At 55.4% G+C, this 57345-nt stretch carries 52 protein-coding genes and 2 pseudogenes (1 of these 54 only partly in view); 25 read left to right on the forward strand and 29 right to left on the reverse strand.

Annotated elements, in window-relative coordinates; translation table 11 throughout:
• Positions 1-689 (reverse strand): hypothetical protein (locus AC2FLX_RS02215; protein WP_496875370.1); only part of this gene is annotated, 689 nt, incomplete at its 3' end.
• Positions 690-882: 193 nt separating this feature from the next.
• Here AC2FLX_RS02215 and lipA point away from each other — a divergent pair.
• The gene (lipA, locus tag AC2FLX_RS02220; protein ID WP_496743904.1) at positions 883-1833 is read left to right on the forward strand and encodes a lipoyl synthase; all 951 of its coding nucleotides are present in this window, start codon (positions 883-885) and stop codon (positions 1831-1833) included.
• Positions 1830-2972, forward strand: coding sequence for an amidohydrolase (locus AC2FLX_RS02225; RefSeq protein ID WP_496810523.1), 1143 nt, complete (start codon positions 1830-1832; stop codon positions 2970-2972). Before lipA ends, AC2FLX_RS02225 begins: the two co-directional genes overlap by 4 nt.
• Before the next feature lie 206 nt (positions 2973-3178).
• Here AC2FLX_RS02225 and hpt read toward each other — a convergent pair whose 3' ends face one another.
• Complete coding sequence (hpt, locus tag AC2FLX_RS02230) at positions 3179-3727, reverse strand: hypoxanthine phosphoribosyltransferase (RefSeq protein WP_480750905.1); 549 nt, start codon at positions 3725-3727, stop codon at positions 3179-3181.
• A gap of 72 nt (positions 3728-3799) precedes the next feature.
• On the opposite strand from hpt, the gene AC2FLX_RS02235 reads away from it, so the two are divergent.
• The gene (locus AC2FLX_RS02235; RefSeq protein WP_480750906.1) at positions 3800-4246 is read left to right on the forward strand and encodes a type II toxin-antitoxin system RatA family toxin; all 447 of its coding nucleotides are present in this window, start codon (positions 3800-3802) and stop codon (positions 4244-4246) included.
• 38 nt (positions 4247-4284) lie between these two features.
• Positions 4285-5583 (forward strand): MmgE/PrpD family protein, encoded by a 1299-nt coding sequence (locus AC2FLX_RS02240; RefSeq protein WP_496810519.1) that lies wholly within the window; start codon positions 4285-4287, stop codon positions 5581-5583.
• Positions 5584-5658: 75 nt separating this feature from the next.
• Here the strand turns inward: AC2FLX_RS02240 and AC2FLX_RS02245 are convergent, their stop codons facing one another.
• From AC2FLX_RS02245 to AC2FLX_RS02260, 4 genes are all read right to left on the reverse strand, one after another.
• Positions 5659-6840 (reverse strand): ammonium transporter, encoded by a 1182-nt coding sequence (locus AC2FLX_RS02245; protein WP_496810518.1) that lies wholly within the window; start codon positions 6838-6840, stop codon positions 5659-5661.
• A gap of 168 nt (positions 6841-7008) precedes the next feature.
• Positions 7009-7491, reverse strand: coding sequence for a CinA family protein (locus AC2FLX_RS02250; protein ID WP_496810517.1), 483 nt, complete (start codon positions 7489-7491; stop codon positions 7009-7011).
• Positions 7488-7985: a phosphatidylglycerophosphatase A family protein gene (locus AC2FLX_RS02255; RefSeq protein ID WP_496743915.1), complete on the reverse strand. Its 498-nt coding sequence runs from the start codon at positions 7983-7985 to the stop codon at positions 7488-7490. The genes AC2FLX_RS02250 and AC2FLX_RS02255 overlap by 4 nt, the downstream gene beginning before the upstream one ends.
• Positions 7982-9115: a bifunctional 2-C-methyl-D-erythritol 4-phosphate cytidylyltransferase/2-C-methyl-D-erythritol 2,4-cyclodiphosphate synthase gene (locus AC2FLX_RS02260; RefSeq protein WP_496743916.1), complete on the reverse strand. Its 1134-nt coding sequence runs from the start codon at positions 9113-9115 to the stop codon at positions 7982-7984. Before AC2FLX_RS02260 ends, AC2FLX_RS02255 begins: the two co-directional genes overlap by 4 nt.
• Positions 9116-9298: 183 nt before the next feature.
• Here AC2FLX_RS02260 and dusB point away from each other — a divergent pair, with 183 nt between their 5' ends.
• The 5 genes from dusB (at position 9299) to ntrX (ending at position 16519) form a co-directional block, all read left to right on the forward strand.
• Positions 9299-10282, forward strand: a complete 984-nt coding sequence (dusB, locus tag AC2FLX_RS02265; RefSeq protein WP_480750912.1) for a tRNA dihydrouridine synthase DusB — start codon at positions 9299-9301, stop codon at positions 10280-10282.
• Positions 10279-11361 carry a two-component system sensor histidine kinase NtrB gene (locus AC2FLX_RS02270; RefSeq protein WP_496810516.1) on the forward strand — a complete coding sequence of 361 codons (1083 nt, stop codon included), beginning with the start codon at positions 10279-10281 and terminating at the stop codon, positions 11359-11361. Before dusB ends, AC2FLX_RS02270 begins: the two co-directional genes overlap by 4 nt.
• Positions 11361-12728 carry a response regulator gene (locus tag AC2FLX_RS02275; RefSeq protein WP_480750914.1) on the forward strand — a complete coding sequence of 456 codons (1368 nt, stop codon included), beginning with the start codon at positions 11361-11363 and terminating at the stop codon, positions 12726-12728. Before AC2FLX_RS02270 ends, AC2FLX_RS02275 begins: the two co-directional genes overlap by 1 nt.
• 99 nt (positions 12729-12827) lie before the next feature.
• On the forward strand, positions 12828-15113 hold the full coding sequence (locus AC2FLX_RS02280) for a sensor histidine kinase NtrY-like (RefSeq protein WP_496810515.1): 2286 nt from the start codon (positions 12828-12830) through the stop codon (positions 15111-15113).
• Positions 15110-16519 carry a nitrogen assimilation response regulator NtrX gene (gene ntrX, locus AC2FLX_RS02285; RefSeq protein WP_480750916.1) on the forward strand — a complete coding sequence of 470 codons (1410 nt, stop codon included), beginning with the start codon at positions 15110-15112 and terminating at the stop codon, positions 16517-16519. Before AC2FLX_RS02280 ends, ntrX begins: the two co-directional genes overlap by 4 nt.
• Before the next feature lie 14 nt (positions 16520-16533).
• On the opposite strand, the gene AC2FLX_RS02290 is transcribed toward ntrX, so the two are convergent.
• Positions 16534-17013 carry a hypothetical protein gene (locus tag AC2FLX_RS02290; RefSeq protein WP_480750917.1) on the reverse strand — a complete coding sequence of 160 codons (480 nt, stop codon included), beginning with the start codon at positions 17011-17013 and terminating at the stop codon, positions 16534-16536.
• A 96-nt stretch (positions 17014-17109) separates the two neighbouring features.
• Here AC2FLX_RS02290 and trkA point away from each other — a divergent pair, with 96 nt between their 5' ends.
• The 4 genes from trkA to hflX all read left to right on the forward strand — a co-directional run bounded on the left by trkA (position 17110) and on the right by hflX (position 21668).
• Positions 17110-18486, forward strand: a complete 1377-nt coding sequence (trkA, locus tag AC2FLX_RS02295; RefSeq protein WP_480750918.1) for a Trk system potassium transporter TrkA — start codon at positions 17110-17112, stop codon at positions 18484-18486.
• Between the two features lie 41 nt (positions 18487-18527).
• Entirely contained in the window at positions 18528-20024 is a 1497-nt protein-coding gene (locus AC2FLX_RS02300; RefSeq protein ID WP_496810514.1) for a TrkH family potassium uptake protein, read from the forward strand.
• Between the two features lie 133 nt (positions 20025-20157).
• Positions 20158-20397 (forward strand): RNA chaperone Hfq, encoded by a 240-nt coding sequence (gene hfq / locus AC2FLX_RS02305; RefSeq protein ID WP_005982826.1) that lies wholly within the window; start codon positions 20158-20160, stop codon positions 20395-20397.
• On the forward strand, positions 20397-21668 hold the full coding sequence (gene hflX, locus AC2FLX_RS02310) for a GTPase HflX (RefSeq protein WP_496810513.1): 1272 nt from the start codon (positions 20397-20399) through the stop codon (positions 21666-21668). The genes hfq and hflX overlap by 1 nt, the downstream gene beginning before the upstream one ends.
• Positions 21669-21671: 3 nt before the next feature.
• Here the strand turns inward: hflX and AC2FLX_RS02315 are convergent, their stop codons facing one another.
• From AC2FLX_RS02315 to hemB, 4 genes are all read right to left on the reverse strand, one after another.
• Positions 21672-22067 (reverse strand): DUF1348 family protein, encoded by a 396-nt coding sequence (locus AC2FLX_RS02315; protein WP_496810512.1) that lies wholly within the window; start codon positions 22065-22067, stop codon positions 21672-21674.
• 111 nt (positions 22068-22178) lie between these two features.
• Positions 22179-24641 (reverse strand): penicillin acylase family protein, encoded by a 2463-nt coding sequence (locus AC2FLX_RS02320; RefSeq protein ID WP_496746443.1) that lies wholly within the window; start codon positions 24639-24641, stop codon positions 22179-22181.
• A gap of 147 nt (positions 24642-24788) precedes the next feature.
• On the reverse strand, positions 24789-25361 hold the full coding sequence (locus AC2FLX_RS02325) for a lipid-binding SYLF domain-containing protein (protein ID WP_480750923.1): 573 nt from the start codon (positions 25359-25361) through the stop codon (positions 24789-24791).
• Between the two features lie 143 nt (positions 25362-25504).
• Positions 25505-26503, reverse strand: a complete 999-nt coding sequence (gene hemB / locus AC2FLX_RS02330) for a porphobilinogen synthase (RefSeq protein ID WP_496810511.1) — start codon at positions 26501-26503, stop codon at positions 25505-25507.
• Positions 26504-26626: 123 nt separating this feature from the next.
• Between hemB and AC2FLX_RS02335 the strand changes: the two genes are divergently transcribed.
• Both AC2FLX_RS02335 and mfd read left to right on the forward strand, forming a co-directional pair.
• On the forward strand, positions 26627-27151 hold the full coding sequence (locus AC2FLX_RS02335; protein ID WP_480750925.1) for a component of SufBCD complex: 525 nt from the start codon (positions 26627-26629) through the stop codon (positions 27149-27151).
• A 24-nt stretch (positions 27152-27175) separates the two neighbouring features.
• Positions 27176-30631, forward strand: a complete 3456-nt coding sequence (gene mfd / locus AC2FLX_RS02340; RefSeq protein WP_496810510.1) for a transcription-repair coupling factor — start codon at positions 27176-27178, stop codon at positions 30629-30631.
• Positions 30632-30635: 4 nt separating this feature from the next.
• Here mfd and AC2FLX_RS02345 read toward each other — a convergent pair whose 3' ends face one another.
• The 5 genes from AC2FLX_RS02345 to AC2FLX_RS02365 all read right to left on the reverse strand — a co-directional run bounded on the left by AC2FLX_RS02345 (position 30636) and on the right by AC2FLX_RS02365 (position 36485).
• A complete protein-coding gene (locus AC2FLX_RS02345; protein WP_496810509.1) occupies positions 30636-31178 on the reverse strand; it encodes an SH3 domain-containing protein in 543 nt (180 codons plus the stop codon).
• A gap of 131 nt (positions 31179-31309) precedes the next feature.
• On the reverse strand, positions 31310-32974 hold the full coding sequence (locus tag AC2FLX_RS02350) for a tetratricopeptide repeat protein (protein WP_496810508.1): 1665 nt from the start codon (positions 32972-32974) through the stop codon (positions 31310-31312).
• Between the two features lie 53 nt (positions 32975-33027).
• Positions 33028-34236, reverse strand: coding sequence for a multidrug effflux MFS transporter (locus AC2FLX_RS02355; RefSeq protein ID WP_496810507.1), 1209 nt, complete (start codon positions 34234-34236; stop codon positions 33028-33030).
• Between the two features lie 75 nt (positions 34237-34311).
• Positions 34312-34971 (reverse strand): DsbA family oxidoreductase, encoded by a 660-nt coding sequence (locus tag AC2FLX_RS02360; RefSeq protein ID WP_496810506.1) that lies wholly within the window; start codon positions 34969-34971, stop codon positions 34312-34314.
• Entirely contained in the window at positions 34968-36485 is a 1518-nt protein-coding gene (locus AC2FLX_RS02365; protein ID WP_496810505.1) for a class I adenylate-forming enzyme family protein, read from the reverse strand. Before AC2FLX_RS02365 ends, AC2FLX_RS02360 begins: the two co-directional genes overlap by 4 nt.
• Positions 36486-36549: 64 nt before the next feature.
• On the opposite strand from AC2FLX_RS02365, the gene AC2FLX_RS02370 reads away from it, so the two are divergent.
• Positions 36550-37173, forward strand: a complete 624-nt coding sequence (locus AC2FLX_RS02370; RefSeq protein WP_496810504.1) for a helix-turn-helix domain-containing protein — start codon at positions 36550-36552, stop codon at positions 37171-37173.
• Here AC2FLX_RS02370 and AC2FLX_RS02375 read toward each other — a convergent pair whose 3' ends face one another.
• From AC2FLX_RS02375 to AC2FLX_RS02395, 5 genes are all read right to left on the reverse strand, one after another.
• Complete coding sequence (locus AC2FLX_RS02375) at positions 37174-37398, reverse strand: hypothetical protein (protein ID WP_480750933.1); 225 nt, start codon at positions 37396-37398, stop codon at positions 37174-37176.
• Between the two features lie 192 nt (positions 37399-37590).
• A complete protein-coding gene (locus AC2FLX_RS02380; protein ID WP_496810503.1) occupies positions 37591-38250 on the reverse strand; it encodes an aquaporin in 660 nt (219 codons plus the stop codon).
• On the reverse strand, positions 38247-38723 hold the full coding sequence (locus AC2FLX_RS02385) for an arsenate reductase ArsC (RefSeq protein ID WP_480750935.1): 477 nt from the start codon (positions 38721-38723) through the stop codon (positions 38247-38249). Before AC2FLX_RS02385 ends, AC2FLX_RS02380 begins: the two co-directional genes overlap by 4 nt.
• 26 nt (positions 38724-38749) lie before the next feature.
• Positions 38750-39574 (reverse strand): arsenate reductase/protein-tyrosine-phosphatase family protein, encoded by an 825-nt coding sequence (locus tag AC2FLX_RS02390; RefSeq protein WP_480751000.1) that lies wholly within the window; start codon positions 39572-39574, stop codon positions 38750-38752.
• Positions 39575-39606: 32 nt separating this feature from the next.
• Positions 39607-41421: an extracellular solute-binding protein gene (locus tag AC2FLX_RS02395; RefSeq protein ID WP_496810522.1), complete on the reverse strand. Its 1815-nt coding sequence runs from the start codon at positions 41419-41421 to the stop codon at positions 39607-39609.
• On the opposite strand from AC2FLX_RS02395, the gene AC2FLX_RS02400 reads away from it, so the two are divergent.
• The 3 genes from AC2FLX_RS02400 to AC2FLX_RS02410 all read left to right on the forward strand — a co-directional run bounded on the left by AC2FLX_RS02400 (position 41396) and on the right by AC2FLX_RS02410 (position 43610).
• Complete coding sequence (locus AC2FLX_RS02400; RefSeq protein WP_480751008.1) at positions 41396-41584, forward strand: hypothetical protein; 189 nt, start codon at positions 41396-41398, stop codon at positions 41582-41584. The genes AC2FLX_RS02395 and AC2FLX_RS02400 overlap by 26 nt on opposite strands.
• A gap of 184 nt (positions 41585-41768) precedes the next feature.
• Positions 41769-42542 (forward strand): 3-hydroxybutyrate dehydrogenase, encoded by a 774-nt coding sequence (locus AC2FLX_RS02405; RefSeq protein ID WP_480750936.1) that lies wholly within the window; start codon positions 41769-41771, stop codon positions 42540-42542.
• Positions 42543-42584: 42 nt separating this feature from the next.
• Complete coding sequence (locus AC2FLX_RS02410; protein WP_496746462.1) at positions 42585-43610, forward strand: patatin-like phospholipase family protein; 1026 nt, start codon at positions 42585-42587, stop codon at positions 43608-43610.
• Here AC2FLX_RS02410 and AC2FLX_RS02415 read toward each other — a convergent pair whose 3' ends face one another.
• The 4 genes from AC2FLX_RS02415 to AC2FLX_RS02430 all read right to left on the reverse strand — a co-directional run bounded on the left by AC2FLX_RS02415 (position 43611) and on the right by AC2FLX_RS02430 (position 46843).
• Entirely contained in the window at positions 43611-44288 is a 678-nt protein-coding gene (locus AC2FLX_RS02415; RefSeq protein WP_480750938.1) for a DUF502 domain-containing protein, read from the reverse strand. It lies immediately after the preceding gene.
• 75 nt (positions 44289-44363) lie between these two features.
• Positions 44364-45281 carry a pseudouridine-5'-phosphate glycosidase gene (locus AC2FLX_RS02420; RefSeq protein ID WP_496810502.1) on the reverse strand — a complete coding sequence of 306 codons (918 nt, stop codon included), beginning with the start codon at positions 45279-45281 and terminating at the stop codon, positions 44364-44366.
• Entirely contained in the window at positions 45278-46171 is an 894-nt protein-coding gene (locus AC2FLX_RS02425) for a PfkB family carbohydrate kinase (RefSeq protein ID WP_496746465.1), read from the reverse strand. The genes AC2FLX_RS02420 and AC2FLX_RS02425 overlap by 4 nt, the downstream gene beginning before the upstream one ends.
• A gap of 51 nt (positions 46172-46222) precedes the next feature.
• Positions 46223-46843 (reverse strand): thiamine phosphate synthase, encoded by a 621-nt coding sequence (locus AC2FLX_RS02430; RefSeq protein ID WP_480750941.1) that lies wholly within the window; start codon positions 46841-46843, stop codon positions 46223-46225.
• A 160-nt stretch (positions 46844-47003) separates the two neighbouring features.
• Between AC2FLX_RS02430 and AC2FLX_RS02435 the strand changes: the two genes are divergently transcribed.
• From AC2FLX_RS02435 to AC2FLX_RS02445, 3 genes are read left to right on the forward strand one after another with little or no spacing between them, the layout of a single operon-like run.
• Complete coding sequence (locus AC2FLX_RS02435) at positions 47004-47747, forward strand: RNA methyltransferase (RefSeq protein WP_496810501.1); 744 nt, start codon at positions 47004-47006, stop codon at positions 47745-47747.
• Between the two features lie 60 nt (positions 47748-47807).
• Positions 47808-48953 carry a heme A synthase gene (gene ctaA, locus AC2FLX_RS02440; RefSeq protein ID WP_496810500.1) on the forward strand — a complete coding sequence of 382 codons (1146 nt, stop codon included), beginning with the start codon at positions 47808-47810 and terminating at the stop codon, positions 48951-48953.
• A 5-nt stretch (positions 48954-48958) separates the two neighbouring features.
• Positions 48959-50428: a carboxypeptidase M32 gene (locus AC2FLX_RS02445; RefSeq protein WP_496810499.1), complete on the forward strand. Its 1470-nt coding sequence runs from the start codon at positions 48959-48961 to the stop codon at positions 50426-50428.
• A 71-nt stretch (positions 50429-50499) separates the two neighbouring features.
• Here the strand turns inward: AC2FLX_RS02445 and AC2FLX_RS02450 are convergent, their stop codons facing one another.
• The gene (locus AC2FLX_RS02450; protein WP_496810498.1) at positions 50500-50904 is read right to left on the reverse strand and encodes a hypothetical protein; all 405 of its coding nucleotides are present in this window, start codon (positions 50902-50904) and stop codon (positions 50500-50502) included.
• Positions 50901-53636: a DNA gyrase subunit A gene (gyrA, locus tag AC2FLX_RS02455; protein ID WP_496810497.1), complete on the reverse strand. Its 2736-nt coding sequence runs from the start codon at positions 53634-53636 to the stop codon at positions 50901-50903. Before gyrA ends, AC2FLX_RS02450 begins: the two co-directional genes overlap by 4 nt.
• A gap of 193 nt (positions 53637-53829) precedes the next feature.
• Here gyrA and AC2FLX_RS02460 point away from each other — a divergent pair, with 193 nt between their 5' ends.
• Positions 53830-54099: an usg protein gene (locus tag AC2FLX_RS02460; RefSeq protein ID WP_496745080.1), complete on the forward strand. Its 270-nt coding sequence runs from the start codon at positions 53830-53832 to the stop codon at positions 54097-54099.
• Positions 54100-54111: 12 nt separating this feature from the next.
• Here the strand turns inward: AC2FLX_RS02460 and AC2FLX_RS02465 are convergent, their stop codons facing one another.
• Positions 54112-55647, reverse strand: a complete 1536-nt coding sequence (locus AC2FLX_RS02465; RefSeq protein ID WP_496875371.1) for a caspase family protein — start codon at positions 55645-55647, stop codon at positions 54112-54114.
• A 289-nt stretch (positions 55648-55936) separates the two neighbouring features.
• Between AC2FLX_RS02465 and AC2FLX_RS02470 the strand changes: the two are divergent.
• A pseudogene (locus tag AC2FLX_RS02470) lies at positions 55937-56131 on the forward strand (transposase); the annotation flags it as partial.
• Positions 56132-56343: 212 nt separating this feature from the next.
• Positions 56344-56469, forward strand: a pseudogene (locus AC2FLX_RS02475) (IS6 family transposase); the annotation flags it as partial.
• 107 nt (positions 56470-56576) lie between these two features.
• On the opposite strand, the gene AC2FLX_RS02480 reads toward AC2FLX_RS02475, so the two are convergent.
• On the reverse strand, positions 56577-57345 hold the end of the coding sequence (locus tag AC2FLX_RS02480; protein WP_496810520.1) for a multiheme c-type cytochrome. Its footprint extends 1157 nt past the window's final position; only the last 769 of its 1926 coding nucleotides appear in the window; its start codon lies off the right edge, out of view — the gene reads right to left on this strand; its stop codon occupies positions 56577-56579.

Raw genomic sequence — 57345 nt, forward strand, 5'->3', positions numbered from 1 at the left:
TTTTCCGCTTTCTTGAGGTCCTTGTCGAGGTTCGCCTTGGTCGTCTTGCAATAATGCGTAATCTTTCGTTCCGCCGCCGATATCTTGCGTTCCGTCTTTTTCCGCTGGTCCGCCTGCATCGACTTGGGAAACTCGGGCGGCGAAGTCTTCTTGACCGCGTCCGCAACGATCTTTTCGGCGGAAGCTTTGATCTTGCGCGCATAAAAGATCACGTGAACAGGCAGACCGCTGGCCTGCTTGCCGGCCTTTTGCAGTTCGGGAAGGGCGGCTTTGACGTCCTTGATGGTGGCTTCGATCTTGGCGGCATCGCCCCCGGCCTTGCCGTTCTTGACTTCCTTTTCGACTTTGTCGCACTGCTTTTTCAGCTTGGAATGCAGCGTATCCGCACGTTTGGAGAAATCGGTCAATTCGTCAATGTTTTCATGATGTTTCTTGACGGCCTTGGTCCAATCCTCCAGGGCCTTCTTGTAGGTATTGTCATCCTTGAAATCGTCCGCTTTCTTTCCGTCATGCCCGCCTTTGCGGGCCTCTTCGATGGCTTCGGAAACCAGATCTTCCTTTTTCCAGACCTGGTTCAACCAGTCAGTGACGTCTTTTTTCAGCTTTTTTCCATGGGCGGCGGAAATCCCCTTGAGTTCCTTTTCCAAGCCTTTGAATTCTTTAACCAACTTCTCCGCTTCGCTTGGCATTGCCGACCTCCGCTAAAAAAACAACATTGCCACCCAGTATCAGACCGGGCCCGCAACTTGGCAAGCGTGCTGATCAATACACCAGACGCGCGAAACGGTGTCGCGCATAGCGGCCATGCGTCGCTGGCGTTACACTGGGCGAACAAATATGATAGGGAGCGAACAACTGGTCTCAATCATTAGGTAACCGCCCGTGCGCGATCTGAAAATTCCCGAGCAACGCCACCCCGAAAAAGCGCATCGCAAGGACAATGCGCAACCCAAGAAACCCAGCTGGATTCGCGTCAAGGCGCCGGGCGGAAAAGGATATGCCGATACGCACAGAATCATGCGCGACAACAATCTCGTGACTGTTTGCGAAGAGGCCGGTTGCCCCAATGTCGGGGAATGCTGGTCTCAGGGACACGCAACCATGATGATCATGGGCGAAATCTGTACGCGGGGGTGCACGTTCTGCAACATCGCCACGGGTCGTCCTGACGAACTGGATGCGTTTGAGCCGGGCCGCGTCGCACATGCCGTCGAAAAGCTGGGCCTGAACCACGTGGTCATCACCTCGGTGGATCGTGACGATCTGGTGGATGGCGGGGCCGAACATTTTGCTCAGACGATCCGCGCCGTCCGTCATCGTTCGCCCAGCACTACGATTGAAATCCTGACACCGGACTTCCTGAAATGCGACCCTTCCGTGCTCGAAGTCGTGGTCGAGGCGAAACCGGATGTTTTCAACCACAATCTCGAAACCGTCCCCGGCCTGTACCCCGAGGTTCGCCCCGGCGCGCGGTATTTCCATTCGCTGCGCCTGTTGCAGAAGGTCAAGGAACTGGACCCGGCAATGTTCACCAAATCCGGCATTATGGTCGGGTTGGGCGAGACCGAACAACAGGTGCGTCAGGTCATGGACGACATGCGCGCGGCCGACATCGATTTTCTGACCATCGGGCAATATCTGCAACCCACGCCAAAGCATCATGGCGTTGACCGTTTCGTCACGCCCGAGGAATTCGCCGCCTACGAGAAAGCGGCCTATGGCAAGGGGTTCCTGATGGTGTCCGCGACACCGCTTACCCGGTCCTCGTACCACGCCGGCAATGATTTCGCCCGCCTGCGCGAGGCCCGGATGAAGAAGCTCGGTCAGGCATGACGCCCGAAACGCTGGAACGGCTGACAGCTATCCGGCATGAACTGCACCAGCACCCCGAGGTATCGGGCGCTGAGGTGCAAACGGCTGTGCGCATTGCCGAGCTGCTGCAGCGCCATGCCCCGGATCAGATCGTCACCGGGATCGGGGGGCACGGTATTGCCGCGCTGTTCGACAGCGGCACGGCGGGGCCAACCGTTGGGATACGCTGCGAGTTGGACGCGCTCCCGATCGAGGAACTTACCGGCGCGGCCTACTCGTCCAGGTACCCCGGCAAAGGACACTTGTGCGGCCATGACGGCCACATGACCATGGTACTGGGCGTGGCCGAATCTCTCGCCGCAGAACGCCCTAAACGCGGTCGCGTAGTGCTGATTTTTCAGCCGGCCGAGGAAACCGGGAAGGGCGCAATTGCGTTTCGCGGTGATCCCAGGTTTGTACAATTTGAACCAGACTATGTTTTTTCCCTGCACAATTTGCCCAGTTTGGAGCTTGGGGCCGTCGAACTTTGTACAAGAGCAACGAACTGTGCCTCGCGTGGAATGCGCGTCGTTCTGACCGGAAAGACCTCTCACGCGGCCGCGCCGCAGGATGGAATATCTCCCGCTGACGCAATGGTACAACTGATGCCTGCGCTTTCCGGCCTGGGGCAGGGTGGCGAACTGAACGATGACTACGCCCTGACGACACTGACGCATGCGGAACTCGGGGAACCGACATTTGGTGTTGCACCCGGACGGGGAGAGGTCTGGGTCACGCTCCGCACCGTATCCGACGCCCGTATGGAACGCTTGGTTGCCGACGCAGAGGCCGTTGTTTACAGCAAGGCTAAGGCGGCGGGACTGGGCGTGGAAATCACCTATGACGATGTGTTCGACGCGTGTGTAAACCATTGGGAAGCCGTGAAAATTCTGGAAAAAGCATGCCGTTCGAAAAAGGTTTCTTTGAACCTGACAAGCGTGCCACAGCGGTTTTCCGAAGATTTCGGCCAGTTCGGCAAGGGCGCGCGGTCGGCAATGTTCTGGTTGGGGGCCGGGCGGGATCACCCGCAGTTGCACAATCCCGACTATGATTTTCCCGACCAACTCATTCCGGTGGGAACCGGTATTTTCCTCGCCGCAACACGTGAATTGCTGGGGTAAAACCCGTCAAGGCCGCAGTTTGAGCGGTTTGGTCTGGGCCCAGTCGGGCCACCAGCCAAGGTATTCGATACCCACGACGACAAGACACAACAGGACGACGCCAAAAACCAGCTTCACCCGCTTCTCCGATGGCGGGCGCCGAGCCCATTTCGCCATGCGCAATAAATGAAGAATTTTCATTGACTTATCGAAATTTGAAACGTGGTTCAGACGGTTTCCTGAATGAAACGGACCTTGCCGATATAAGGAAGGTTTCGATTGCGTTGCGCATAGTCGATGCCATAACCCACGACGAATTCATCAGGGATTTCGAACCCGACCCAATCGGATCGGAAATCCACCTCGCGGCGGCTCGGTTTATCGAGCAGCGCGATGGATTTCAGACGTTTTGGATTGCGGCTGATCAGCAGGTTCGTGACATGGTTCAAGGTATGGCCGGTGTCGACAATATCTTCGACCACCAGCACATCACGGCCTTCAATTGCGGCGCGTAAGTCTTTGAGAATGCGAACTTCTCTACTGCTTTCCATTGAATCGCCATATGAGGATGCTTCAAGAAAATCCACTTCGATCGGAAGCTCCAGTTCCCGAACCAGATCGGCGATGAAGACAAAGCTGCCGCGCAACAAACCGACAACGACCAGCTTGTCGGTGTCGTTGAATTCGGTGGAAATTTCCCGGCACAACTCTTCGATTCTTGCGGCAATGGCCTTGGCCGAGATCATCTCATCTATCACATAGGCGCGCTGGCTCATGTCACCCCCCTTGATCTTTCGGCCGCAACATACGACATGACGCGCCATTGTCACCAAGTAAAACCGGAACTGATGCCTGTACACTCGGAAACCCGTCACCTGCCTTACACCGCCCAGCAGATGTACGATCTGGTCGCCGACGTGGCCAAGTACCCCCAATTCCTGCCCTGGTGCGCAGCCGCCCGGATAAGGCGAACCTATTCGCTTGGAGAGGCCCAGGTGATGGAAGCGGATCTGGTCATTTCGTTCAAAGTGTTTCGCGAACGCTTCGGCAGCCGGGTGACCCTGTTTCCCGACCAAAAGAAAATCGACACCGAATACCTCGACGGTCCGTTTCGGTATCTGAAATCCGACTGGGCATTCGAGGACGCGCCAGATGGTGGGTGCAACGTGTCGTTCCACGTTGACTTCGAGTTCAGGAATACAGTCCTTCAAGGCATAATCGGTGTTGTGTTCAACGAGGCAATGCACCGGATCGTCAGGGCATTTGAAAAACGCGCGGTCGACTTGTACGGCTGAGGCTTTACCCGCGCTGAACCAGCGCTAGACTGCGCCTCATGACGGATTTCACATCTCAGTTGGCCGCTTTTGTCGCGGGGCCTGTCTCGACGAGCGCACAGGCCCGCATCGTAGCTTCGCTTTCGGCGCTGGATTGGTTGGCGGTCGGACGGGCGGGGGCGAACGAACCTGTTGCCCGGATCGTTCGGGATATGGTTCTGGAGGAGAGTGGCGCACCGCAAGCCCGATTGTTCGGGCAAGGAACCGCCCCGATGCGCGGAGCCGCCTTGGTCAATGGCACCATTTCCCACGCGCTTGACTATGACGACACGCATTTTGCCCATATCGGTCATCCGTCTGTCGCCGTTTTTCCTGCCGCGCTGGCAATGGCGGAATGGAGCGACCGCATGCTCGTGGAGATGCTTGAAGCCGCTCTTGTCGGGATGGAGCTTTCAATTCGCGTAGGGCTTTGGCTGGGGCGTGGGCATTATCAGGCCGGGTTTCACCAAACTGCCACAGCCGGTGCCTTTGGCGCAGCGGCGGCGGCCAGCCGTATGGCGGGATTGAACGAGCAACAAATCGAGCGAGTTCTGGGTCTCACCGCGACTCGTGCGGCGGGGCTTAAGGCGCAATTCGGAACCATGGGCAAACCCTATAACGCGGGAATTGCTGCATCGAATGGTATTGAGGCGGTTCTGTTGGTGCAGCGTGGATTTGAACCCAGCGAAATGGCACTGGAAGGCCCGTTCGGTTTTGGTGCAACCCATCATGGGGCCGGAAATACCAACGCAGCGCTGGACGGCCTGGGGGAGAACTGGCTGTTCGAAAACGTCAGTCACAAGTTCCATGCCTGCTGTCACGGTCTGCATGCTGCTTTGGAAGCCGGGCTGAAGCTGGATATCGCCGAACCCGAAGTGGCGGAGATCACCATTAAAACCCACCCCAGATGGATGAGCGTTTGCAATCAGTCGGCTCCGACAGGGGGGCTTGGGGCGAAGTTTTCTTACCGCACGGTGATGGCAATGCAGGCACTGGGTTATGACACCGCAAGACTTGACAGCTATTCCGACAAGGTCTGTTCCGATCCACGCCTGATTTCGCTGCGCGAACGTATAACGGTCGAGCAGGATGAAACCTTGTCCGAGACCCAATCGCGCTTAACTCTTCTGCGCCGGGATGGCGTCAAGCGGGAGGCCGAACATGACTTGGCGGCTCCTATCTCGTTGTCAGATCGGGAATCCCGTGTAAGGGAGAAGGCCGCGAAACTGATTGGACAACAACAGGCGGACGAGGTCTGGTCTCTGCTCCGAACGGGTGGGCGGGCGTCGGACCTTGCTGACCGGTTGGGCGGCGCATGACCAAGTTAAAGAAAAAGCGGACCCCCAAGAGGCCCGCTTTTGCCCTTGCGGGCGGCAGAGCATGCCAAGGTGGGCTTAGCTGCTCATGTCATAGGCCCGCTCGCCGTGGACAGAGAGGTCGAGCCCGTTTGTTTCGGTCTCGGCATCTACGCGAAGCGGCGTGACGAGTGCAACCACCTTGACCAACACAATTGTGACAACTGCCGTAAAGGCACCAACGATCACCAGCCCGCCCAGTTGGGCTGTCCAGCTTCCCAGCCCATAAGCGGCAATCATGATGGTGCCGAAAATGCCACCGACTCCGTGCACGGCGAACACGTCAAGCGTGTCATCGATCTTGAGCAGGTTGCGGACGACGTTGACCGCTTCCTGGCACAGAATCCCGGCAATGGCGCCGATAATCAGGGCCTGGACCGGATCGACGTAACCCGACGCGGGCGTTATCGACGCGAGGCCCGCGATGGTACCTGTAACAAGGCCGACCAGGGACGCCTTGCCGTATTTGATCCGCTCCCAAAGCGCCCATGTCAGCGAAGCGGTCGCAGCAGAGATATGTGTGACAGTCAATGCCATCGCCGCGCCACCATCCGCAGCCAGCTGCGAGCCGCCGTTGAAGCCGAACCAGCCAACCCAGAGCATCGCTGCGCCGATCATGACAAAACCCGGATTGTGCGGTGGAACCGTGCGGTTGCGACGTGGCCCAAGGAAAACTGCAATGATCAGGGCTGCAAGGCCGGCTGTTTCATGCACGACTATGCCGCCCGCAAAATCGCGTACACCGATTTCGCCTAAGATCCCTCCATCGGTCAGGATACCACCGCCCCAGATCCAATGAACCACCGGTGCGTAACAAAGCAGCATCCAGAGGCCCGAAAAGGTCAGGACAAAGCAAAATCCCACGCGTTCCACATATGCACCGATGATCAACGCCGGGGTGATGATGGCAAAGGTCATCTGGAAGGCGAAGAACAGGATCTCGGGCAATGTGCCCGACAGATTGTCTGGAGTAATGCCGACGAGAAATGCCTTGTCGAGCCCTCCCCAGATTCCTGATGTACCGTTGCCGAAGGCGATGGAATATCCAGCTATCATCCAAAGAACGCTCATGAGGCAAGCGATTGCGAAACAGTGCATGAACACGCTCAGCACGTTGCGTGCCCGAACGAGACCGCCATAGAACAGGGCAAGACCTGGCAGGGTCATGAAAAGGACCAGCGCAGTTGCGACGATGATCCAGGCTGTATCGGCTCCATTCATGGGCCGTTCTCCTTTCGACAAACGGGGCAACGCCTCGTTGAATGAGTGTGGAGAGCCTTGAACCCAAATGGCCGAGAGGAAAAAAGAGGCAGCCTGCAAAACGCCCGCCTCTTTATGCGTCTTTTGGTCAACTGTTGTCGTTTTATGCGCGTTTTGGCGCAATGTGCCTTATTTTTGAGCGATCCGAAGAAGCCCTTGTGCCAACAGGCTCAGCGCGTGCACCTGGGCGGCAGTACGTACATTCTCCCGACCAAGCGCTCCGAACTCCACAGTTTCCGAGGTGGTCTCTATCCCATTCCCAGACAAACCAAAGCAGACTCGGCCTTCGGGTTTGAACTCTGATCCGCCCGGCCCTGCAATTCCGGTAACTGATACGGCAAGCTGCGCCCGTGAGTTCCGTAAGGCGCCTTCGGCCATTTGCTGCGCCACCTCTTCCGAAACGGCCCCCACTGTTTCCAGCGTGGCGGCAGAGACGCCCAGCATCTCCCGTTTGGCCTCGTTCGTGTACGTCACAAACCCGCGTTCAACCACGGCTGAACTGCCCGGAATTTCTGTCAATGCGGCTATGACCAGACCTCCGGTGCAGCTTTCTGCGGTGGCGATCATCACGTTCAATGCCTTGGCGCGATCAAGAAGGTCAGAGACGTTCACAACCCCAAAACCCCATGTGAGATAACCGCAAGTATGGCAACACCGACCGCCGCAAACGCTCCAGCGATGATATCATCCAGCATAACACCCATAGCATCGCCGCGCCGGTCGGCCCAGCCGACAGGACCCGGCTTGGTGATGTCAAACAGTCGAAACAGCAGGAAACCGGAAATCCAGCCTGGCCAAAGCGCGGTAATCTCGAATCCATGCGCCCAGGCCGGATAGGAAATGGCCCAAAGGGCGATGAACTGCCCGGCAACCTCATCAATGACAATCTCGGACGGGTCATGATCGTCTTGGCCCGCCGTCATTTTCCGGGTGGCCCAAAGACCGCCTAAGAAAACGGATACCGTCGCCAACGCCAGCAGAGGGAAGCCGCCGACCGTGTGCAGGCCCAAGGCCAGAGGTAAGGCCGCCAAAGATCCCCAGGTGCCGGGGGCAGGGCGCAAATAACCGACGCCGCAGACTGTTCCTATCAGTTGTGCCAGTGTCATGCGCGCACCAGGCAAGCCGTTGCGATCGAAGCGATTCCTTCACCGCGCCCGGTGAACCCCAACCGTTCTGAGGTTGTCGCCTTGACCGACACCTGATCTGGTCTGAGATCCATGATCTGCGCCATCTGTTCGCGCATACCTGCAGAATGCGGCCCGATCTTGGGGTATTCGCAAACCAAGGTGCAATCGATGTTCGACACCTTGAAGCCCATACTCGCCGCAAGTTGGATAGCGTGGCGCAGAAATATCTCGCTAGACGCTCCCTTCCATTGCGGATCCGATGGGGGGAAGTGTTGCCCGATATCGCCTTGCGCCAACGCACCGTAAATGGCGTCGGTCACGGCGTGCATCCCGACGTCGGCATCCGAATGGCCTTGCAGTCCACGGTCGTGTGGAACTTTGACACCACATAAGACTACATGATCTCCGTCGCCGAAGCGGTGCACGTCATAACCATTGCCAAGTCTGATATCCATGGCTGCTCCCAAAATTCGTTCTGCCCGCGCAAAGTCTTCGGGGCGGGTAATTTTCAGATTGTCCGGGTCACCCGGCACGATTGACACGTTGATTCCAGCCGCGCGCGCCACCTCAACATCATCTGCGGCACCACCCGGATGCGCGTCATGGGCCGCCCGGATAGTGGCATAGTGAAATCCTTGCGGTGTCTGGGCCGCAAAAAGCCCTGACCGGTCTTGTGTACCGGTGACGTGGTTCCCGTCACCGGTCCAAAGTGCGTCGGTTACTGGAATCCCGGGCGCTGCGGCGCAACTGCTGTTCAAAGCGTCAAGAACATCCTGAATGATCCTTTGTGATACGCACGGGCGCGCGACATCATGGATGAGGACGTGAGTGATGCCCAATCCCTCCAATTCACGAAGTCCGCTTTGAACCGAGCCAGCCCGATCCGTACCGCCCTTTGCCAGCAAGAGGCCGGATACCGAAAACTCTTGCCAAGCGGTGCTGTCTTCTTCTGACAGGACCAGTACGATTTGGTCCAACCCTGCTGCGTGAAATGCATCAAGGGTCCAGTCGATAACCCGACGTCCCGCCAATTGGCGCCACTGCTTGGGCGTTCCGCTACCTGCCCGTTGACCACGCCCGGCGGCGACGATGATGGCGGCGGTTTTCATTCAGGGAAGTTCTCCGTCGATACAGCCTCTGTTTAGGATGAGGTGAAAGCAGAGGCAATCACCGGACTCCAGGTGGTGAAAAATTATGCAAACTTCGAATTATTAACCTTGTGTCGTGGCGTTTCGTTGTTCAAATGCTGAAATTTCGGTATTCAAAACTCAACTGCACAAGGATTAAGCGTTTTGGACCTGCGTCTGGGTGAAAAAAAACTGAATCCGCCGGTTGTACTGGCACCCATGGCCGGAATCACAGACCGGCCCTTTCGTGACCTTGTGATGAATTTCGGTGCTGGCATGGTAGTCAGCGAAATGGTCGCCAGCCAGGAAATGGTGCAAGCCAAACCAGGTGTGCGAGAGCGGGCGGAACTATCGGCGGATGTCGAAAACACGGCGGTTCAACTGGCCGGGCGAGAGGCGCACTGGATGGCCGAGGCCGCAAAGCAGGTCGCGGATCGGGGCGCGCGGGTCATTGACATCAATATGGGATGCCCGGCCAAGAAGGTGACCAACGGATATTCCGGCTCTGCGCTTCTGAAAACTCCTGATCATGCGTTGAAGCTAATCGAGGCGGTGGTCGAGGCAGTCGACATTCCGGTGACACTGAAAACCCGGCTTGGTTGGGACGACAAATTGCTCAATGCCCCTGACGTGGCCAAGCGGGCAGCCGACGCCGGAGTATCAATGGTAACGATACACGGACGCACCCGGTGCCAGTTCTACAAAGGGCGTGCAAACTGGGTTGCAATCCGCGAGGTCAAAGAGGCCGTTTCAGTGCCGGTGATCGCCAACGGTGATATTACTGATCCCACCTCGGCGCGCCATGCTTTGGCCCGATCCGGTGCGGATGGCGTGATGGTTGGGCGCGGTGCGCAGGGTAAGCCGTGGATTCTCGCTCAGATTTGTCATGAACTTTATGGGGCGGAAGCGCCGGAAATTCCGATGGGCAACGATCTGATTGATGTGATCTCTGCTCACTATGAAGCAATGTTGGCGTTTTATGGGACCGATCTTGGCTTGCGCGTCGCGCGCAAGCACCTGGGGTGGTACATGGACGAGGCGGGAACAGGTGCGACGCTGCGCCGTGCGGTACTGACTTGTCGCGACCCACAAGAGGTTAAGCGAATTCTTCCGGATGCGTTGTTGGCAAGAAAGGAGGCGGCCGCATGACATTAGATCAGGATATCTGGACGTCACTTCCAGTACCCGCTTTCATCATCGACCCGGCGGATCGGATCGCTGACATCAACTCTGCCGGTGAAGGTTTTCTTAACGCCTCACGAAAATCTGTCATCGGTGAACCCGTCTGGGATCAGATCGCGGTGAATGCTCCGTTGGAGCCCGCGTTTGTGAAAGCGCGCAAAAACGGCACCCCTCTTTTTGTCAATGATGTCGATGTAGGTTCCGGCAACCGTAGCCCGCTGCAATGTGCTCTTCAGATTGCTCCGCTTGTTGGCCAACCGGGGTCGATGATCATGATCATCTCGCCGCGAGAGCTTTCGGGGCGGATGACTCTGAATCACTCGGTCAAGTCCGCCGCGCAGTCTGCAATCGGAATGGCCGAAATGTTGGCTCATGAAATCAAAAACCCCCTGGCGGGTATTACCGGTGCCGCTCAACTGCTCGGGATGAATGTGGACCCTCAGGACCTTGAATTGACGGATCTGATCGTCGCGGAAAGTCGGCGGATCGTGAAACTGCTGGAGCAGGTTGAGCAGTTCGGCAACCTCTCGCCCCCGGGTCTCAAACCCGTCAATATTCACGATGTATTGGATCGGGCACGCCGGTCGGCATTGCTGGGTTTCGGGGCGAACATGGCGATTGTCGAGAACTACGACCCGTCTTTGCCAATGGCTTATGGCGATCCGGACCAGTTGCTGCAGGTCGTTTTGAACCTGCTGAAAAACGCCGCCGAAGCGGCGGGAAGCGAAGGCGGCACAATACGACTGCGTACCTATTTTGAACATTCCTTCCGCTTGCGGCGAAGCGACGGGTCCGGGCATTCACTTCCATTGCAGATCGAGATAGTCGATGATGGGCCGGGGTTGCCGGAAGACATCAAGGCCGACATCTTTGATCCGTTCGTGTCCGGGCGCGAGAATGGAACGGGCCTTGGGCTGGCTTTGGTCAGCAAAATTATTTCCGACCATGATGGATGGATATCGGTGGATTCGGTTCCAGGGCGAACCGTATTCCGCTTGTCACTTCGCCGCGCTCCGCGCGATGCGAACCCAGAGGAGAACATTTGATGGATGGCACAGTTCTGGTCGCCGACGACGACCGTACGATCCGAACGGTTCTTACGCAGGCCCTGACGCGGGCGGGGTGCAAAGTTCACGCAACCAGTTCGCTGACCACGTTGATGCGATGGGTCGGCGAGGGCAAGGGAGATGTCATCATTTCCGACGTGGTCATGCCGGACGGCAACGGGTTGGAGATGCTGCCGAAGATCGCCCAGGACCGGCCTGGCCTGCCGGTAATCGTGATTTCCGCGCAAAACACGATCATGACGGCCATTCAGGCGGCCGAGGCAGAAGCCTATGACTATTTGCCGAAACCGTTCGATTTGCCAGATCTGATGAAGCGGACGGCTCGCGCCTTGGAGCAAAAGCGACGTTCGCCTCCAGAACTGCGAGATGCTCGCAGTGAACGCCCCGAAGAACTGCCCTTGGTGGGACGTACACCGGTCATGCAAGCCTTGTACCGGTTGGTGGCGCGGGTAATGAACACGGATTTGCCGGTGATGATTTCGGGCGAAAGCGGCACCGGTAAATCGCTAATCGCCAGGGCCCTTCATGACTTTTCGGACCGTCGAACCTTGCCGTTTGTCACTGTTACCGGCGCAGATCTGCGGGAACTGGACGGCCCGGCGCGTGTTCTGGCCCGGGTTCGCGGCGGTACATTGTTGATCGATGAGGTGGCGGATATCGAGGAAGATATTCAGGCGCGGATAGTTCGGATGATCGATTCTCCAGGCGATCACATTCCTAGGTTCATTGCCACCAGCCAAAGCGATCTGGCGGAAGCGATGGAAGGTGGACGCATGCGCCAGGATCTTTATTACCGCTTATGCGGGGCGACACTCCATGTGCCGGCTTTGCGCGAAAGGGTTGACGACATTCCCCTATTGGTTGAACATTTTTTGGCTCGCGAGGCAAATGACACCTCTTCGAAACGGTGGCTTGGAAAAGAGGCACTCGATCTCGTGCGACGGTATTCGTGGCCCGGAAATGTGAGGCAACTGGAAAACGCGGTTCGGAGGCTGGGCCTGACAAGCCGAGGGAACGAGATCGCTCGTTCGGAAGTCGAAGCGGTACTGGGCAGTCAGCCAGAGATTGAGCCAGTACTGGGTGGCGGCGATAAGGAGAAATTGTCGGCTTCGGTAGCACGCCACCTGCGCCGATATTTCGATCTGCATGGAAATATGCTGCCTGCGCCTGGGTTGTACCAAAGGATTCTGCGAGAGATCGAGGCGCCGTTGATTGAAATTGCGTTGGATGCGACTGGAGGCAATCAAGCAAAATGTGCAGACCTTCTGGGGATTAACCGGAATACACTTCGAAAAAAGATTACAGAACTCGATATAGAGGTGACACGACGCCGCAAACTGATGTAATATCGCCACACAAACCGTGGCAGCTGGGTGTCCACCCGGCAAAGACCACGAAATATTGCGGTAAGCCGCTTTTGCGGCACATCAGAATGAGGGCAGCAGGTGGTATCCCGGTCACAGTACGGGTCAATCCCATCGATCAATCGGTGGCGCAAGTCCAGAAGATTGCGCAATTTCGGGACGTTGGGGCTTGTTCTTTTAGGGCCTGTTCTGGCCTTTGCAACGTATCTTGTCATCGGTCCATTTGATCTTGGCGCTTCCGCATCGGCCTTGCGGCTCGTTTTGCTGGCAGATTTGGTCTACGTCCTGTTCCTTGCCGCATTGGTGCTGGGGCAGCTGGGGCGTTTGGTTGTGGCACGCCGCGCCAAGTCGGCCGGGTCGCGCCTGCATTTGCGCTTGATTGGCGCATTCACGTTGTTGGCGTTGGTCCCGACGGTTACAGTTGCGATCTTTGCGGGGCTGACCATCAATATTGGTTTGGAAGGCTGGTTTTCGGATCGAGTGCGCCAGGTGGTTGGGTCATCTCTGTCCGCTGCCGAAGCCTATGAACTGGAGCACCGCGAAGGCTTGCGCCAAGACGCGATTGTTCTTGCACGTTTTCTCGATCGGGCGCGTCAATTGAACTATTTTGTTACTGACGCCGAGCTGCGCGAAGTGCTGGCGCAGGGCCAAAGCCAGATACAACGCGGATTACGCGAAGCCTATATCATCGACGGAACAGGTGAAATCCGAGCACGGGGAGATCGTTCTTACCTATTCAATTTTGAAAAACCAACAAACAATGAGATTGTACAATCGGACGATGAAGGCTTTCTGATCATCCAAGACTGGGGCAACAACGAATTCCGTGCGCTTGTTCCCCTGGAAGTGTATCTGGATCGCTATCTGTATGTGAGCCGGGAAGTCGACGGCGAAATACTGAATCTTCTGGATGATACAAAGGAAACAGTGCGGTTTTACCAGCAACTGGAAAGTGAGCGCGGCAAGGTTCTTTTTGAATTCGGGCTTTTGTATCTGGGATTTGCGGTCATCCTTATTCTGGCTGCGGTGTCCTTAGGCATGTGGTTCGCTGAACGATTGTCGCGCCCGGTCGGCTGGCTGACAACGGCGGCACAGCGTGTTGGGGCAGGGGATTTGAGCGTGCAAGTGGCCGAAGGTGATGGAGATGATGAAATATCGATGTTGGGTCGCTACTTCAATCAGATGACGCGACAACTTAAAGGCCAACGCGACGCCTTGCTTGAGAACACGCAACAAATCGAACGCCGGCGTAGGCTCTTCGATTCGGTTTTGAGCTCGGTTACTTCTGGCGTTGTAGGGCTGGATTCGGGCGGAAAGATCACCTTTGTGAACCGATCGGCAGAACGCTTGCTCGATTGGACGGGTGATGAACAGAGTCTGGCTTTGGGGGTTGCGGTACCAGAGTTCCTGCCACTTTTCGAAACACTGGAAATCGGGACGCAGGAGACTGTTCAGGGAGAAGTCAAAGTGACCCGGAAGGGTCGGCTGGAAAATCTGTTAGTTCGAATGTCGACTCGGCGTAACGAGGATGGCAGACTTGAGGGCTATGTGGTTGCCTTTGACGATGTCACTGATCTGGTCAGTGCACAACGTATGGCTGCTTGGGGCGATGTGGCCCGACGGATTGCACACGAAATCAAGAATCCGCTGACGCCAATTCAGTTAAGTGCTGAAAGAATAAAACGAAAATTCTCGCATAAGCTTGATGGGGAAGACTGTGATGTTCTCACGGCGATGACGGATGTAATCGTGCGTCAGACCAATGATCTACGGCGTATTGTCGATGAGTTCTCCAAATTTGCGCGAATGCCAGATCCGGACCGGCACGAAGAAGATTTGGTCGAGTTGGTTCGGGAAGCCGTGCTGTTACAGCAGGCAGGGCAACCGGATGTCAGAATCGAGGCGGATCTTCCTGAAGAACCCTTCATCGTGGATGTGGATGCGACGATGCTCAATCAAGCACTGACAAACCTTATCAAAAACGCCGGAGAAGCGATTGAAACTTTTAAGAAAAATGGCGTCCTTGAACATCATGCTCCGGAAATCCGCGTGGCGATGAGGGAGCTTACCGATGGTGTCCAAATCACGATAGCCGATAACGGCATTGGGCTACCTGAGGATCGGGCGAGACTGTTTGAGCCTTATGTGACTACGCGAGACGAAGGTACCGGGCTCGGTTTGCCCATCGTCAAGAAAATCATTGAAGAACACGGCGGCAATCTCACCCTGGAGGATGCGCCGGTTTTCGACGGACAGGACCATTTCGGTGCAATGGCCGTGATCCGCTTACCAAGGGTCCGGAGCGACCCGAGATCCGAACCACAAAAGCAGGCAATTAAACCCAATTTGAAAGCAGGCCAATCATGAGTGATATTCTGATCGTAGATGACGAGCGCGATATTCGCGAACTGGTGTCCGATATCCTGGAGGACGAAGGGTATTCCACCCGCCTGGCTGGCAATTCGGATGAATGTATGACGGCAATCAATTCCGAGCCGCCGGGGCTGCTGATCCTGGATATCTGGCTCAAGGACAGCCGGATGGACGGGATTGATATCCTCAAAGCGGTGAAGCGCGACAATCCCGATGTACCGGTTGTGATCATATCCGGGCACGGCAATATAGAAATTGCGGTGGCTGCAATCAAACAAGGTGCCTATGATTTCATAGAAAAACCCTTCAACATTGATCAGTTGATGGTTGTCATCCGGCGCGCGATGGAGACATCGCGTCTGCGGCGCGAGAATGCCGCGCTGAAACGGCGCGAAGTCAGTTGTTCCGATATGATCGGTAAGTCCGCTGCCTTCCGTACGATGCAGAACCAGTTGGACAAGGTCACGAAATCCAATGGGCGAGTAATGTTGCGAGGACCGGCGGGTTCAGGCAAGGAAATCGCCGCACGCTATATCCACGCCCATTCAAATCGCGCAAACGCTCCATTCGTGACCGTTAATTGTGCGGGGATGGAGCCCGAGCGCATGGAAGAAGTGCTGTTTGGGCGTGAATCTTCTGAACGCGGCATAGAATCCGGGTTACTGGAGGAAGCGCATGGAGGTGTGATTTATTTCGACGAAGTGGCCGACATGCCGCTTGGTACGCAGTCAAAGATCCTGCGCGTTCTGGTCGATCAGCAATTTCAAAGAGTGGGCGGAACAGACAAGGTTCGCGTTGATCTTCGCGTGATCTCTTCGACAACCCGGGACCTTGAAAACGAAATTCGCGAGGAGCGCTTCCGTGAGGAACTGTATCACCGGCTGAACGTGGTTCCGGTGGCCGTGCCTTCCTTGGAAGAGCGGCGAGAAGACATTCCGATGCTGGCGCGGCATTTCATCGACATGTGTCACGAGACACAGGGATTGCCACTACGTGAGCTTAGCGACGAGGCCGTTGCCCTGATGCAAACGATGATCTGGCCGGGTAATGTGCGGCAACTCAAGAACCTGGTGGAGCGAGTTTTGATCTTAGGGGAGAGCGCCGGCGTGATCGAAGCGCGGGAACTTCCTAACGAGGATCAAAGTGCCGAAGACGAAGGGCGTGTCGTTTTGTCCGGGGCGTTGGCGACACTGCCTTTGCGTGAAGCACGCGAGGCGTTCGAGCGGGAATATCTTTTGACGCAGATCAACCGCTTTGGTGGAAACATCAGTCGGACCGCAAGCTTTGTCGGGATGGAGCGTAGCGCGTTGCATCGTAAGTTGAAGTCGCTTGGAGTTGTCACATCCAACAAATCCGGTGCCCGGGTTGCGCATGTGGACGAAACGGAACCGGCAGAATAGGAGACATGAAAGAGTCACCCCGCTTGTTGCGGGGTGATGATCTGAAATGTGCCATCGTCGAATCTGACAAAACACGCCCCTTCGCCCAGCGGCGGCAAGGTCGTTGTCCGAGACGCCGGAACAAGAGATTTCACGTTTGGCCTGCAAGGCGGAAGGCTGACCGGCCGGTAGCCCTTTTGCGCCATGCACTGTGCCTCGACGCGATTGCGAAGGCCCTTATTGACGTCGACGGTATAGAGGTGCCCCGGCTGCCACCAACCGCCGGTTGTGTAGCATTGGCCAGAGCTGTTGCAGACGGTTCGGCCAGGGTAATAGATTGGTGGGCTTTGGCGAACCTGGTTTGCGACCGGAGCGTCTCGGAGCGCCTTGATCTGACAATCAGTGGTCTCGGTCTGCATCTTCGAAACTGATGCGCCTTCGCGATAGTACAGAGACAGCGGACCGCAGGCCGTAAGAGCGAGGATGAGCAAGCTGGTGGGGATCACTGTTTTCATTAGCTTACATTGCCTCAACCATGGGTTTAAGACAATTGAATTGACCGCCAGAATTGCATCTGTCATTCAAAACGCTCAGGCAGAAGGGCCAGAGAAATGAAGGTCATTATTTGCGGCGCAGGTCAGGTCGGATGGCAGATCGCGCGTCACCTTTCCGGAGAGTTGAACGATGTCACGGTCGTTGACAACAATCCCGACCTTGTGCGCCGGGCCACGGAAACGCTGGATGTACAGGGAATCGCGGGCTTTGCCAGCTATCCGGATGTGTTAGAGCGAGCAGGTGCGCGAGACGCAGATATGATCATTGCGGCAACTCATTCAGATGAGGTGAACATGGTCACCTGTCAGATGGCCCATTCGGTTTTTTCAATCCAACGAAAGATAGCGCGTTTACGGGCGAAGTCCTATCTCGAGGCAATCCACTCGGATTTGTACCGGCGCGACCACCTGCCTATCGATGTGGTTATCAGCCCCGAGCGCGAAGTGGCCGCCGCTGCCATGCGCCGTTTATCCGCACCTGCAGCGTTTGACACCGAGATTTTCATGGGCGGTCGGGCGCAGCTTTTGGGCATCCGAGTTGAAGAGGCTTGCCCGATCATCAACACGCCATTGCGGCAGCTGACAGACCTGTTTTCAACCCTCAAGTCTATTGTTGTCGGCGTCCGACGAGCCGGTTCGCTGTTCGCACCCGAACCTGATGATCAACTTTTCGTCGGCGATGAATGCTACGTTTTTACCGCAGTGGAAGACGTGGATCGAACCATGGAAGTTTTTGGCAAGACCCAGAAACGTCAGGATCGGATTGTGATTGTCGGCGGCGGAAATGTCGGTCTGGAAGTGGCCAAGACACTGGAGGAGCGTGAGGGAAGGGTACGGGTCAAGATCATTGAGCGCGACCGACGTTGTGCGGAAAGGGCAGCCGAAGCGCTGGAACGTACCATTGTTCTGAATGGAGACGGCCTTGATTCCGCGCTTCTCAAAGAAGCGGGAATCGAACGCGCTGATGCAATGTTGGCGGTGACCGATGATGACCGGACCAACATGCTCGCGGCCGTTAGGGCAAAGGCTGACGGATGTCCGCTGGCCATCGCGCTGGTCAACGACCCGAGTATGGTGGCGCTGATGGGCCCCTTGGGTGTTGATGCGTATATCAATCCGCGCGCGACCACAGTCAGTTCCATCCTGCGCCACATTCGCCATGGCCGTGTACGCCAGGTTTATTCGATCGGCGATGCCGAGGCTGAAGTGATCGAGGCAGAGGTTTTGTCGACCTCTCCCATGGCAGGTCAAAAATTGCGCGATATCGACTTTCCCGAAGGCGTACTTGTCGGAGCTGTGCGCAAGGGTGACGAGGTTCTTCGACCAACCGGAAGCCTTCGGATCGAAGAAAAAGACGTTTTGGCGATTTTCGCCATGGCCGACGATGTCGCCGAGGTCGAACGGCTCATGCAGGTTTCAATCGATTTTTTCTGATGGCGGTCCGGGCAAAGCAAAAAATCGGGTACTTGCGGCGCATGCCGCTGTTCCTGGTTATTTGGGGAATTGCATCGATTTCCATGTGGATTCCGGCCAGCTATTCGCTGGCGCTAAATGATCATCCAACATCTCGGTCTTTTTTTTATTCGGGTCTGGTTGGATTGGTGATCGTGGCGATGGTTGCGCTGGCAATGCTCAACCGGTTTCCGAAACGGGGTACTTTGGGCCAACTGGCCGCGCTGCTTGCGACGTTTGCGTTCATGCCGGTTTTTTTGGCAATTCCCCTCCACGACGCATTGGGTACAACGACTTTTCTCAATGCCTATCTGGACATGGTCAGCGCGTTGACGACGACCGGTGCAAATGTTTTTCCTGATCCTCAACGGCTGTCTGCGCCGTTGCATCTGTGGCGCGCTCAGGTGGGCTGGATGGGGGGGCTGCTAATGTGGATTGCCGCCTCTGCTATCTTGGCGCCTTTGTCCTTGGGCGGATTTGAAGTAACGGCCAAGGGAGAGCCAGGGCGTGCTGTTTTCGGCGTGGTGCAAAGTGAAAGAGCCGATCCTCGCGGGCGGTTGTTTAAGATTTCAAGAACGCTCGTTCCAGTTTATACCGGTCTTACTGGTGTCATATGGGTTCTGCTTCTGATTGCAGGCGAAAAAGGCTTGACTGCAATCTGCCATGCGATGTCAATCATGGCCACTTCCGGGATATCGCCGGTTGGTGGTCTCGAAGGGTCGGCGTCGGGTTTGACCGGCGAAGCGATCATGTTTCTGTTTTTGTTCTTTGCCTTGTCACGTCTGACTTTTTCGTCTGATACCGCGGCTTCGGGTTACTCGCGTCTGGACAAAGACCCCGAATTTCGCGTGGGTCTGCTTTTTGTGGTATCCGTTCCTCTCATCTTGTTTTTCAGGCATTGGCTGGGTGCTTATGACGTCAACGCTGAGATGAATGCGGAGTTAGGATTACGGTCTTTGTGGGGCAGTATGTTCACTGTGCTCTCTTTTCTGACGACGACAGGGTTTGTCAGTTCCGATTGGGCTGAGGCACAGCAATGGTCAGGGCTGGGAACGCCGGGAATGATTCTGATGGGGCTCGCCATGGTCGGTGGTGGTGTGGCCACTACTGCTGGGGGCGTGAAGCTTTTGCGTGTTTTTGCACTTTACCTTAACGGGCTGCGTGAGATGGAGCGGTTGATCTACCCATCCTCGATCAGCGGAACGGCAGGTGGACATCGGCGAATTCAACGCGATGGGGCCTTCATTGCTTGGATCTTTTTCATGTTGTTTGCGATTTCGTTGACCGTTTTCACCATTGTGTTCTCTGTTTTGGGGTCGAGTTTCGAGCAATCTATGGTGCTAACGATCGCTTCACTGACGACGGCCGGACCGCTGATTGAAACCGCCACCGAAATACCGATCCGGCTCGTCGAGCTCGGTGTGGGAGCAAAATTCACGCTTTGTGCCGCAATGATAATCGGTCGTCTTGAAACACTGGCAATAATTGCACTTTTGACCCCATCCCTGTGGCGCGCCTAAAGAAATTGCTTGACGTCACGTCATGCTTTTCCTTTTTTCGTCTGGAATATCCTGTCGCGGCACTTCATACTGCGCCAGAGGGAGCGCGTTGGTCCGCAGCGCGTAGCAAGAACAATGGCGAGATTATAAAAATATGGCTTCGGACAGACAGAATCTTCAGGATGCGTTCCTGAATAACGTACGGAAAGCTAAAGTTCCGGTTACGATTTTCCTGATCAACGGTGTTAAATTGCAGGGTGTGATTACCTGGTTCGATAATTTTTGCGTATTGTTGCGCCGCGACGGACAGTCGCAGTTGGTCTACAAGCACGCGATATCGACCATCATGCCGTCGCAGCCAATTAACCTTTATGAGGGCGAAGACGCCTCTTGATGGAACATGACAGGACGCTCACCCGGGCGTGGGTGCTGCATCCGGATATCAAGTCAGATGATGAACGTCGTCTTCCGGGACCGGCGCTGCAAGAAGCTGTAGCACTTGCTGCAGCTTTGCCTGATCTGGACGTAATCGGGTACGATATTGTGCGCTTGCAGCGAGCGCAGCCCGGTTATCTGTTTGGCAGTGGCAAGATCGAAGAGCTGGGTGACCGGTTTCACGAAAACAAGATCGAGCTTGTCCTGATTGATGGCCCGGTGACACCGGTACAGCAGCGCAATCTCGAGAATGCTTGGAAGGTCAAGATCCTGGACCGAACGGGCTTGATCCTTGAAATATTCAGTGACCGCGCCCGCACCCGAGAAGGTGTGCTGCAGGTCGAAATGGCCGCGCTTAGCTATCAACGCACAAGACTAGTCCGGGCCTGGACCCACCTTGAACGGCAGCGTGGGGGGCTTGGGTTTGTCGGCGGTCCTGGTGAAACTCAGATCGAGGCCGACCGACGCGCCATTGACGAACAACTGGTTCGCCTGCGCCGGCAATTGGAGAAGGTGGTGAAAACCCGCACTCTGCACCGCGCAGCGCGAGCCAAGGTTCCATATCCAATTGTCGCGCTGGTGGGCTATACCAACGCAGGAAAGTCGACCCTCTTCAATCGTTTGACCGGCGCGGAAGTAATGGCCAAGGACATGCTGTTTGCCACGCTGGATCCAACGATGCGCCGCGTGCAGCTGCCTGACGGTCCCGAAGTAATTTTATCGGACACGGTCGGGTTCATTTCATATTTGCCGACTGAACTGGTCGCGGCATTTCGTGCCACCTTGGAAGAAGTTCTGGGCGCGGACCTGATCATTCATGTGCGCGACATCAGCCACAGCGAAACTGAAACGCAGGCACAGGATGTCGAGGCGATTCTGGCATCATTGGGCGTGACCGAGGATCGACTACGGTTGGAGGTCTGGAACAAGGTCGACTTGCTTGAAGACGAAGCACGAACCTCCGTTTTGGCACGAGCTGCGCGAGACAAGAAAATCTTTGCGATCTCCGCAGTTAGCGGCGAGGGGGTGGAACCACTTCTGGCAGCAATAGCGCAAGAACTTCAAGTGGTGCGCAACGAGGCTGTGTTACATCTTGGTTTTTCCGAAGGCCGCAAGCGGGCATGGTTGTTCGCACAAGACGTTGTGCAGTCCGAAACTCAATCGGACAAGGGTTTCGAGCTCTCTGTTTTGTGGACACCTATTCAAGAAGCCAGATTTGATGCGTTATGAAGTTCAGCCGCCAACGATCTGTTTTTGATAGTCTTCAGCGTCGAACCAGCCTTTGGCGTTGAGGATTTTCAGGTCAGAATCGAAATCCCACTCTTCCCATCCACGGCAAATGACAAGATTTCCGGTCTCGGCATGGTGACCTTCCATCGTCCAGACAAACAGTGCGTGATTGCCCGCTTTGCGCATCATATCGCATCGGATCTCCAGGTCCGGAAAGGCAGCAAAAATGCTGTGCGCGAGTTCTTTTATCGCTGAATGGCCCTGAATGACGTCACCGCAATTCACGCAGGTTTTTCCATCCGGAGCAAAAAATGAGACCACGGTATCGGCATCCGCTGAACTCCAGGCGATTGCATAGTCGCGTGCAAGGTTTTGAAGAACGTCTTGAACACTGGCCATTGCCCCCTCCGAGTGGCGCGTCGGTTTGCCAAGAGTATGCCAACGAGGGTAGCTTCGTAAATGTCCTCCCGAGAATCGCGCGATTGATTGCCAAGGCCTCGTCTTTTGAACTCAGCGGGGGATCAGATTTGTTGTGCCGACCGCCGCAGCCCTGGCGAGATCGGCATCCAGAGACATTGGCACGTATTCGCCACGCCGCCAAAGCTGTGCGAGGTCGTCATAGTGGCGCGACAGGAAATGTCCCGACTGACCGGTGGAGGTAATAAAAACAGAACTATCCGGATCGGCGAAGTCATAAACGCCCCGATACCCTGCGCCGTGAACGTTGAGGAACGGATTGGGCCCTTCACCCGATGTGCGGCCGCGCTGGAGGGTGTTGTCCCCGCCGCTGGTGGACTGGCGGATATTGACGAAATAGCGAAGGACCGGAACCGATCCCAAAACCTGATGATCGTGAGTCGCCTGATGTGCATCACCCCAACGCAGCGCCTCGAGTGATCCGCCATACTTTTCGGCTACCCAGATCAGCGCGTCGTCAAGGGCAAGGCGGGCCATATCCGTGCAAATTTCCAAGGGAGCACTTTGGCGCACGTCACACCAGACTGATGCTCCGTCGATGTCGCGAAAGACCCGTTCGATGAAAAGTGGCTCCACATGTTTGAATTCGCTGACCAGTGGCCCAAGTTCGTCAGCTATCAGCCGCTTTTGCAACGCCCGAACCCATGCCGCATAGATGAGCGGTTCGGGAAGGTGCTCGTTCATCTCGCCATTCCATTCGGCCAGCAAGGCAAGGGCAATCTGTCGTCGCCGCTCGGGTGTGCCCTCGGGTGCGGATTCGCCTGTAAACCAAAGATCTGCACCGATGAGCGGCAATAACGTTCGTGCTGTGATACTGACAGGATCCAACTGCGCTTCTATGAAACTGTCGCGGGTGTGCACCTCGCGGTTCTGCATTAGTTTTTCCCATCGCTGCACGCGTTGGGTGTCGCCCCAGACAAAAGAAACGTGATTTGGAAATGGTCTGTCGATGATCTTGTTGTTGGTATTGCCCATTAAGCCACCGGAAGGTGAGACGAATTCGGGGTTTTCGGAATAGGGCGCGCGCCCCTGCCAGCGATTTTCTGTGCGCCATCCCTGACTGGGCAATCGGCCCTGACTTTGGTGCGCCGGGTCGCGATCGGGTATCGCGCCGACCAGCTTCATGGCTATGGTGTTCTTGTCTGCAAGGGACAAGTTCTGTGCCGGGGCAATGAACGCTTCGGTGGACCGTATTGCTTCGCGCACGTTGTTCGAGTTCATCAAGGCCAATGAGGCGCTCATCGATGTGTCACTTGGGCTCAACACAGTCCAGGCAAGTGACACAACGTGGCCAGGTGGGGTTATGGTTTCGAGGCTATAATGACTTCCAGGCAAGACAGGTCCGTTTTCGGTCCAGCGCAGGGTCAGAGTGATCGGTGGGGCGTCCTTGATCTCGATAATGGAAGGGCGCGATTCGAATGACCTATAGCCATCCGGCGTCAGGTACTCTTCGGGATTGTCTGGATTGAGTTTTTCGACATAGAGATCCTGATCATCCATATAGGCTGATGTCAGCCCCCAGCCCAAACGATCGCTCCGGCCAACCATGATGGCCGGAACTCCGGGAATCGAGGCCCCTATAATTCCACCATTCTCCAATTCGAGCCGGGTAAGGTACCAGATTGTAGGCGCCGAAAACCCAAGATGCGGATCGTTGGCCAACAGAGTTCCTCCACTGGCGGATCGGTTCGGTGCTGCCGACCATGCATTCGACGCGCCAGCCAGACCCCGTTTCGGAAATGGTGACAAGGGGTCGGCGAGCATTGCCGTGCCTTTGGCGTAACGCGGGACATCCGGAAAGAGGGCGGCGTATTCTGGCAATGCGGCTGTGCCCGGCCCAGGGACATCCGGCAAGATATCAGCCAGTCGTGCCGGGTCGTCCAGCATCAGAGAGACGCGGGCGCGCAAAACCTCCTCTTCCAAATGGCCGGACAGTTGCAGACCCATCAGTTTGATGATTGCAAGGCTATCGCCGGGGCGCCACGGAGCGACAGGAGCGTTGAACAGAAACATTTCGGGTGCGCCGCGCCCCAGGGCATCCTCGTTGATCTCGGTGAGTCGCGCATTGACGCCAGCAGCATAGGCTTGAAGGGCTTTCTTGGTGTAGTCGTCTTGAACATCGACGGATTTCTGTGCAAGCCGATAAAGATCAAACCGCCTGAGCAATTTATCGATCGGAACGGTCCTTTGACCGAATATCTCTGACAGGCGCCCTTGGGCAGTTCGCCGCATCACCGTCATTTGCCACAGTCGATCCTGTGCGTGCGCATATCCCAAACCAAAGAAAACATCGGGATCGCTCTCGCCAAAGATGTGCGGAACGTTCGAATGATCGCGTACAATTTCGACCGGAGCGGTCAGGCCTTCGACTTTGACCGACTTATTGTACTCCGGCAGCGACTGGCTGGCGAGGAAATAGACCAATACCACACCGGCGACGACCAGAGCGACGAGGCCAGCCGCGATCCGCATCAACCAGCGAAAAAGAAGACCCATGAACTCCCCGTGAGGTTTGAGTTTCGCATTCGCGCGGAGATTAGTGGAAGCTTGCCGGAACCGGAAGGGGAGTTGTCGACAAGTTCCGCAATGTCTGCGCGCGCCGAAGAATCATCATGTTCGGCACGCATCTAATTCGGGCAGAAATCAGGGAATGATCCGCGTATATTTGGCACCTTCCAAAGACGCACCGATCTGAAGGCCTGCCTGACCGAAAATGGCAGCCAGAACAGGCGTGCGCAGTGTCGTGGTGTCAGCAGTCAAAGTTTGTCCCTGGTCGCTGACCACGTAGCCGATATCCGCACCGGCAGTCCATCCGCTTGAGCGGCGGAAATCGTTCAGTGCGTCCTGAGTCATGAAGAACAGGACATGCGCATATTGTTGTGCGCCGATCTGGAAACCGGCCGTTCCCTTGACCGCTGAATAGTAGTCGACAGTTGCCCCGTTGATGCGCAACGCTCCGCGGCCATAACCACCGCCAAAGATGAAGCCAGCTTCGGTAATAAGTGGCATTACCAGCATCCCATTGGCTTTTTGCGCAATTTCGACAGTGTTGGGATAGCGCGAATACATTTCGTTTAGCGTCGCGTCGACCCGAGCATCGATCGTCGCCGCGTTGGAGTTGCCGACGCCATTCCCGCAAGCTGCGGTAAGGGTCAGCCCGGCCATGCCAAAGGCAAAGCCGCGACGGGTCAGTCGGAAGGTGTTGGAACTGCTCATATCTCGTTTCTCTGTATTGGTGCCTGATCAAGCCGAGTTTTCCCGGTCTTGCGGGCGAGGATACGCCGATTGCTCGGGTCTGTCACGGGAAAGCTGCCCACCGGATCCGCACAATAGGCGAAAAATCGCGGGAAATTGAGCTGTTAGCCATTCAAAAGCCGCGCAACTGCTGGGGCAAAGTACGTCAGGATGCCGTCGCAGCCCGCGCGTTTGAACGCCAGCAAGCTTTCAAGCATAACTTTCTCGCCATCAATCCAACCTTGTTGCGCCGCGGCCTGAACCATCGCGTATTCGCCGGACACTTGATAGGCATAGGTCGGAGCGCCGAACGTTTCCTTCACCCGACGGCAGATATCCAGGTAGGGCATTCCGGGTTTGATCATCACCATGTCGGCGCCTTCGGTCAGATCGCGCTCGATCAGACGCAACGCTTCGTTCGAGTTTGCCGGGTCCATCTGATAAGTTTTCTTGTCTCCCGTGAGCGCACCCGACGCTCCTACCGCATCGCGGAACGGTCCATAGAATGCACTGGCGTATTTGGCGGCGTAACTCAGGATCATCACGTTCTTGTGCCCTGCGTTTTCGAGAGCTCGCCGAATGGCACCGATACGCCCATCCATCATGTCCGAAGGACCGATGATGTCAGCGCCTGCCTCTGCTTGAGCGAGAGACATCTTGACTAGGGCGTCGACGGTGGCGTCGTTAATGATTTCGCCGTCCACAACATAGCCGTCATGTCCATTGATGTTGTAGGGGTCCAAAGCGACGTCAGTCATCACGGCAATGTCAGGTGCCGCTGCCTTGATCGCCCTGATCGCACGGTTGGACAGGTTGTCGGGGTTCCATGCTTCGGCGCAGTCTTCGGTTTTCAGGTTTGGATCGGTGTATGGAAATATGCAGATTGCGGGTATACCTAACGCCTGCGCCTCGACTGCGGCATCGCTGATCAGATCAACGGAGCGGCGAAAGACGCCGGGCATGGATGGCACGGGTTCTTCGATGCCATCACCGTCACGAACAAAGACCGGCCAGATAAGATCATTGATCGACAGAGTGTTCTCGCGAACAAGGCCTCGGATAGCTTCGGATTGACGCGCGCGGCGGAAACGAGTGTTGGGAAATGGGGCAATAGTGGGTTTCATGACGCGCTCTCCTTGCACATTTGCGCATTGGGTGGCATGAATTCCCACCAGCCTCAAGTGTACCAATGGCCGCGTGGCCGCAATAGAACGACCTTGCGGCGAAGAAATAAAAGGGTAACGCGGTTGGACTGGTATTCCTCGATCATCGAACTCATAGATATGCGAAGTTTTTCGAATCTATGGTTCTGGATCGCGCTTGCCGTGGTGTGGTCTTCGGCAAGTCACTGGGTATTGGGCGTGCCGTACGACTTGATCCAGCGCGCCCGGCGCACCGGGGGGCAGGCCGAGGTGGATTTTTTGGATATCGTCCGGATCAATGTGAATCGGATACTCTTTATTGCCGATGTCTCGGGCGTATGGCTGTTGGGCATCATATCATTTCTTTTGACCGTGTTGCTGACGCTTGGATTCTACTACGGAATCGAGTTTGCGCAGGCGGTATTTCTTTTGGCGTTTCCTATGTCTCTTGTCGCCTTGCTGAACCTGTCATTGGCGCGCCGAATCCGGGCAACAGAGCCGAACCTGGAGGTGATATCGAAGATGTTTCTGCGATGCCGCCTCTACACTCAACTCATCGGAATGGTATCGATCTTTGTAACTTCCCTTTGGGGGATGTATCAAAACCTGTCGATTGGTGTTCTTGGCTAGGTGGAATTCAGGAAGGCGAAAACAATGAAGGCACCGAACCACGTGACAGTCGGCGGCGCCCCCGAAGGGTTTGACGCACAGCTGATCTTGAACGAAATCGCCAGGACAAAATCACCGGTGGCCCATGTCGCGCGCGATGACAAGCGGATGGAGGCGATGCGCGCAGCGCTCGCATTCTTTGCACCTGACATGCCCGTTTTTGTCTTTCCGGGTTGGGATTGTCTACCATATGACCGTGTGTCGCCGAACCCGGACATCGCAGCGGCTCGGGTGGCCACATTGGCCGCGCTTGCACATCAGATGCCAGCGCAGTTCGTTTTGTTGACGACATTGAACGCTGCGACCCAGCGTGTCCCATCCCGCGATGTGTTGCGCGAGGCCGCTTTTTCTGCCCGTGTCAATCACCGCATAGACGAGGCTGCATTGCGCAACTTTCTCGTTCGCATGGGGTTTTCCCAAAGCCCGACGGTGATGGAACCGGGTGACTACGCTATTCGCGGAGGGATAATCGACATCTTTCCGCCCGGTGAAAGCGGACCGGTGCGACTTGACCTGTTTGGAGATGTTCTTGATGGCGCGCGCCGGTTTGATCCAGGTACGCAGCGCACGACAGAAAAGCTAGAAGTGGTGGAACTAGCCCCGGTATCCGAAGTCATCATGGACGACGCCGCGATAACCCGGTTTCGCCAGAACTACCGTATCGAATTTGGCGCGGCAGGCACTGACGACCCGCTTTATGAAGCGGTAACCGCAGGCCGGAAACACCAAGGGATGGAACATTGGCTGCCCTTCTTTCATGACAGGCTTGAAACTCTTTTCGACTACCTTCCCGACGCCACGATCACTTTGGACGATCAGGTTACGCCGACCCGATTGTCGAGATGGGAAGGTATTGAGGATCAATATGAAACGAGGGTGTTGGCGCTGAAAAACCGTTCACGAATGGACACGGTGTACAAACCTGCGCCTCCCTCGCTTCTGTATTTAGACGATGCCGCATGGGGCAAAGCGGTTTCGGATCGACGGGTCTTGCAGTTCAATCCGTTGCCGCAATCGACGGGCCCTGGTGTAATCGATGCCGGAGGTCGGATTGGGCGTAACTTTGCACCCGAACGCCAACAGGAAAACATCAGTCTTTTCGGTGCGTTGGCTTCGCACATAAACGACAAGATGAAAAAAGGGCCGGTCCTCATTGCCTCTTATTCCCAAGGTGCGCGCGAGCGCTTGACCGGGCTGATCGAAGACGAGGGTCTGGCCGAGGCGATACCGGTCAAAGATGGCACAAGGATCGGAAACCGCGGCCTGCACTTGGCGGTTTGGGCTTTGGAACATGGGTTCGAAACGCCCGATCTGACGGTAGTTTCCGAACAAGACGTTCTGGGCGACAGACTGATCCGCCAGCCCAAGAAACGCCGCAAGGCCGAAAACTTCCTTACCGAGACCCAGTCGCTCAGCCCCGGCGATCTGGTTGTCCATGTTGACCATGGTATTGGGCGCTATCAGGGGATGGAAGTGATCACGGCCGCCGGAGCGGCGCATGAATGCCTGTTGTTGGAATATGCCGAACAGGCGAAGCTGTACTTGCCCGTGGAAAACATCGAACTTCTATCCAAATATGGTCACGAAGAGGGCTTGCTGGATCGCCTGGGCGGCGGTGCGTGGCAGGCAAAGAAAGCCCGGCTCAAGGAAAGAATCCGAGAGATGGCCGACCGCCTGATCCGGATTGCCGCCGAACGCGCCTTGCGCAAGGCGCCGGTCATGGACCCTCCGCATCACGCGTGGGAGGAGTTCAGCGCGCGCTTTCCTTACCAGGAAACCGAGGATCAGCTGCGCGCCATTTCGGACGTGATGGAAGATCTACATTCAGGTGTTCCTATGGATCGGCTGATATGCGGTGATGTGGGGTTCGGAAAGACCGAGGTCGCGATGCGGGCAGCGTTTGTGGCCGCCATGTCCGGCCTGCAGGTTGCAGTGATCGCGCCAACGACCTTGCTCGCTCGCCAGCACGCGGCGTCCTTCAGGGACAGGTTTCGGGGCTTTCCATTGCAGGTCCGGCAATTGTCTAGATTTGTTTCAGCCAAGGAGGCGCAACAAACCCGCGAAGGGCTTGCAAACGGAACGGTTGATATCGTGATAGGCACACACGCGTTGCTGGCAAAGGGCATTCGGTTCAACAATCTTGGACTTCTAATCATAGATGAAGAACAGCATTTTGGTGTGGGTCATAAGGAACGGCTGAAACAACTGCGGTCGGACATCCACGTTCTGACACTGACCGCAACGCCAATACCGCGCACGTTGCAACTGTCACTGACCGGTGTGCGTGACCTGTCGATCATTGGAACGCCGCCTATCGACCGCCTCGCGATCCGGACTTATGTGAGCGAATTCGATTCAGTTTCGATCCGTGAGGCATTGTTGCGCGAGCACTATCGGGGTGGGCAGAGTTTTTACGTGGTCCCGCGAATTTCCGATCTGCCGGATATCGAACAGTTCCTGAAAGACCAATTGCCCGAACTGACCTATGTGGTTGCCCATGGGCAAATGGCGGCGGGAGAATTGGATGACCGGATGAATGCCTTTTATGACGGCAAGTATGACGTTCTTTTGGCAACGACCATCGTTGAAAGCGGTTTGGACATTCCGACCGCGAACACGATGGTGATCCATCGGGCGGATATGTTCGGGTTGGCGCAGCTATATCAGATCAGGGGCAGGGTAGGGCGCTCCAAGACCCGCGCCTATGCCTATCTGACGACCAAGCCGCGAATGAAGCTGACGCCCGCCGCCGAAAAGAGGCTGCGTGTTCTTGGTTCGCTCGACACGCTTGGGGCGGGATTCACTCTGGCATCGCAAGACCTCGATATTCGAGGTGCCGGGAACCTGTTGGGCGAGGAACAATCCGGCCAGATGCGCGACGTGGGCTATGAACTGTATCAATCAATGCTGGAAGAGGCGATTGCAAAGATTAAGGCCGGAGAACTCGGGGGCCTGAGCGATGCCGACGACCAATGGGCGCCACAGATCAACCTTGGTGTTTCGGTTCTGATCCCCGAGGATTTCGTACCGGATTTGGATGTGCGGCTAGGCCTGTATCGCCGGTTATCGTCACTGTCGTCCAAGGTGGAGCTAGAAGGCTTTGCCGCAGAATTGATCGATCGTTTCGGTTCTCTTCCCAAGGAGGTCAACACCCTTCTACTGGTGGTTCGTATCAAGGCAATGTGCAAACGGGCAGGGATCGCCAAGATGGATGGGGGGCCAAAAGGGGCGACGATCCAGTTCCACAACGACAAGTTTGCTTCACCCGAGGGGTTAGTGGAGTTCATTCAGAACCAGCGCGGGTTGGCAAAGGTCAAAGACAACAAGATTGTCGTGCGCCGCGACTGGAAAAATGACAGCGACAAGATCAAGGGCGCCTTTGCAATAGCTCGCGATTTGGCCGAGAAGGTGATCGAGACCAAGAGAAAGGTTAAAGCCTGAGACGTCAGTCTCCTGCAACAAAGGTGCACAGTTGCCAGTCACCGTTTGGTGATTTTGCGAAGGCTGCACGATACCCAACCATGGACCATAAAAAGTCGCGGTGCATGTAGCCTTCCGCCCCGTCTGTAAGCCGAATTTTTTGGTAGTCGGCGTCAGGATCGAAACCGAACGCGAAAACGACTTCGTGACTGATGAGATCAAGGATCGTCGCGTCTGAAGTGCCTTCCGAGCGCAAAGCTACTCTCTCTCCGGTCACAAAATACGTTTCAAATGGGTCGACGTCTGCAGGCAACCTGATCTGCCACTGATAAGGCATCCAGAACTCGCCCTGTTCATCGAAATATCCCGGCGCTTCAAGCGTATCCGAAAGTGCGGTCCAGTATTCTGCGCGCAACTCATCGGCCTCGTGTTGAAACTCTTCGGACAGGGTTTCCGGCGGTAGAGTGAGGTTCAGGCGAAGCTCCTCTGGGCCACCCTGGCCTCCGAGGCTGAGGTGAATGTCCGGGCATGCCGAGGCCACAACAGTTTCGACATCACGATTAGCCACTGCTATCCTAAGACCTTTGCGGAATACCTCGAGGTCTGGGTCGCTTCCGGCTTCGTCTGTAGGTGGAAAGGATTGGCGTTCAGCGAGTGCAGGAGTGGCAAAAACAGTAAGTGACAGTAGTATCCAGAATCTCATTCCGCAGCCTTCATTGCAGCCCGAGCACAGAAACATGATGCGCCGACTACCCGGTCCGCTCTTGCCAGTGCAAAATTTAGTTGTTGGTGAATCTGTTTTATTTCAGCATGTTCGCCACGTTTATTGAGGCAGTCATACAGCCCCTTAAGGCTCCAGACATTGTTCGGGTGGATAAGCGCGCGGCCAAGAGTCCCTGCTAAACCCAAATCTTCACGATAGACTGTTTCGGCTTCTTCAATACGGCCTTGTTCTAACAGCAAGGCCCCCAAAGCGTGGCGTGTCGGCTGCATCCAACCCCAAGGCTCGTCGTACTGTAAGCCATCGTCCAACTCGACGGAATGGCGCAAGTGAGAATAGGCGATGTCATAGTTGCCTTTCCGATACTCGATCTCGCCGCGCAACATTTCCTTTGCGACTTCAAGTAGATCGATAACCCTGTTGTTATGTAATAGACGTGTTTCCGGAACCCGTACTGCGGCTTTGAGGAACAGTTTTTCTTCGTTTTCCGCTTCACGGACCTGGCCGGTTGCCGCAAAAGCCAGAGCACGTGCATACCGCGTTGTCGCTGCGAGGGTGCAGAATAGATCCTCATCCTGGGGCATCTCAAGCTGCAGTGCCTCCTCCCAGCGGCCAAACCGGATCAGGATGTGCGGCCCCATGGCCATGTAACTTTCGAAATAGTCGGCCATGGGCGGGCTTTCGATGCGCAACATCTCTTCGGGTGTGGTGTCCCAGATACCTTGATTGGCGCGTAAGGCCGGTTCCATTTGACCGAGGAACAAGGAACCATAAATCACAAAGTGATAATTGTGCTGGCGATAGCCGGTATAAATGTTGAACGCGCCTTCGCGTTCGTAATACTTCAGATCGGCCTCGACGGCCGCCTCGTTCCAATGGACCACATTGTGATAATGGCCACATTGCACGTCGATATGGGTCGGCATGTGCACAAGGTGGCCCGCATCCGGCACCAGTGTTCTGAGAACATCACCTGCTTTCAATGCTTTTTCGGGGGTCGGGGACATCTCCATCAGATGTACGTAAAGATGCAAAAGGCCGGGATGAGACATGGCGGCCGGGTCATTGGCCATGGCCCATTCCATAACCTTCTGCGCTTCCAATGTGGCGGCACCTTCGGCAGGTTCGCCAGTTTCTAAATTCCACATCTGCCATGGAGTCAGGTTGAGCAGAGATTCGGCATAGATTGTGCGAACATCAAGGTGATCGTGAACCTTGGCAAACGCAGCCCGCATCGCATCCGCAAAATCATGATCCCAGAGGTGCATATCATCAGTCAAATGTCGCTGAGGATAACGTGCTGGCAGAGCGCCAATCAGGGCGGATTCTGCCGGGGTCACACCGTCTACTAACGACAATGCCTTTTGCGTGGCGTCATAAGATTTGGCCAACGCATCAGCGCGACCTTGAGTATCCAAACGTTTCCAAGGCATGTTGTAATTTGGGCCGGAGGTATAGGCGATGCCCCAGTATGCCATGGCGCAGTCCGGATCCGCATGTGCTGCTTTTTCAAAGCAGGCGACAGCTTCGGTATGGTTATAGCCGTAGGTCCAGATCAAACCTCGATCAAACCAAAGCTGTGCCTGCGCAGACCGAGTTGTTACCGGGCTCGAATATGTTCCAAGATCGTAATAGGCGCTCATGAAGTCCCCCTTGCTTGAGGGGATTGTAGCCCACTTGTGCGAAATCAAACAGGTTATGCTGGTAAGTGGTCCTCGATCCGTCCCATGTGCAGCATCAATGCAAAGGCGACGATGCACATCGTGAGGGTGCCGAATGTCAGCGGTGTCAGCGAACCATCAAACAACAGCCCGACGGGAGCCGCAATTGCAGCAGCGAGTACCGTGGAGATCGCGCCGATAACGGATGCAGCCATACCCGCAATGTGCCCCATGGGTTCCATCGCGATGGCGTTCAGATTGCCTAGGGTTGTTCCAGCCATGAAAAAGATTGATGCCTGCCAGCCGACAAAGAGAGCAAAAGAAGCATTCGGCGGCAGATCGACAGAGTTCAGGGCAATGACAAGCGATGTCAACACGATCTGGGCGGCAAGTGTCCATGTCACCATCCTGCGCATACCGACCCGCACTACCACCGCTGCGTTAAGGACGCTGGCCGATCCAGATATCAGAGCCACGAAGCCAAACCAGAAAGGAAAGCTGTCGGCCTGATCATGGATCACATCATACACTGGTTGCACCATGGTCAACATGGTGAACAGAACCCCCATGCACAGGGTTTGGACGATGATCGACAAACGCACAGTCGGATGCGTGAACATTTCCATTGCGGAGCTGACCATCAAGGGAAGCCGTAAGGGGCGTCGGTTTTCGCGGGGCAACGACTCGGGCAGGCGCAGTCCCATCCAGGTAATCGAGATAAGAGAGAACAGTATGAAGGACATGAATATGCCACGCCAACCTGCCATTGCGATGACACCAGCACCGAGCATCGGCGCGACAGCAGGTACCAGCGTAAAGATCATCATGGCGATCGACACGATCCGCGCCATTTCGCGCCCGGCATACAGGTCCCGAACGATCGCCATGGCGACAACCCGTGGCCCTGCGGCTCCCAATCCCTGCAATACTCGCGCGGCCAGAACCATCTCAAGCGACGAACTGGCCCATGCAACTGCGGAAGCCAGGATATAAAGGCTGGCTCCTCCAAAGATCACCGGTTTGCGCCCGAAAGCGTCCGACAGTGGCCCGGTAAAGAAGGTGCCGATGCCCATACCCAGAACGAAGGAGGTCAAGATCAACTGCGCCCGATTCACGTCGCCCGGGCTGAGTTGTGCTCCGATCTCGGGCAGCGCGGGCAGCATTGAGTCGATCGAAAATGCGATTGTCGCGAACATCATTGCAATCAGCGCAATGAATTCGGCCTTGGACATTCGGTCGGCCATCGGCGTCTCCTTACCCATTCGCGCTATCATGTCGGGGGGAAGAGAACCATATGGTACAATGCACAGATTTATGTGCTATTTTGCAGAAGAAGTCTCCAGTTGAGACACGATTTCGCCGATCACTTTCTCCCAAAGTTCAGGAGGTTGCGCGCCGGGAACAGCTTGCTGATTGGCGACGATGTAAGTGGGGACGGAGTTGATGCCCATTTGTCGGGAATGCGTATCTCGACTACGGATTTCTTCACGATCCGCATCGGAGTTAAGCAGTTTCAGGATAACAGCAGCATCCATCCCGATGCTGTCGGCGGTGTCAGCAAGGACTTCGTGATTACCGATGTCGCGAGCTTCCACGAAATAGGCCTTGAACAATGCCTCGACCGCCTCGCTCTGTTTTCCTTCGATCCCTGCCCAATGAATGAGGCGGTGCGCATCCAAAGTGTTGGGCGTACGCTCCATATCTTCGAACTTGATTGTAAGGCCCGCTTGTTCCGCATGCTCTACCACTGGCGCATAGGCCCGAACGGCGCCTTCCTTGCCACCGAATTTGCGTTCCAGGTACTCACGCCGATCCATTCCTTCATCGGGCATATCCGGATTCAGCTGAAACGGATGCCACTCGATGACGAAAGGGTGATCCGGTACCTTTGCCAACGCTTTATCCAGATGTGTCTTGCCGATATAACACCAAGGGCAAATAGGATCGGACAGGATATCGAGCTTGACAGTTCTGGTCATTTGGATGGTGCCTTGAAATGGGCCGGCAGAGCGCGGCGCAGTAGTTTTCCGTTGCCGCCCATCGGCAGGGCGGGCAAGTAGACGAAAGCGCGGGGTTGCTTGTAACGCGCCAGATTTGCCTCCACATAGTTGCGCAAACCTGTATCGTCCAGTTTTTTAGGTCCGGTATAGAAGGCCGCAATCACGAACGTGTCCTGTTTTACTTCGACGGCAGCAGCGCCTACCTGCGTTATTCCTGGAAAACGGGATAGAACAGATTCGACTTCAACCGGAGAGACGCGATATCCACCCGCGTTCATCATGTCGTCGTCGCGACCCAAGTAGGTTATTTGTCCGTCTTCATCCATAACGCCCTGATCCCCTGTCAAAAACCAGTCGCCCCGCATACGGGCCTCGGCTTCGTCCGGCGCATTCAGATAAGTCAGCATCAGGCCGGGATCTGTGCGGTGAACGGCAATCGTTCCTTCTGTGCCACAAGGTACGGGGCCGTCTGGCCCCAATATGGCTATCCGTCGGCCCAGCTGTGGTCGCCCCAAGGTATCACCTTTGGCCGGTGAGGCGGGGCTGGATGAGATGAAAGTCGAACATTCCGACAAGCCGTACGCTTCATAGAGCTCTCTGCCAGTCGCATTCACCCATTTTTCGTGAAGGGCGCGTGACAGTTTTTCGCCTGCACATAACCCGTGACGAAGGTCGGGCAGGGCTAAGTGTACATTCTGTTGCAGCAATTTGCGATAGACGCCGGGTGCGGCGGCAAAAATGGTCGCGCCAGAACTTTTCAGCATGGCAGGCAGCATTGAACTGTCAGTGCCGGGTTCGGGAACCAGGGCAGTTGCCCCAGTCGTCCAAGGGTCCATTAGCCCGGTACCCAGTGTATAGGTCCAGTTAAACGCGCCGGCGTGGCAAAGCCGGTCCTGTTCAGTCAATCCGTACCAACCGTCCACCATCATCTGCCGCGCCCAGATTGCGCGATGCGCATGGGCGACCGCCCGAGGTTGTCCCGAAGTGCCAGAAGTATAGACGACATAAGCCAGACGCTCGGGATCCCCCATTTCGAATTCTGCGGGCGGTAGAGAGTGCATCGAGGTCAAATCGTCCAATCCAATCTGGTGTGGATGATCAGAGCAGGCGACCGTCGGGTCGCGGAGAACCGCCGTAGGTCGCAACTCGTCGATGATTTTTGCCGTTTCCACCTCAGTGAGTTGTGATGAAGTGGGAATTGGTACGATCCCAGAAGCTATCGCCCCGAGATAGGCAATCGGAAACTCAACCGTATTTCCCAGCCGCATCAAAACCAAATCGCCAGGTTGTAAACCTCTTTCCAACAAGCCCGTCGCCGTCCCCCGGACAGCCGCTTCGAGCTTGGCATAACTCCAATTCTCACTTCCCGTGCCGTGCAGGACGGAAAGCGCAATCTTGTCGGATAAGGCCGCGGCCTTGCGCAAAACATGCGCGGCCAAATTGAAGGGGGTAGGGCAGGCCGGTGGCGGACCTTGGTCAAAGATCGACAGCATGTCGATTGGCTAGCGTGCGACGCAGCGCGTTGCAAGCGCACTGGACCGGCCCTATAGAAAAGGCATGAAAAACCGAGACCCCAAATCCCTTATCCGTATCGCGCGGGACAATGGTGCCGCGTCAGAGGTCGAACCGCTTGATCTTGGTGCCCGTGTCAGGGAGTTGCGCAAGGCCAGGAACTGGACCCTTGAGCAGGCTGCCACCCAAGCTGGTCTGGCGCGATCGACGCTCAGTAAGATCGAGAATGGCCAGATGTCGCCAACTTACGATGCATTGAAAAAGCTTGCAATTGGATTGCAGATATCGGTTCCGCAACTTTTTACGCCGCCCCAGCGGGATCAGGTCATTGGACGTATGTCGGTTACGAAGTCTGGGACGGGAACGGCGCATGCCACGGCGACATATGAACACGAGTTGCTGGCAGACACCCTGACCAAGAAACAGATGCTGCCTTACCGGGCGCGTGTCCGAGCGCGTTCGATGGAGGAATTCGATGGTTGGGTTCGTCATGACGGTGAAGAGTTTATGTATGTCCTCACGGGCGTAGTTCGGCTGTATACTGAGTTTTATGAACCGGTCGAAATGAGGCGCGGCGACAGTGCCTATTACGACGGCAGTATGGGGCATAACGTGATCTCGGTTAGCGACGAAGATGCAATGATCCTTTGGGTCACGTCACTTATGTGATCAGGTATTCAGTTCGCGACACAACTCTTCGGTGAACAGGAAGTCTTCGAGTTCTTCATGGGCTTCGTTGACCGTTAAGTGATGCCGCTCCGCCAAATATGCCTCGAACCGGTGCCGATCCTGTTTTACGAAGGGCATATCCTGATCACGCAAGTTGGGAAACCGCATCTTGGCGCGGGCATAAGTGGTGGCCCAATCTTGTGTCAGGTCCGTCCAAGTCATCATGTGCGAGCTTTCCTAGTGAGTGTTGACGGAACGCTCCCCTCCCTCCGGTAGGGTAAAGAATATGATGCTGCCGTGGAGACTGGTCAAAGTGTCGCACTTATTGCGGTTGTACTTTCGAAAGAAGTACGCCCGTCGCGGGAAATCCGCAACGGGCTGACGGACCTGACATTGGAGTGAGTGGCGGCCGGTCCGTTAACTTTCATCGGCAAATAGCCAATTTAATAGGTAATGCCCGACAAATACAGCAAGAATCTGCATTGCAACAAACATAACGATATGGGGAGGATAGATGCCTGCGAAGGTATCCGTAAACCCCCTAGCGAACGTAACGGCCGGATTTGCGAAGCTTGTTGATGATGTGAACCAATACGCGCCGGTAATGTAGAGCCCGACCAATGGCGGGACAGCATCCGGTTTGTGCCGAATTCCGCCGAAAATTACGAATAGCAAACCAAGTGTAGCGATGATTTCGGAAAACCATTGGTGTGCGCCCGTACGGTGCATTGCCGTTGAGGTTTGGAGAATCGAGAGGTCGAACATGAAATGCGCGGCCCAAACTCCGACCAGCGCTCCGGTAAACTGGCACGCCATATATGGAACGACCGCGTGCCAGGAATGCTCCTGTCTAAGCGCAAAAGCGAGCGTGACAGCGGGGTTGAAATGCGCACCGGAAACCGGTCCGAGCGTTGTGATGATAGCATACAGGATGCATCCGGTGGCGATGGCGTTCGCAAGCAAGGCAAGCCCGACGTTCCCGCCAGATAATCCGTCGGCCATTATACCGGAACCGACGACACCGATCAGCAGAAATGCAGTGCCGAGAAACTCGGCAAAATACGCGCGGGGGTTCATTGACTGTCTCCGATACGGTTCAATTGAGCAGAAAGTTCGGATTTATCCATGGTCTCGATCGGTAGTCTCAAAAGCGCTGCGGCTCGTCGCTCCAGAACTTCGTACGCCTCACGAAACGCGCCATACCACTCTGGCTCTGCCCTAGCAGCCGGGTCTTCGACCCCCCAATGCGCACGGATTGGTGCCCCAGGCCAAACTGGGCAGGTTTCATTGGCGGCAGAACCGCAGACGGTGATGACAATATCCATCTGCGGCGCGGAAGAAGTCGCGAATTCGTCCCAGCTTTTAGAACGGGTGCGTGTTGTGTCATGGCCCATTTCAGCGAGCAAGGTTAAGGACTGAGGATGCACTTTTCCGGTGGGATTGGAGCCTGCGGAATAGGCGTGTACGCGGCCGGTTCCCATAGTGTTCAAGATGGATTCCAAAAGGATTGACCGGGCAGAGTTGCCGGTGCAAAGAACGAGGATGTTCATTGATTTTCCTTGGTGGCGGTGCAGATTCAATCGGTCATCCGACCAATGTCGTCGACCTTGTGTTGCAGTGATATCCGGTCGAGCGTTTCGAAAGGTAAGCTGACAAATGTCATGATCCGATTTCGCAAAAGCCCGAAAGCTTGCTGAAATGCGAGGTGTTTTTGTGCGTCTGTGCCTGCGGCTTTGACCGGATCTGGCAGCCCCCAATGGGCGCTCATGGGGTGTCCTGGCCAAGCTGGGCAGGCTTCGTTTGCCGCATGATCGCAGACGGTGAAAACGAAATCCATCTTTGGGGTATCTTCAGAAGCGAATTCGTCAAGGGATTTTGAACGCAAGCTGGCTGTGTCGTAGCCTTTGCTTTCCAACAGTTCCAGCACTTCCGAGTGCGGGTTTGCGGAAGGCGCAGTTCCAGCCGAATAGGCGTTGAATAAACCACGGCCTTCCCGTTGCAAGATTGCTTCGGCCATGATCGAACGCGCAGAGTTTCCGGTGCAAATGAATAGCGCGTTAAAAACACGGGACTGGTCTGTCATCAAAGGGTCTCCTGACAGAGAAATGCAAAGATCAGGACGGTTCCGGCAGCAATCCCCAAGCAAGCCGGAAAACAAACCGCGGATTTCATCCAGATTTGCGCTGTAGTTGAGCGTGGTCCCTTCACGTTTCTGCTCTATTAATCCAGCACTCCTGAGGGAGCCTAGATATGCAGAAGTTGTGTTCGGCTTGAGACCTAATGCCTCGGCAATCTGTCCCGCTGGCACCGCCTCGGGGAATCGGCGCATTAACAGCCGGAACAGATCAAGCCGGTTGGGGTGGGCAAGGGCGTTTAGTTTGTCGCATAGCTTTATTTCCATATTTCCGGAAATATGGAAATAAATGGCGGCCGTCAATCCTCATACCACCAAACTTCAGGCATATACTGTGGTCCGTCGCCGTAAATTGGGATGTGATCGGGGTACTTCAGTTCCTTAGCATGCGCGATACGTCCGACATCAAAATTCCAGATCGGTATCACATAACGGCCCGATGTTAACACCCGATCCAGCGCACGGGTTGCTGCAAGAAAATCTTCCCGCGTTTCGGCCGCCAGGATTGCATTGATCATTGCGTCCGCTGCGGGAGAGGACAGCCCCATCAGATTTCTGGTGCCAGCTGAATCTGCACCCTGACTGCCCCAATACAATCGTTGCTCGTTTCCGGGTGACAAAGACAATTCGCGGCGGAATGGTGTCATGTCGAAATCCAATTCCGCCAATCGCCCCGCATATTGCGCGTTATCGACTTTTTCCGCCGTAAGGCCAATGCCCAACCGTTCCAGCGCGCGAGAGTAGATCTCGATAACGGTTTGCATGTCGGTATCGCCCTGACGAAGCAGAACGGTAAAGTTGAAAGGCTTTCCATCTGCATTGAACAGGGCGCCGTCTTTGACGGTCCAACCCGCCTCGGCCAACATATTGGCGGCTTCGCGAAGGTTTTTGCGATTACGTGCCGATCCATCGCTTTCAGGCAGTACGTACCCTTCCAAAGCGCCAGGAAGAAGATCGTCAGAAAACGGCGTCAACAAATCGCGAACAGCGCCCTCTGCAGGTCCCGGCCGCATGGCAAGATCGGAACCCGAGAAATAGGACGAGATCCGCTGCTGCGCGCCTCCGGTAATCGTGTCGTTAATATACTCGAAATTAAAGGCAAGCATCAAAGCTTCACGTACGCGCCAGTCGTCAAATGGTGCCTTGCGCGTATTCAAGACAAATCCGGTAATCCCTGACGGTTTACCGTGGGGGATTTCGGTCTTGACGATATCTCCTCGGCGAATGGCAGGAAAATCGTATTGGGCATCCCACCTTTCGGCGTTGAACTCGCGGACAGCGGTCAACTCACCAGCTTTGAACGCTTCGAAAAGCACGGTTTCGTCGCCATAGAATTCGATCCGCAACTCGTCGAAGTTCATTGTTCCACGCCGGAATGGCAGATCTTTTCCCCAATAGTTCGGATCTCGTTTCAGGGTGACTTGCCGACCGGCCTCATAATCCGCAACGACATAAGGGCCGGAACCGATCGGAATATCTTGCAACGAAGAATTGGCGAAATCTTTGTCGGACCACTGCGCCTTTTTGAGAATGGGGCGTAAGCCGGCGATCAGCGCCAATTCCCTGTCTGCAGCGTTGAAGGTGATGCGAACGGAACGAGGCCCGGTCTGTTCAATGCGGTCGATCTGGGACCACAATCCACGGTACCGTAGATGCCCTTCTGTTCCCAAGATCTCGTAAGACCAGATCACGTCCTCGACAGTAACAGGGCTGCCATCCGAGAATCGCGCGTCTTTCCTGAGGGTGAATTCGACCCACGATCTGTCAGTTGGTGTTTCAACTGATTCGGCCAAAAGTCCATAAAGTGTGAAGGGTTCGTCCCAGGATCGGCCCATCAGGCCTTCAAAGGACCAAAACCTGATTTGCCAGGGAACGGTTCCCTTTTGGATAAATGGATTCAGATTGTCGAAGCCGCCGGTGTTTCCGAAAACGACACGACCACCTTTGGGCGCTTCCGGGTTTGCATACGGAAGCGACACAAAATCCGGTGGCAAGGCGGGTTGCCCATACATAGCTATGCCGTGTGCCGATTCTGCAAAGGCATTTCCGACAGCCAAAATTACTGTAAATCCCGCAAGAAACGGACGAATGGCGCGTAAAAAAACTGGTCGCACTTTGGCAACAATCCTGCTCATGCCTTATTTTCTTGATGATCATCGTAGCGATGGTTTTCCATATTTTCAAACTTTTAGCTTGGATGCCGCAGGGGAATTGCGTATAAAGGAGTCACTGCTCGATAGGTTTCTTGCCTGTATGAAACCTGCCTCAATAACTTAACGCCCGCTTCGTGCGGGCGTTTTTTTGTTCCGAGATCGCTTTCGAGACTTTGCGTTCTGCTTATCCTTTTTGACAAAAGCTGCCAGACAGAAGTTGCGCATCAACAGATACGTTTCCCCGTTTTCTTTGCAGGTGCAGCATGTCAATCTCTGCATTGACTACGCATTCAATCGGGAGAGCGATCATGTCCTTGTCGGGAAAAACTGCAATCATCACGGGTTCCAATTCCGGGATCGGTTTGGGCATCGCCAAGGAGTTGGCCAAAGCGGGTGCAGACTTGGTGCTGAACTCGTTTACAGACCGGGATGAGGACCATGCGCTTGCAGCGCAACTGGCTCAGGATACCGGAGTGGAGGTGCGCTATATTAAGGCAGATATGTCGGACGGAGATGAATGTCGGGCCTTGATCGAAAAATCCGGGTCTTGCGATATTCTGGTGAACAATGCCGGTATTCAACATGTCTCTCCCATCGACACTTTTCCAGTCGATAAGTGGAACGCAATTATTGCCATTAATCTAAACTCGGCCTTCCATACAATGGCTGCAGCCTTACCGAAGATGCGAGAGGCAGGCTGGGGCAGGGTGATCAACATCGCGTCGGCCCATGGCTTGACTGCGTCCCCCTTCAAGGCCGCCTATGTTGCGGCCAAGCATGGTATTGTCGGCATGACCAAAACCGTCGCTTTGGAAACCGCGCAGGAACCGATCACATGCAACGCGATTTGTCCCGGATATGTTCTGACCCCGCTGGTCGAAGCGCAGATTCCCGACACAATGAAAGAGTATCAAATGAGCCGCGAGGATGTGATCAAGAACGTCATGCTACTACGTCAGCCTTCCAAGGAGTTTGCCACGGTCGAACAACTTGGCGGAACTACGGTATTTCTTTGCTCGGATGCTGCGGCCCAAATCACCGGAACAACGATTTCCGTCGATGGTGGCTGGACAGCGCTTTAGTCGCAGTCAGGTAGGCCGCCAATGTAACCGGGAGGGTGAGACTTGAAACGGATCAATCTGGCCTTACAGGGCGGCGGCGCACACGGGGCATTTACCTGGGGTGTTCTGGACCGACTGTTGGATGAAAGTGATATCGAAGTTGCCGCGATTACCGGAACGTCCGCAGGCGCGTTGAACGGGGCGGCCTTCAAAGCTGGAATGGCAAATAACGGGCGTGAAGGAGCTCGACAAACTCTGAATGACCTATGGAAACGCATGGGTGCGGTTGGCGATATGCGGATTGCGCATTGGATGCGATTTTTTGAAACCGCACATATTGCACAGAGCATTGAGCTTTCAGTTCCCTTTTCCGTTGCCGACACATGGTCGCGAATGGTGTCGCCATATTCATATGGGCCGTTTTATGTGAACCCTTTGGCACAAGTGGTGGAAGGGTTCGATTTTAACCAGGTCTGCGCCGAACGAGGACCGGATCTGTTCGTTTGTGCGACCTGTGTTCGAACCGGTAAAATTCGGGTGTTTTCTGGTCGCGATGTTTCGACTGATGCAATTTTGGCGTCGGCCTGCCTTCCAAATCTGTTTCAAGCCATCCAAATCAAAGACCCAGGCACGGGCCGGATGGAGGCGTATTGGGATGGCGGGTACTCCGGAAATCCAGCTCTTTTTCCACTATTTGTCGACGGGTTGCCTGAAGACGTGATAATCGTGAACATCAACCCTCTAGAACGCGATGAAGTCCCGCGCACACCCCAGCAAATCCACAATCGGATTAACGAGATCAGTTTCAATTCGTCCCTGTTACGGGAATTGCGCGCCATCAACTTTGTTCAACGACTGTTGCAGCAAGGGAAAATGAAGAAAGGAGAGATGAAGCGTGTTCATGTTCACATGATCGCTGATGATGATCTGATGAACAGCTTGTCGGTTGCCACAAAACTGGTACCAACCCCTGTTATCCTTAACCGGCTGAAAACAGCAGGTCGAATCGCGGCGGACCGCTTCCTGAACGCGCATATGAAGGATATCGGCGAATGCAGCACGGTCGACCTGCCTGCGATGTTCGGCTAATCACTCCGGTGGGCGGCTGGGGTCTTTGTCGTTGGGATAGACCAGTCCCGCCGAAATCACGAGCTTTGCGGCATCCTCAATGGTCATGTCCAGAATGATCACATCCGAGGCTGGGAAGAATAGAAGAAATCCAGAGGTTGGGTTCGGTGTCGTCGGTACAAAAACACTGTACAACTCTTCGCCAGCAGAAGTTCGTTTCGAAATCTCGCCTTTAGCCGTGATCGATACAAACCCAATGGCCCAAATTCCCCGGCGCGGGTACTCAATAAGACAGGCCTTTTCAAATGACCTCTCGGTTTGCGCGAAAACGGTTTCGGAAATCTGTTTGATTCCCGAGTAAACCGAGCGAATGACCGGCATCCTGGCCACCAGTTGCTCGGCAAAATGGATCAGCGAGCGTCCAAGAATACCTTTGGCGACCCATCCCACGATGATTGTGAAGAACAGGAAAAATATGACACCTACGCCGCGCAGGTTGATTCCGATGTATTGCTCGGGGCGGAACTGGTGCGGTACCAGCGGCAGTACAGCACTGTCGATCCAGCCGACGACGGACAGGATCAACCAGGCAGTTAGCCAGACGGGTGCGATGACAACGATCCCCGTAAGAAAGGACGCGCGCAGTCTGGCAAACAGACCGGGGCGGCGGTGCGGTTCTTCGTCAAAGGGTGTGTTCATCGCGGTCTCTGATATTTCGCCGATCTAGTTAGGCAGTTTGTCGCAGCCGCACAATAGTGCGGTGCAACAATTCCATCAGAGCTTGGTCAATCTTGACAGTGACTGAGCAATTTTAGCGGCCAGCCGGGCATTGTTTCTGACCAGTGCGATATTGGCGGTCAATGATCGGCCATCCGTTTGCTCGTAAATCCGTTGCAACAGATACGGCGTCACACCCTTGCCTGTAATCCTGTGCGCGTCGGCGTCTGCTTGGGCTGCGGCAATGATCGGGGCCAGTTCGGCGGCGGGAATTTCGTCTGCTGCTGGTATCGGATTGGCGACCAGTTGCCCACCCGGCAAGCCCAATGCGCGGCGCGTGGCATGCGCGCGGGCGATCTCTTCGACGCTGTCAAGGCGGAGTGGTGCGGGATAGGGCGATTGTGCAGACCAGAACGCGGGAAACAAATCCTGTCCATGCGCGATTACAGGCACGCCGAGCGTTTCCAGAACCTCGAGTGTCTTCGCCAGATCGAGGATAGCCTTGGCCCCAGCAGCGACAACGGTGACCGGCGTTTGAGCCAGTTCGTGGAGGTCCGCTGATATGTCGAATGTGGTCTCCGCCCCCTGATGTACGCCGCCGATTCCACCTGTCGCAAATACCTCGATCCCGGCGTAGCGCGCGGCGATCATTGTCGCAGCCACGGTGGTTGCGCCGGTGTCACCGGACGAGATGCAGACGGCCATGTCCGCGCGCGAGATTTTGGCAACGCCTTGCGCCTGACCCAGCGCAGTTAGCTGCTGCGGCTCAAGCCCGATGCGTAGTTGACCTTCGATCACGGCGATGGTGGCCGGAACGGCACCCGCATCGCGGACGTCTTGTTCCACCTGTGCCGCGACTTGGACATTCTGAGGATAAGGCATCCCATGTGTGATGATCGTGCTTTCGAGGGCGACGATTGGGTGTGCCGCATCTTTGGCAGCGCGGACTTCATTGGAAAACTGAAGATCGATCAAAACGGTGTTTCTCCGGAAACATAAGTTGCGGCCGCATGCAGGGCACGGGCAAGGGCTTCGTCTTCATTCGCCCCGGTGGCTTCGGCAGCGATATGTGCTGCCATGAACGTATCGCCTGCACCTGTTACCCGTGTGACAAGTACTGGCGGTGGTGTTTGCGTGAGAATGCTCTCTGTGCTTGCCACCGTGGCAGAACTACCACCGTCGGTCACCAGGGCGCGCAGCGCACCCCGTTCAACCAGGCAGTGGGCGGCACTTTCGGAATCTGTAAATTCCTGTTGGCACAGCAGGCCCGCTTCTTCGAGATTGACATATAGCGTCGCGCGCCCGTTCTTTAGGAATGGCAGCAACCTTTCAGCCTTGCCGGGTGAGGCGGGGGCAACTCGCAGGTCCGCGTGGGAAAAAGCCGCGCTTTTTGCGATTTCTTCCAGCAAAGCAAGCGTCAGGTTTCCGTCAAGCGCAACCAAACCGTCGAATGGCGCGTTTTCGGTCCCCAAAGGGCCGTAAATGAGTGGATGCAGAATTTTGGCGCCAGCTGCCTCGAGCGAATGCGCATCCGCAATGGCTGCAATCAAACCATTTGCGCCTTCGACGGCCATATATCGATCGGTAGGCAAGTCTTCGGAACGATATATGTGGTCTGTAATCATCCCAAGCTTTGCGCAAGACAGAGCCAGTTCATCGCCTTCCGGGTCGCGACCAATAGCAGTCAACAATGTGGGCGCCATTCCGAACCGCACCAAGGTCATAGCAATATTCATTGCCACCCCACCGGGCAAGCGAGAGATCCTGCCAGGCACATCTGAACCTTGCCGCATATGGCTAGCGGATCGACCTATCACGTCCCACAGGACCGAGCCGATGCAAAGAATGTCGGTTTTCTGACTCATTTGGCTGTCATGCCGTATGGAAAGCCGTCGTGCAAGCAGGAAGGTTACCGCTCACACCATTGCATCGAACAGAGACTGAAGCTTGGCCAGCGGATCGTTATTTGACCAGATTTCATCACCAATGCCGAAAAAATCTGTGTGCGGGGTCAGTGCACGCACGGTGTCTTCGGTCAAACCGCCTTCGGCCACCACCGGCACCTCGATCATCTGGGACCACCATTCGAACAGACCCGGTTCGGCAACAGAACCGTCGCCCAAAGACGACTGTCCGACAGGGCCAAAAGCCACATAGTCAGCCCCGGATTCACCCGCAGTCATGCCGTCGTGACGTGAAGTTCCGCAAAAACTTCCCACGATGGCATCGGTGCCGAGTTCTTTGCGGGCGCTGCGGATTGAGCGGGCGGCATCGTCCAGATGAACGCCGTCTAACCCCAGTCTTTGCGCCAACAGGACATGGTTCGAAATCACCAAAGCGACGTCGCGCGCATGCGCGACTTCACGGCAAGCGTCAGCCGCTCGGGCAATCTGGTCTTCATCTTTTCCTGCGAGAGCCAGTCGGATGCACGCGACTTCCACACCGTCCAGAACCCGCGCAAGCGTATCAGGAAAACCGCGCAATTCGATTGACGGCGGAGTGATCAGATAGATTTGCGGCTGCTCGGGGGTGTCCATCGCTGCGTCCTTGGCTGGGGCTTTTGCGCGGTTTAGCGGATTGCGCGAGGGAAGCAAACTTTTATGGATGAATAGATCTGTTTTCCACGACGGAAGAGAGGCCACGCCTTGCCCTGCGAATTCAGGAGCATTAGAGCGGTGTGGACTTTCGGAGTATCAGATGCCCAGCGACAGATCACAGCCTTCATTTGTTCTCGTGCGCCCGCAAATGGGCGAAAATATCGGTGCAGCTGCCAGGGCCATGTGGAACTTCGGGCTGGATCGAATGCGGATCGTTGCCCCGCGCGACGGTTGGCCGAATCCAAAGGCGGTGGCCATGTCCAGCGGGGCAGGACGCTTGTTGGACGAAGCGCAGCTATTCGAGGATCTGTCAATCGCGCTGTCCGATCGATCTTTTGTCTTCGCGACAACCGCCCGCCAGCGTGGGTTGACGAAACCAGTCTACAGCCCTGAGCGTGCGATGCTGATTGCGGCTGAGAAAGTTGCGGCCGGAGAGCAGGTCGCGGTGTTATTCGGCCCAGAGCGGGCGGGCCTGGAAAACGAAGATATAGCAAGGGCGAACGCAATTATTTCCGTTCCGGTAAATCCGAAATATGCCTCTCTTAATCTGGGACAATGCGTCTTGTTGGTTGCATACGAGTGGATGCGCCAAAGCGGAGAAGTCGTGCACGAGGCAACCGATCTGGGCAAGGGCGACTGGGCGACCGGGATAGAGGTCGAAAAACTGGTCGAACACTATGAAGAACGGCTTGATGAGGCCGGTTTTTTTTATCCCCCGGAAAAGGCTGAGGCTATGAAAATCAACCTGCGCAATCTTTGGTCACGGATGCGGATGACGCGGGCGGATGTGCAGATGCTACACGGGATCATGCGTCAGATGGTCCGGTGGAAAGAAAATAGCTGACACTGGACCAATGCGACAGACGGCCCTAGCTTGCGTTGAAATTCAGAACAAGAGGATGGAATGAGCGGTAAGCGCAGCATCTTTGAGGAAGTTTCGGGTGACAAAAAGCAGGCGGCCCTCAAGCCCGGCGTGATTGATCGCGACCAAGGTGGTGCGCGGCGTGCTATCCGTTTGTGGCTTATGGTGCTGTTTGCCATGGTCGTCGCCACGATCGTGGTTGGCGGTTTGACGCGCCTGACTGACAGCGGGCTTTCGATTACCGAATGGCGTCCTCTGACTGGGGCGGTACCACCTTTGAGCGAAGCCGAATGGCAATCTGAATTCCAGAAATACCAGCAGATTGATCAGTGGCGGATTCAGAACCAGTGGATGGATCTGGAAGATTTCAAGTCGATCTATTGGTGGGAATGGGGACACCGGCAATTGGGCCGTGCTATAGGTCTTGTTTGGGCCATGGGGTTCCTCGGCTTTCTGATGGCACGTAAGGTCCCAACAGGCTGGGCTGGTCGGTTGCTGCTGCCGGGCATCCTCGGCGGAATACAAGGCGCGGTCGGTTGGTGGATGGTGGCGTCGGGCGTGACGCAGGGCGAGGGGATGACATCGGTAGCCAGCTATCGACTTGCCACCCACTTGGGGTTGGCATTTGTCATTCTGGGTTTCCTGGCGTGGTACGTTTATATGCTCGGGCGAACGGAGCGCGACTTGATGCAAGCGCGTCGGGTCAAAGAGGAAAAACTGTTTTCTCTGTCCACAGGGTTGATTCATTTCGCATTTTTGCAAATCCTGATCGGTGCGCTTGTGGCTGGTATCGACGCAGGTCGATCCTTTACAGACTGGCCTCTGATTGGGGGGCAAGTTTTGCCGCCTGATGCCACTGTGCTGGAACCCATGTGGCGAAACTTTTTCGAAAGTCCCGGGCTGGTTCAGTTCATTCATCGCTGTGCAGGGTATCTTCTTTGGGTGTTTGCCCTGTTCGTTTGGCTGCAAGGGAGGTCGAGCGCTCATCCCAACACGAGGTTTGCCTTTAACGCGACCTTTGCGGCCCTTTCGTTTCAGGTTGTCTTGGGAATTGTCACGGTTCTTTATGGCGCCCCATGGCAGATCGCGATTTTACATCAGCTTTTGGCCGTGATCGTCTGGGCACTCATCCTGAAAGCCCGTTTTTTGTCCGCCTATCCCATTACAACCTCACTTCGTGGAGCCTGACCAGCATGACTGCCTATGATGAATTGATGGCGTTTGAGCGGGAAACTTCGGCCCTTGGTCAGATCGCCGGACGGCTGGGCTGGGATCAGGAGACGATGATGCCGCGTGGAGCCGCGGTTCAACGGGGAGAAGAAATGGCGGCGATCGAGGCGGTTCTTCATGCCCGTCGTTCCGATCCGCGGGTCGGCGACTGGCTGGAACGGGCTGAAGCGACCTGCGACGTCAGCGCCGCGCAATTACGTGAAATCCGTCGCGCATTTGACCGCGCCGGCAAGGTGCCTGCCGATCTGGCCAAGGCGATTGCACGCGTGACGTCTCAGGCTCAGGGGAAATGGGCCCAGGCGCGTGCAGACGAAGATGTTGCAGCGTTCATCCTGGTGCTGGAAGAAGTCGTTTCGTTAAAACGTGAAGAAGGAGCAGCCCTTGCGCAGGGTAACGACGTGTACGACGCGCTGATCGAGGATTATGAACCCTACACGACAAGTGGTCAGATCGCCGAGATTTTTGATGCGATGCGGCCCAGACTCGTCGCCTTGCGGGCGACGGTGTTGGCTCAGCCAATGCCCACGGGCGTTTCCGGAAAATTTGACGAGCAGAAGCAGATGGAAATGTCGCAGAAACTAGCGGTAGCCTTTGGCTATGACCTCAGTCGTGGCCGTGTTGACAAGGCAGTGCACCCTTTCAGTTCCGGAAGCGGATCGGACGTTCGGATAACGACCCGCACATCTGTAACCGACCCGTTCAACTGTTTCTATTCCACCATTCACGAGGTTGGTCACGCCGCATATGAACAAGGGATCGACGACTCTTATGCGTTAACACCACTGGGACGCGGCGTTTCAATGGGGGTGCATGAAAGTCAGAGTCGGATTTATGAAAATCAACTCGGCCGCAGTCGCGCCTTCACTGGTTGGTTGTTTCCACAGATGACCAAAGTATTTGGCGATTTTGGCATTGGTTCTGCAGATGAATTCTATGCGGCCGTAAACCGGGTCCACAACGGGTATATTCGCACTGAAGCCGATGAGGTTCAGTATAACCTGCATATCATGATGCGATTTGACCTAGAGCGCGCGTTGATGCGAGGGGATCTGCATGTGGCTGATCTGGAAGCCGCTTGGAATGATCGGTTCAAGGCGGATTTCGGATTTGCCGTCGATAAACCCTCGAATGGATGTTTGCAGGATGTCCATTGGTCAGTCGGCCTGTTCGGGTATTTCCCAACCTATTCTTTGGGCAACGTATATGCCGGATGCCTTCATGAGGCTTTGAGAAGTGCAGTGCCCGAGTTGGACACCCAACTGGAACAAGGCGATACCAGTGGCGCAACCGGTTGGCTGCGAGACAATTTGCAACGTCACGGCGGTCTTTATGCGCCACGGGAAATCATTGAACATGCCAGTGGCCAAAAGCCGGGGCCGGAACCATTGTTGGGATATCTGGAAGCAAAGTTCTCAGAGCTTTATGGTCTATGAAGGCATTTCCGCGAAGTAAATTTGTTGACCGGAATTGATGGAATTGACTTTCTGATACAATGTATTCCGTTTCAGCGTGCCACACACTCCATGACGCGCCCATCCGAACGGGCAATGCTCAGTTTTCCATCGTCTGTTCTGGTAACCCAACGCTCATCGCCATATCCATCAGATGTCAGTCGCCCGTCTGCATTGATCTCGTACTCTGCATCGACTGTCTTGCCGCGTACAATGGCTGAATACGGAATTGTTTTGGAGTCCGTTTCGGTGTCTTGAACGATCCATTCAAGTGGCGTTAAACCCATCATGCAGTCAAAGTGCCGACCGCTGATGGCGTCGATCAACTCTTCTCCAAGCAACTCGTCGGCCATCAGGGGCGATGCGGCAAGAACGAAAATAGTGCCCACTAGAAAGGTTAAGTGCTTCATTGTGCCCTCGGGAAAAGAGCGGCATGTCTGCCGCTCTTTGGTGGTCAACTTCCTGTGTCCGCTTCGTCCTCTTCGCCCTGATCTGCGATCCAGGCGACACTGACGACTTCTTCACCTTTTCCTGTGTTGAATACGCGCACGCCACCTGCGCTGCGTGACCGGAAGGAAATGCCATCAACCGGAACACGGATCGATTGGCCCCTAGATGTCGCCAGCATGATCTGATCGTCGATCTCAACCGGGAAAGAGGCAACCAGATCGCCGCCTCGCATGGCTTTGTCCATGGCCGCAACTCCCATGCCGCCACGTCCCCGGACCGGGTAGTCGTGGCTGGAACTGAGCTTGCCCGCTCCGCCTGTCGTGATGGTCAGGATCAGGTTTTCGGCGGCGGACATCTCGGCGTACCGTTCTTGCGGCAGCACGCTGTCCGCGTTGCCTTCGTCCTCGTCATTCTCGGTGTCTTCTGTTACACCAGCCATTAAGCGGCGCATTTTTAGATATGCGGCTCGTTCATCGGGACCGGCTTCGAAATGCCGAATAACCGACATTGAAACAACGCGATCTCCGTTGGTCAGTTTGATTCCCCGAACACCAGTGGATTCGCGTGAATTGAAGACCCGCACGTCAGTGGTGCGGAAGCGGATCGCGCGACCGGAATTGGTGACCAGCATTACGTCCTCGTCTTCAGAACAGATGCGTGCATTTACCAGTTCGACGCTTTCGGGCAATTTCATCGCAATCTTTCCGTTCCGCCGGACATTGGTGAAGTCCGACAACCGGTTGCGGCGAACATCGCCCGCGCTGGTGGCGAAAATGATCTGGAGGTTTTCCCATTCCTCATCCGGCACATCGACCGGCATGATTGCCGCAATGGAAACACCGGTCGGGATCGGCAAGATATTGACGATGGCCTTACCCTTGCCGGTGCGTCCTGACTGAGGCAAGCGCCAAGTCTTGAGCTTGTAGACCATTCCGTCGGTAGTGAAGAACAATAGTTGTGTATGTGTATTAGCCACAAAAAGGGTGGTGACCACATCCTCTTCCTTGGTCTGCATCCCTGACAGCCCCTTGCCGCCACGCTTTTGAGCACGGAAATCGGCCAATGGGGTGCGCTTGATGTAGCCGCCCGAGGTCACAGTGACGACCATGTCTTCACGTTCGATTAGGTCTTCGTCTTCCATGTCTCCGGACCAGTCGACTATCTCGGTACGGCGCGGCACGGCAAAATTCTCGCGCACTTCGCGAAGTTCGTCTGCGATGATTTCCATGATACGCTCGCGCGAGCCAAGAATTTCCAGGAATTCCTTGATCTTGGCGGCCAGGCTTTCCAGTTCGTCCGTGACTTCCTTGACGCCAAGTTGGGTTAGGCGTTGCAGACGCAGGTCGAGAATTGCGCGGGCCTGTGCTTCGGACAGGTTATAGGTCCCGTCCTCGTTCATGGTGTGGGTCGGGTCATCAATCAGCCGAATGTAGCTTGCGATGTCTGAGGCCGGCCAGCGGCGCGTCATCAGCTTTTCGCGCGCTTCAGAAGCGTCGGCAGAGCTTCGAATTGTCGCGACGACCTCGTCCACGTTGGAAACTGCGACAGCCAATCCGCACAGAATATGGCTGCGTTCGCGCGCTTTTCGCAAGTCGTAAGCAGTACGACGCGCCACCACGTCTTCACGGAAATCAATGAAGCATGTTAGAAACCGGCGCAGAGTCAGTTGCTCGGGCCGACCGCCATTCAGCGCCAGCATGTTGCAGCCGAAGGAGGTCTGCATTGGTGTAAAGCGGTAGAGTTGGTTCAGAACGACCTCGGGTGTGGCGTCGCGTTTCAACTCGACCACAACGCGCACGCCGTTGCGGTCGGATTCGTCCTGAACATGGGCGACTCCTTCAATCCGCTTTTCGCGAACTGCTTCGGCGACTTTTTCGATCATCGCGGCCTTGTTCACCTGATAGGGAATTTCGTCCACAATGATGGCATAGCGGTCCTTGCGCAGTTCTTCGACCCTCGTCTTGGCGCGGATAATAACGCTGCCGCGCCCTTCCAGATAGGCTTTGCGAGCCCCCGAGCGACCCAGCATCAAACCACCTGTCGGAAAGTCGGGGCCGGGCACGTATTGGATCAGTTGCTCGCTTGTCAGATCGGGGTCATCGATCAGTGCCAGCGTGGCATCAACCACTTCACCCAGATTGTGCGGAGGAATGTTGGTTGCCATACCGACGGCGATACCACCAGCGCCATTGACTAGCATGTTCGGGAATCGGGCTGGCAAAACAGTCGGTTCACGGTCTTTGCCGTCGTAGTTGTCCTGAAAATCGACTGTTTCTTTTTCGATGTCCGCCAGCAAGGCGCTCGCGGGTTTGTCCATCCGGACTTCTGTGTAACGCATAGCCGCGGGGTTGTCGCCATCCATCGAGCCAAAGTTGCCCTGGCCATCAAGCAAAGGCAGCGACATCGAGAAATCCTGAGCCATCCGTACCAGAGCATCATAGATGGCGCTGTCACCATGCGGGTGGTACTTACCCATAACGTCACCAACCGGTCGGGCCGATTTGCGATATGACTTGTCATGGGTATTTCCAGTCTCGTGCATCGCATAGAGGATGCGGCGATGTACAGGTTTCAGTCCGTCGCGCAGATCTGGGATCGCGCGGCTTACTATGACCGACATCGCATAGTCGAGATACGAATTGCGCATCTCGGATTCGATGGAAACCGTCGGGCCATCATACGCTGGGCGTTGAGGGGGATTTTCGTCGGTGTTTTCAGGGGTTTCTGGCGTATCGCTCACGTAAACTGCCCGTTCCTTGTGAAGGGTCTATATCTTGTGGCTGCATCTTATCAGAACCTGCATATAGGGTGCAAGCAAACAGCATCTGCGGCTGAAAACTCTCGATGTCGTAATGTTAACACATTGTTTTTATGAGCGTTTGAAGGAGTTTATGTTATCATATTGTGACCGAGGTTTTTTACCGGAGGTCTGTATGGGAAAAAACGAAACTGAATTGATGCTTAAAGGCTACGGCCTGACAACGGCTGAAATCTTCTATCACATGCCTGACTATATCCATGTCCTGAACACCTTTGTGTGGCAGGACTATGATCTTGCGCCCGATCATCCAAAACTGTTCGGTTTCATCGAGTTCTGGCAACGCGAGATTGAAGGGCCGCTCCATTCTGTCCGCTTTACACATCGCAAGATGTTGTCATCCGGAGAGTGGCGAAACATTGTCGGGGAATACCGGCTCAATTGACGCCGGGAGTCGCTACTGAAGCCTTCTCGCCTGAACATTGCAGGTAGACGTGCCAACGGTTGTGTAGCTGTTTCCATCGGGTGCTAAACGCCCGGAAAAGACATTTGTTTTGCCCGGAAAGAAACTTTTCCCACTGATATCCTGTCCTGACAGATACACTTCGGCCGATCCAGTCTGTCCAAGGGAATCCGAAATCTGCCCACGAAAGAAGTTTGGCCCTGCTTGAGTATAGCTGGCTGATCCAGTGACTTTCAGAAAAGCCGCGCAGGTTGCGGAAAACGACCATGTCCCGGCCAGAGTAGGGGCAATCGATTTGCGTTCTGGAGTTGGAATAGCAACACAAACCGGCCCCGGTTTGCCCGCCAGTTCCTTAAGGGCTTTTTTACTGCCGAGATCACTTGGTTTTAGAGAAGAACCGGTGGCAGTTAAATATGCCCGAAAGCCCGTTTTGGTTCTGGGTCCTGCGATGCCGTCCGGTGACCCTACTGAGCATCCTAGTCTATTGAGTTCTACCTGGCTTTGTTCAATCAGGACCTCGATCTCAGTTTCCTTTCCTTGTGGTGAATGAGCCGCGACCGTTTTGTCGGGACTACTATCTTCCAGCGAATCCCTCAACTTCAACGCAACCTGAAAGGCGAACGCGTCGGATCGATCTGAGTATTTTTCTAGAAATGCGTCATAGGCTTGGACCGTTCCGATAGAGCGGGTCAGTTCCAGATCAAGCCGAATGTCGTTAGAATTCTTGAAATCCGCCACCCCTTCCGACTGATTTCGAGGTGCAATCGCAAAGTAGAACTCACCGATCAGTTCATCATAATACGCGGGTATCTGTCGGTGCTGCACTGTGCTGGCGAGATCACGGACGCTGACCCTAAGATCCGACATCAAAGCGCGAATCTCCAGCCCCGGCTGTGAGATGAGCGGCAGCAGCGCCCGCGTGAAAACCGAGTTTTCTGCAGTGTCATCGTCGTCAAGCCGGTCCAGCGCCAGTTGGCCTGCACCGGCAGAGAAGATGACGAATGTGCCTTGTGGCGCAATGATCCGTCCCAAGCCTCTTGTTTTTCCAATGCTTCTGCCATTTGTCACCTCAAACGGGTTGTTTCGGCAAGCGTCGACAATCGCGATGGAGGCGCGTGCGCCCGTGGTGCGAATACGATCCAGCAGATCCGATAGGGCAATCGCCTCGGATCTGACGAAATCGCTTTCTCCGTTTGAGGGAACAATGATGTCGGTCGGTAACAAATAGTTCTCACCGTCGATCTCGACGCCGTGCCCGGCAAAGAACAAAAGCGCAATGTCACCCGGATTCAATCGAGACGTGAACTGCGAGATTTGGCGGTTCATCCCGCGCCGCCCCAAATCGGTGGCTAAATGAGTGTCAAACCCGAGAACATCAAGCGTCTGGGACAGTGACAGCGCGTCGGCAACTGCCTTATCCAGCTTTTCGACTTCTTCATAATCGTTGTTCCCGATTATCAGGGCACGGCGTTCCTGTGCCCAAACCGGTTCGGTTGAAATTAGTAGTGCAAGTATCATCAACCAACGCATGAAGACCCTCGACACCAATTTGATCTCGCAAATTTATTGAGATTTTGCATGTCATCGCAACAATGCCAATTTTAAGCCGGTTTGGCTATCGTTTGTATTTTGTCGAGCTACAGAGGGATCCTATGCTGAGTATCTTTGTGATTTTGGCGGTTGTGACTGATCACTCAGCTGACGTGTCCAAAAGATGGTTGTTTCTGCCCCGTAGGTTCGTCAAGCCGACGAAATGCCCGCGCAGTGACGAGGCGGGCAGTGATTTAGCCCCCTGAAATCAGGCCACCGGGGTATTGCAATCCGTCCGAGCAAAGGATGGACTGTAAAACGCAGATTTAGCGACGAAGAGATCATTGGAATGATCAAGGGAAACGAGGCTGGGGTCAAAGCTCAGGAGCTGTGCCGCAAATACAGGATCAGCGATGCGACGTTTTGCAAATGCAAAGCCAAGTTTGGCGGGATGGACGTGTCGAACGCGAAAAAGTTGCGAGCGCGACTTTCGCCTTGAACTCGGGCGAGAGGTTCTTCCGTTTCGACATCTCTGATCTCCTCTTCGTGGAAGACCAGTGACAACTAATCATAGCTTACTTCAGTGTCCGAATTTCAGGAGATAGCTCACAAGATCACGCGACTCGACGAACTCATGCCAGGGCGTTGCGCTGCTTAAGCAGCATAACAGAAGTCCCTTCAACCGTGCCATAGCGCTCTGACCGAACGGCTACTGCGCTTCGCAATCTGGGGCGTGATGGACTGCCGGCGTGTGGTCGCTGTCTCGACAACCGGGTAGAGAATTCGCACCTGCCATTTCGACGACGAGAACGGGTAATGCAGCACCTCTGATGAATGCGAAGTTTGCAGAAGTTGGGACCGCACCTGGGTTGTCGGAAAGGTTGTAGTTCAATGAACAAAATTAGTTGGATCGCCCCTGTGGCCGATGGCTATTGTTCTTGAGGGGGCGGCAAAAGATCCAGTTGGTCTTGAGTGAGTTGGGAATGCATCAGTTGCAGCGAAAGTGATCCGGGATTATACCTCAGCGCTCGGGCCAACACACTAGTTGCTGCTGCTACATCCCCCAGTGCCAGTGCCAAGCGTGCCTGCATGATCCAGGCGTCTATGAGTTGGGGGTCAAGCCGTGCAGCTTCGGTAAAGGCGTTTGCTGCGGCGGGCAGGTTCCGCATCACAAGGGCGGTTCCACCTAGTTGCAAATGCGTCTCGGGAAAATCCAGCCTGCTTGCCATCGCGCTCTGCCACTCATCGAACGCGCGGCGCATGTTTTTGGCGTCTTGCGACGGCAATCGGGCTATCGGCGCCTGTAGCATCGCCTTGGCCGCAGCCATACGTACGGAACGCGACGGATCAGCCAACGCACCTATTGTGCGCTGCACGCGGTCGATCGCTGATGCAATCCTTTGCAGGCCAACTGCTGCGCTACGCACCACCGGGTCGGGATCCTGGATCAACTTGACCAGCGATTCGGCCTCTTCCGGGTCTCGCGTCTGCTCCAGTAGATAAAGCGCTGTTGCCCGAACCAACCCTGGCATCTCGTCATTCAGCGCCAGATCGCGCAGGTCGGTCGCAGCTGTCACAGGATCGTTTCGACCACGGGCGATCACCTCTCCATAGTGAGGGCCGCGCTTGTCGCTGTCCGGGAACCACTCCTCAAGTCTGGAGGCGGCCCAATCCGATGTCTCATCGGTGTGGCATGTG

The organism is Ruegeria sp. YKSF57 (genome assembly GCF_059612585.1).

Excerpts from the sequence above, each read along its gene's own strand:
- AC2FLX_RS02225 (WP_496810523.1), top strand. The coding sequence starts at position 1,830 with ATGACGCCCGAAACGCTGGAACGGCTGACAGCTATCCGGCATGAACTG.
- hpt (WP_480750905.1), bottom strand. The coding sequence starts at position 3,727 with ATGAGCCAGCGCGCCTATGTGATAGATGAGATGATCTCGGCCAAGGCC.
- AC2FLX_RS02235 (WP_480750906.1), top strand. The coding sequence starts at position 3,800 with ATGCCTGTACACTCGGAAACCCGTCACCTGCCTTACACCGCCCAGCAG.
- AC2FLX_RS02240 (WP_496810519.1), top strand. The coding sequence starts at position 4,285 with ATGACGGATTTCACATCTCAGTTGGCCGCTTTTGTCGCGGGGCCTGTC.
- AC2FLX_RS02245 (WP_496810518.1), bottom strand. The coding sequence starts at position 6,840 with ATGAATGGAGCCGATACAGCCTGGATCATCGTCGCAACTGCGCTGGTC.
- AC2FLX_RS02255 (WP_496743915.1), bottom strand. The coding sequence starts at position 7,985 with ATGACACTGGCACAACTGATAGGAACAGTCTGCGGCGTCGGTTATTTG.
- AC2FLX_RS02260 (WP_496743916.1), bottom strand. The coding sequence starts at position 9,115 with ATGAAAACCGCCGCCATCATCGTCGCCGCCGGGCGTGGTCAACGGGCA.
- AC2FLX_RS02270 (WP_496810516.1), top strand. The coding sequence starts at position 10,279 with ATGACATTAGATCAGGATATCTGGACGTCACTTCCAGTACCCGCTTTC.
- AC2FLX_RS02275 (WP_480750914.1), top strand. The coding sequence starts at position 11,361 with ATGGATGGCACAGTTCTGGTCGCCGACGACGACCGTACGATCCGAACG.
- ntrX (WP_480750916.1), top strand. The coding sequence starts at position 15,110 with ATGAGTGATATTCTGATCGTAGATGACGAGCGCGATATTCGCGAACTG.
- AC2FLX_RS02290 (WP_480750917.1), bottom strand. The coding sequence starts at position 17,013 with ATGAAAACAGTGATCCCCACCAGCTTGCTCATCCTCGCTCTTACGGCC.
- trkA (WP_480750918.1), top strand. The coding sequence starts at position 17,110 with ATGAAGGTCATTATTTGCGGCGCAGGTCAGGTCGGATGGCAGATCGCG.
- AC2FLX_RS02300 (WP_496810514.1), top strand. The coding sequence starts at position 18,528 with ATGCCGCTGTTCCTGGTTATTTGGGGAATTGCATCGATTTCCATGTGG.
- hfq (WP_005982826.1), top strand. The coding sequence starts at position 20,158 with ATGGCTTCGGACAGACAGAATCTTCAGGATGCGTTCCTGAATAACGTA.
- hflX (WP_496810513.1), top strand. The coding sequence starts at position 20,397 with ATGGAACATGACAGGACGCTCACCCGGGCGTGGGTGCTGCATCCGGAT.
- AC2FLX_RS02315 (WP_496810512.1), bottom strand. The coding sequence starts at position 22,067 with ATGGCCAGTGTTCAAGACGTTCTTCAAAACCTTGCACGCGACTATGCA.
- AC2FLX_RS02320 (WP_496746443.1), bottom strand. The coding sequence starts at position 24,641 with ATGGGTCTTCTTTTTCGCTGGTTGATGCGGATCGCGGCTGGCCTCGTC.
- AC2FLX_RS02325 (WP_480750923.1), bottom strand. The coding sequence starts at position 25,361 with ATGAGCAGTTCCAACACCTTCCGACTGACCCGTCGCGGCTTTGCCTTT.
- hemB (WP_496810511.1), bottom strand. The coding sequence starts at position 26,503 with ATGAAACCCACTATTGCCCCATTTCCCAACACTCGTTTCCGCCGCGCG.
- mfd (WP_496810510.1), top strand. The coding sequence starts at position 27,176 with ATGAAGGCACCGAACCACGTGACAGTCGGCGGCGCCCCCGAAGGGTTT.
- AC2FLX_RS02350 (WP_496810508.1), bottom strand. The coding sequence starts at position 32,974 with ATGAGCGCCTATTACGATCTTGGAACATATTCGAGCCCGGTAACAACT.
- AC2FLX_RS02355 (WP_496810507.1), bottom strand. The coding sequence starts at position 34,236 with ATGGCCGACCGAATGTCCAAGGCCGAATTCATTGCGCTGATTGCAATG.
- AC2FLX_RS02360 (WP_496810506.1), bottom strand. The coding sequence starts at position 34,971 with ATGACCAGAACTGTCAAGCTCGATATCCTGTCCGATCCTATTTGCCCT.
- AC2FLX_RS02365 (WP_496810505.1), bottom strand. The coding sequence starts at position 36,485 with ATGCTGTCGATCTTTGACCAAGGTCCGCCACCGGCCTGCCCTACCCCC.
- AC2FLX_RS02370 (WP_496810504.1), top strand. The coding sequence starts at position 36,550 with ATGAAAAACCGAGACCCCAAATCCCTTATCCGTATCGCGCGGGACAAT.
- AC2FLX_RS02375 (WP_480750933.1), bottom strand. The coding sequence starts at position 37,398 with ATGATGACTTGGACGGACCTGACACAAGATTGGGCCACCACTTATGCC.
- AC2FLX_RS02380 (WP_496810503.1), bottom strand. The coding sequence starts at position 38,250 with ATGAACCCCCGCGCGTATTTTGCCGAGTTTCTCGGCACTGCATTTCTG.
- AC2FLX_RS02385 (WP_480750935.1), bottom strand. The coding sequence starts at position 38,723 with ATGAACATCCTCGTTCTTTGCACCGGCAACTCTGCCCGGTCAATCCTT.
- AC2FLX_RS02390 (WP_480751000.1), bottom strand. The coding sequence starts at position 39,574 with ATGGAAATAAAGCTATGCGACAAACTAAACGCCCTTGCCCACCCCAAC.
- AC2FLX_RS02400 (WP_480751008.1), top strand. The coding sequence starts at position 41,396 with ATGGCGCGTAAAAAAACTGGTCGCACTTTGGCAACAATCCTGCTCATG.
- AC2FLX_RS02405 (WP_480750936.1), top strand. The coding sequence starts at position 41,769 with ATGTCCTTGTCGGGAAAAACTGCAATCATCACGGGTTCCAATTCCGGG.
- AC2FLX_RS02415 (WP_480750938.1), bottom strand. The coding sequence starts at position 44,288 with ATGAACACACCCTTTGACGAAGAACCGCACCGCCGCCCCGGTCTGTTT.
- AC2FLX_RS02425 (WP_496746465.1), bottom strand. The coding sequence starts at position 46,171 with ATGAGTCAGAAAACCGACATTCTTTGCATCGGCTCGGTCCTGTGGGAC.
- AC2FLX_RS02430 (WP_480750941.1), bottom strand. The coding sequence starts at position 46,843 with ATGGACACCCCCGAGCAGCCGCAAATCTATCTGATCACTCCGCCGTCA.
- AC2FLX_RS02435 (WP_496810501.1), top strand. The coding sequence starts at position 47,004 with ATGCCCAGCGACAGATCACAGCCTTCATTTGTTCTCGTGCGCCCGCAA.
- ctaA (WP_496810500.1), top strand. The coding sequence starts at position 47,808 with ATGAGCGGTAAGCGCAGCATCTTTGAGGAAGTTTCGGGTGACAAAAAG.
- AC2FLX_RS02445 (WP_496810499.1), top strand. The coding sequence starts at position 48,959 with ATGACTGCCTATGATGAATTGATGGCGTTTGAGCGGGAAACTTCGGCC.
- AC2FLX_RS02460 (WP_496745080.1), top strand. The coding sequence starts at position 53,830 with ATGGGAAAAAACGAAACTGAATTGATGCTTAAAGGCTACGGCCTGACA.
- AC2FLX_RS02465 (WP_496875371.1), bottom strand. The coding sequence starts at position 55,647 with ATGCGTTGGTTGATGATACTTGCACTACTAATTTCAACCGAACCGGTT.